This window comes from Shewanella sp. 4t3-1-2LB (genome assembly GCF_017368415.1).
Taxonomy (GTDB): Bacteria; Pseudomonadota; Gammaproteobacteria; order Enterobacterales; family Shewanellaceae; genus Shewanella; species Shewanella fodinae.
In genome coordinates this window covers 115,344-173,014 of sequence record NZ_JAFNJD010000001.1, presented here as the reverse complement: position 1 = coordinate 173,014, position 57,671 = coordinate 115,344, and the positions used below count along the sequence as shown (strand labels likewise).

The following is a 57,671-nucleotide window of genomic DNA, read 5'->3' as shown; positions in this document are numbered from 1 at the left end:
TGTTCAAATAGCCTGAAATCGCCTTAATGCTCCACAGGGTCACCATGACAGTTAAAATAATGAACGGCATCCAGGCGCGGATGATCTGGCCGCTGGAATAGGCTGACTTAGCTGCCGCACTGCGTGGTTTCATACCCGCAAAAGTGAAAATTTCCTTGGGTTGCCATACTTTTAGGAACAGCGTTAAGCATATCAAACTCACCAACGCTGAGGTGATATCTGGCAATTCTGGGCCGACAAAGTTAGAAGTCAGGAACTGGGTAATGGCAAATGAGCCCCCGGCTACTAACGTAGCGGGCCAGGTCTGACGGATGCCGCGCATGCCGTCCATCATGGCAATCAACCAGAAAGGCACAATAACGGATAGCAAAGGTAGCTGGCGGCCAGCGATCTGCCCAATATGATAAGGATCGAGCGAAGACACTTGCCCGGCCACAATAATCGGGATACCCATAGCACCGAACGCGACCGGCGCAGTATTGGCAATCAAACACAGACCTGCGGCATATAATGGGTTAAAACCCAGCCCCACTAACAGCGCAGCAGTGATCGCAACCGGGGCCCCAAACCCCGCAGCCCCCTCCAAAAACGCACCAAACGAAAACCCCACCAGCAGCATCTGCAACCGTTGGTCTTCGGTAATAGAGGTTACCGAAGAACGGATAATCTCAAACTGTCCGGTCTTAACGGTGATTTTATAGAGAAACACCGCAGTAATAATGATCCACGCGATTGGCCACAGACCATACGCAAAGCCATAGACGGCTGAAGCAATCGCCATGGTTACCGGCATCTGATACATCAGCACTGCAACCAATAATGCCAACAGTAGTGTGATGCCACCCGCAATGTGGCCCTTTAACTTAAGCACTGTTAGTGCCAGAAAGAAAAAAACAATGGGCAATAATGCCACCAACGCTGACAGCCATAAGCTGCCTAATGGCGCATAGGTTTGTGTCCAGGTCATACGAATAAGTCTCCAAGTGCTTTAGTATATTTTGTTATAGGTGGCTCAGTCATTTGTCACCATAAATGGCGCTGACTGTTTGAAACACCGGCATTTATATTAGAGAGAAGATGTTTTAAGGTAATATTCATATAGCGATTAAGTGACGCATATCTCATTAATTATTTTTACAAATGTGACAGAGATTCATATTGAAAATTGTTTAAAAAATAGTGAGTTTCACTCGATTTGGACTTCTTGAAAGTGTCATTAAGTTGTTTGTTTGCTTTAATAAAATCATCAAACACAGCATTAATTGCAGATATTTTAGATATTGCGTAGTTAATACTGGGCTTTTTAATAGTCTATTAACAATTACACAAAAACAGATAGAGCAGCAGAAGTACCTGTAAATTTAGCTATTAGGCGCTTTATTATGCTGTGTTTATCCGCAGATATGGGCCACAAAATGTGGTTTACGCCATAATCACTGGCGATATTTCCGAGGTTAATGAGGGAGCCCTTTAAGGGGTTAGTTACAACACTTCTATGCGGTTGCGACCATTGGCTTTTGCCCGATATAGCGCTTGATCGGCACGGTTCAACATCGCAGAAAGCGTTTCACCTTCGCGATATTGAGTGATGCCAAAACTGGCAGTCTTGTGGCCAACCCCCACGAAATCAAAGCGATTGATTTTTTCTTGCAACAGTGCCGCAACCGTTGCGGCCTGAGAACCATCAGTGTTGGGCAGCAGGATAACAAACTCCTCTCCGCCTAGCCGCCCGACATGATCTTGCAGCCTGACATTATGCAGCAATAAATTGGCAAAATTGATCAGCACACTGTCACCTACCGCATGTCCGTGGGTATCGTTAACCAACTTAAAATGGTCAATATCCAGCATAATAAGCGATATGGGATACTTTTCACGGTGACTCAGGGCCGTTTCACAGTCAAACAATTGCGCTATCTTGGTGCGATTCCACAGCGAGGTCAGCCCATCACTGCTAGCACTATGTGCCAGTGTCCGCTGGTGCAAATATAAGCTGGCATTGGCACGCTCCAACACCAGCGCATTCACCAACCCGAACAGAAATGCTGACAGGATCCACAACAGGTGCAATTCCAGAAAATAACTGGATACGCCTTCAAGATAAGTCATCGCCAGCACTAATATCGCCGATGCTGAGGCCGATATGGCGGCGTAACGCAGCGTTAACCCGGAAATAGCGAAGGTCCAGATGATTGCCAGATAAATTTCCGGCGCAAAAAATGGAAATCGTGCCGTGGCAATGTTAAACCATAAGTTAGCAAAAATGGCACCGATGGGCGCGATAACCAGCAAGGCCCGCATCATTCTATGCAACCGCGGATAGTAACTTAAGGCGCCGATAATAAGCAGTGACCCTGGAACTAATAGCCCATGCACCAACAATCGTTGTTCAGAATGCCGCAGCCCCAGGCCATTTTCCAACAGCGCATAGAGCAAATACAGCAACGCCGTCACAAAGGCGATATAGCGGATATGCGGCGTTTTGGATTGCAGATGCCATTGCTGAAAATCTACTTGGTGCGGGTCCAGTAGACACAATTTATCTGAAGAAGGAATTATCAACTGACTAGACTCCCGACCGATGTCAGCCAGACATCTTATCCTGAATTACAATACATATGACGGTAATTTCAATAATGCCTGCCGTACCCTCACAATTGCAACTGTCGGCTATCAGATCGTTGCCGCCTCACTGCGCGAACTGACAGGCGCCACTGCCAAAAGGTGCACGCTGAAACTCAGGTAAGCGCTCCGCCATAGCAGATAAAGATGTCAGCTTGGGAAAATCACTGGCAATCACCACCTCAGCCAACATCTGTTGGCTAAAGTGCCAAGCAATTGCAATCGTGAGATCCGCCAGATCGACACGATCACTGGTCAGCGGCGAAGCCAGCGTTATCTGTGACTCCAACTCTTCATAGGCCGCCAGCAGTTGTCCGGTGACGCGCTGCGTCCAGGCATCATATTGTTTGTCCTGAGGGCGTAATTGCCGTTCATAAACTAACTGCACGCTCTTCTCACACGCGGCCAAAGCCAAACCCAGCAGTTGCAGTTGTCGCTGTAATATCTTGGGCTCATCGGCTAATAATTTTCTAGCAGGTGCCAACGCGGCTGCATATTGCAGAATTAAGGTGGAGTCCATCAGTGCCGTACCATCATCACAAATCAAGGTTGGCGCCTTCACCACTGGATTGATCTGAGCAAACGCTTCAAAAGTGCTGAACACCGATAACGGCTGATGTTCAAATTTCAGCCCAAGTAGCTGCAATGAGACCGCTACCCGCCGCACGAAGGGTGAATCTAGCATGCCGATAAGTTTCATAAGTGATACCTGTTTGAATGGCCCAGCGCCCATTCTGCGCCAACAGTCACATCAGTCAAGATTGATAAAGTGTCGTTATAAAATGTTACTGATTTTAGATGGCATTAGCCGACAGTTATCGTATAAACACTAGATATTTATGTCGGCATCGACAACGCAAAGGTAACTAAAAATGAAACGAATGTTAGTGCTGGCCGCCTGTGCCAGTTTTTCTGTAGCGGCGGCGGAGCCCGCATGGGTGGCAACCAGCAACCAATATGCCATGGAAGTGTTGCAGAAAATTGCCGAGGCTAGCCCAGAAAGTGGCTCAGAACTGGGCATTGAAACCTACGATAGCAACGCCTCCGATCTCACCCTGGCTGCGGAAACAAAAAACCTTAACAGCCTCCACGATGAAATTGGTAAGTTGCAACTCATCGCGAAGCAAACAAACGATGCCCGGGTGATGCAGGACTTGCAGATCATGATAGATGCGCTGCAACGCCAACTGGACTCGGCCAAACTGTCTGAGCAATACGAACTGCCCTTCTACAATGTTGCTGAGAAAGTCTTCGGGGGCATTCAAGTGCTTTTGGATGACCGTAACAGCGATGCACGTATGCAAAAAGCCGTTGCGCGACTCAATGCCTATGTTGGAACAGACACTCAGCCAGGCATTGTGGCACAAGCCCAGCAACGCACCGCTCAGGCGTCAGCCAATAAGCAACTGACAGCGCCCTATTACAAGGAAGTAGAACAAGCCATCGCCAATACCCCACAGTTTATTCATGGGATAGAGCAGCTATTAACGGCCCATAAATTACAAGGTTGGCAGCCAGCCTTTGCCAAACTTTCTAAGCAACTCACCGACTACCAACAGTGGCTTAAATCCACGGTATTGCCTGTCACCCGGCAATCCAATGTGATGCCAGAAATCCTCTATAGCAACGCGCTGAAAAATGTCGGCGTGGATATTGCGCCTCAAGAACTCATTCAACGCGCCCTGTTTGAATATGCCGAGCTCCGTGACGAGATGCAGGCACTGGCAACCGATATTGCTAAGGCAAAAGGATATAAAAATGATGACTATCGCTTTGTTATCCGCGAGCTGAAAAAACAACAGGTCACCGGTGACGATGTCTTACCTTTTTTCAAACAACGTTTGGCGGATATTGAGAAAATTGTGCGCGACCACAATATTGTCACCCTGCCACAACGTCCGGCCAATATTCGATTGGCGTCACCGGCAGAATCTGCGGCAATACCCGCAGCGCATATGAATCCGCCACGACTTGTGGGCAACACTGGAGAATATGGTGAGTTTGTGCTGCCAATGGTTGACCCTAATGCCGGAGGCAAACGCGTCACCGATTTTACCAGCAAAGGCTTTTCCTGGACGCTGACCGTCCACGAGGCCCGGCCAGGCCATGAACTGCAATTTTCTAACATGATTGAACAAGGCGTTTCCATGGCGCGGGCCATATTTGCCATGAACAGTGCCAATGTGGAAGGCTGGGCCTTATACGCAGAAGCCATCATGAAGCAATATCTGCCCAAAGAAGGCCAGCTATTCTCATTGCAAGCCCGCCAGCAACGAGCTGCACGCGCGTTTTTGGATCCGATGTTAAATCTTGGGCTTATCAGTCCTGCAGACGCTAAAAAAGTGCTGACCGATGATGTAGTACTGTCGGATGCCTTTGCCCAGCAGGAGATCAACCGCTACACCTTCCAAATGCCCGGCCAAGCCACATCTTATTTCTATGGTTATATGAACCTCAGGGAATTACGCGTAGCGACTGAGATAAAGTTACAAGATAAGTTTAATCAAAAAGACTTTCATGATTTCATCCTGAAACAAGGGCTACTTCCTCCCAAACTGCTTAAAAAGGCGGTAGAGACCGAATTTATTCCCAACGTGAAGTAACCGCAATATGGCGCAGTCGCAGAGGCTGCGCCCGCTTCCGCCAAATTTCCTGATAATCATCCCTCAATTCCATCAGCAGCAAATTTCCCCTACTCCGCTACACTTGACGTATCCCGCTTGTTACGGAGGCATTATGTTACGAGTCATGGAGTTAGATCATCTGGTATTGCTGTGCAGCGATATTGAGATCATGCTCGATTTTTATGGCCGGGTACTGGGCGCACAACTGGAGCGGCAAATACAGCAGCCACCATTATGGCAACTGCGGCTGGGAAATGTGTTGATAGATTTACAACGCCGTGACCAACCAGAACAAGGGACGAATGTTGAGCATTTTTGCTTCAACATTGCCGAAATTGATGAATCGCGGGTCGTCGACTTTCTGCAGCGGCAAGGCGTGATGTTTGAACCCTTCAGTGAAAAATATGGGGCTCGCGGCTACAGCCGTTCACTCTACATGTATGACCCAGAAGACAACAAAATAGAGCTGAAATTATTGTCTGCAACACGTGAAGCCTAGCCACTTGTTGTAGTGGGCAAGTAAAACTCGCCCAGCTGTCCATAAGCTTCTGTATACGCATTTGATGATGCCAATTGTGTCACCTTATTAATTCACATAACGCCTCAAACACCGGCGCAGCTTTGCTGCGTCCGAGTGCTTTGATTTGTTAGGCGCCTTCTCTTACGACGCGACTTTCTATCATTAGTTGCTCACCTTTTTGAGTTAATGACCAAAATAACGCCATTCCACCTTTGGTGGTTTGTGTATATCTAGTGCTAACTAGACCATAAGCTTTAAGCTGAATACTAATAGTTTTGAATTCTTGGTCGTTTATTGTTGCTGAATACCCTGAAGTGCTGCCCGTTTCTTTTTCTTTCAGAGCTTCTGCTAACTTAGATTTAACAGCTGCATCGCTGGGATGTTCTATTAGGTATGGTGAAATAAGTGCAAATAACTCTCGCCATGTAATTTCACAAGTAAAGGCATGGCTTCTCGGGTTATATCCTGGATTTTGAGTTTTATACGTGCCACTAACTTTGAGAGCTGAGTCCAGATCAGCCATTCCCTCTACTGCGGGTCTATGTTGAGCTTCAGCTTTAGATAAAGAAGTTTGGAGTGATGCATTAAGCTTTCTTAATTCATTGATCTCACTGAGAATATCTTCGTTCGCAACATTATTAGCACGGACCCAGCCTACAGCTGGGTACATTTTAATGGTCTTAGTAAGACTTAATGCAACCAAGCCAGGTAGCTCTTGTGCAGTGCTCCAAAATTTTACTAATCTCCCATCCATTACTTTATCTTTGAAACTTAGTAACTTGTCCCGTAACTCCGGATCTTTTTCTGATTTACCGAAAGGAATATCGTCTGGAGATCCGTGTATTAATGCTACAACCTTTAATCCATTTTCAACCGCGTAATCGAACTCTTTTTCTGTGTAGCTAATACCGTCAGGAGTTACAGAGCCATAACGCCCGCCAATGATAAGAAGGTAGTAATCGCAATCATCGATGATTTTCTTAATGAACTCCCATTGTTCTTCATCAGCGGCTGGGAACAATTCCATTCCTGCTGGGATACAGTCCATTTCCATAAGTGCTTGTAGCACATGCTGTCTTTCATCTTTCAAATCCGCATAAGTTGAACTAACAAACACCTGATATCTTTTTTCCATGATTGTCCTTTATTGGTGGTAGCGCCTAACGCTTTAAACAGCGGAAAACACGAGCACAGCGAATGGTTTTCCGCTGATTTAACTTGTTAGACTTAAGATCAATATCCATTAGCAACAACCTTCAATACCATAGCCCCCAAAGCCTTATCTTCAGAGAGCTCAACTACAACTTCACTGCCACGCTCATCTGTACCATGTGAAAAATAAAGTGAGACGTTCTCTAACTGGATTCCCGAAGCAAATTGCGTTTCCGGTGATAGACATGAAACAACTCGCATCGCGTTTTTCCCCGCAAACTCAACAGAAGCAGAATCCATCAACACCTTGCAAGCAAATGAAGCTGGCTCGTAGCCTTGGTATTCACAGCGCTTTGCTGATAGAACAGGTTCCGAATGACCTTTAAAGTTGCTTCCCCAAGCAGTGAGGAACTTTATTTCATGTGTTTCACCAGGTTTGATTGATTCAACAAAAGCATTGATAGGCTTGCAAAATGGATCATTGTTGCCCGTTGCCATGACTGGACATATGAAAGCTGCTAACAAAATAACGAATGATGTACGAGATATTTCCATACGGTGCCTAACGCCTAGCTCACAGGAAAATTGCGAGCTTGCGAGTAAATTTTCCTGTGCAGCTACTTGTTATGTGGCTCAACTCAAGCCTCGTAAATAGCGATAACGTTCGCTGCTGTAAAAAGAATCACAATCCCAGACTTGATTTCATTTGTGCAGTACGGATCGTTATCCAGAACGCCGGTGAAGTTAGGATATTTATTCTCACTTACCTCTACCCACATACGCTCCCCCTCAGTCACCCATTCCTCTCTTGAGTTCTCATAGGAGATGAGAAATACAAGCTTTACGAGACTGCCGGGCTCCAGCGTACGAACCTTTTCATCTGCTGGAAGCTCGAATGTATCTGGGTTTTCCTTGGCTCTAGAGTACGCGTCCGCTAATTCAAATGTGGCACTCATCCTTTCTCCACATAACATTTTATTAGTGCGCATGCGCATTTACCTCGTTGGACCAGTAAAAACGCGCACAGTTAACTATCTGTATGTAATGAACTTATCAGTATTTTGCTAAATTCACCATCTGGAAAAACGCGCATGCGCGTTTTCCAAACCTATTATCTAATCCGTGAAATTTATAAGTAAATGATTTTAATCATATTAATTTTGACTAAAATGTGAAAACGCGCACGATAGTAGGATAAAAATTGTTCAATTCCGCCATCATTTGAATATGACTGTATACCTGTCCAGCTTTAGGCATCGCAAGACATTGCAACATTTGAGATATACGGATGAAAATTTCTAGGTCAGAAAGTCCGTTTATTGCAGCGCCGCCGACAACTTGCTAACTCAGTTAAGCCCAGTTCGGTGTTTCACCATCATCTTGCTGTCAAAAGGGAACAATCGCTCCCTTTAAACGATGTCAGCGTATCATTACACCTTTACTACATCACAAATGGTGTCATTCCAGGATTGGTTGCCCACCAGCGGCGAAGGATTAATGGGGATTAAGCTATTGGGGTTAAAACCGTTACCAGCTCCGCCACGGCGTTTATCCCACCAAATGTGATTGACCATATCGGCATCTTCCGCTTGGGCAAAAGTTGGCAGTTCGGCTGGTTTACCGTTGCGGCCTTCGGCGATACGACCGCCGTAGTTCATGCCCATAGAGTTGCTAATGGCAATCACATCTGGATGGATACCTTCAGTCACCACCACTTTTACTTTGATTTTACCGACTACTTCACTGGGATTATGCACTTGGTAGTCTGACACAGGGCGGTAAGAGGTCACTTCAACAAAGTCACCACTTTTAACCCCAAGACGTTTGGCGGTTTGGCGGTTTATCCATGCTGGATTGTCGTGCACAATTTCCGTCAGATATTTTTGCGGTGCCGTGCGGCCTTGGGTGTGGACGTTCCACTTAAAGGTGGTCAACACCAACTGATGAGGCTTACGTTGAGTCATGGATTCAGGAAAGGCGAAGTGTGGCCAACCATCATCTTTAATGCCCAATTGTTGCGCCATCTGCTCAACATAGGGTGAATGCAATTCAAACTTGCGAGAAGGCGTTTGGAAGCCACGTTTGGCAACGCCGTTTTGCATCACACCAATGGCCTGCTTTTTACCTTTAACTTCTTGGTAGATCACGCCGTTTTCAACAGTGGTGCCTAGCAATTGCTCCGCGCTCAACGTTTTAGCAAACGGGCGGTAGTTTTTGGGCTTATCCCATACCCAAGCGCCATGTTTTTTCATGTAGTCAAAGCCGTTCAAACCATCACGTTTTGGCAATGAATTCAAACGATAAGCAACAAACTCAGCATAGGAGTCAAAGTCGAAATATTTAGCAATATCTGGGCCTAAGCGCTTGGCAATATTAATCAAACTATCGGCAAAGTTTTCACAGTCGAACGGCGGTTCAGCTGCAGGCTGACGCAACACCATGTAGGGCTGCAGCTCATAAGCGTTGCGCGCATCAATGGTGTAACGCTCAAAATAGGTGGCATCAGGCAAAATTAAATCGGCGTAATGCGCCATTTCGGAGTAGACCACATCAGAGCAGGCGTGGAACTTAATCTTCTGCTCATCTTTCAATGCTGCCACGGTCACTTGCGGGCCTTCAGGCCAGTTTTGTGGGGCCGCAATGGTGTACGACAGATAAACATCCACCTGATGTTCGCCCTTGAGCAGCTTGTCAAATACCAGCTCGCTCACCTTCATTTTGGCCCAGTGATTGGAAAGTGGATATTGTTTGGGATCTTCCAGATCGGTGCTGAACTTCGGTTTCGGCGGAATAGGTGCTGGCTCGGGGAAGTTACTGCCTTTAATGCTTTGCGAACCGCCGTAAGCGTAACCACCTTCAGCACCAACACTGCCCACCAGCGCATTGAGTAATACTACGGCTCGCTCATTGTTAAAGCCGTTTTGATGCCCTTGAGTACCGCGGTTAGTAAAGGCAACACACGCGGGGGCCGCCGTTGCAAACTCGCGGGCAATACGGGCGATATCACTTGCGGCGATACCTGAAGCCTCTTCAGCAAATTTTGGGGTATAGGGTGCTAAGAAGGTTTTGATCTCCGCCAGCGAAACATTCATCCACGCATTAACAAATTCAGCGTCATAGCGATTTTCATTCACGATAACATGTGCCATTGCCAACGCTACCGCACCTTCTGAGGCAGGGAATGGCGCATGCCATTCATCGCTACGCCCCGCGGTGTTAGACAGTCTTACGTCGAAGGTCACCATCTTAGCACCAGCAGCTTTCGCCTTGACGTAACGGCGCATTAACGGGAAGCCGCCTTGGTGCGCTTCTAAGAAGTTAGAACCGAAGTTTAAGAAATAACGGCAACGTTCGGCGTCAACCGTTTCCCAATCTTTATCGCCAATGGAGGTCAGGTTCGCGGCACGCTTGTTAGCAGAACACAGCGCACGGTGGTTCAGCACAACTGGCGAACCCACCGCATTCATAAAGCGGCCGACAATATCACCAATTTTATTACGACCACCATGGAACACGACGCGCTCAGGATGACCTGCGGCAATCGCCGGTTTGATGCGCTCGGCGATCATCTCATAGGCTTCTTCCATAGTGATACGCTGCCACAAACCTGAACCACGCTCCCCTACCCGTTTCAATGGATAAACAATACGTTCAGGGTAGTTTACGGCTGACACCCCGCCGTGGGCTTTAGCACACAGCTTACCTTGTGGGTTCGGATCCGTTTTGCTGCCTTCGACCCCAAGAATTTGCCCGTCTTTGACCAACACATTCATCCCACAAACATTAGAGCAGTTAAGGCATACACTTGGGACGCGCAGCACATCAGCAATACTGTCTGCCAAACGAAGGCGACTCAGCGCCGCCGTTGGTACTTCGGCGGCAACGGCATTGGGTATTAGTGAAATCACATCGCCTAGTTGCATCGCCGCAACAGTGGCAGCAAATTTCTTAATAAACTCACGACGTTCCATAATTACACCCCGCCCCATTGGTCGATTTCATACAGATGTGGATCAAATGGTTTACCTTCCTGCAGTTTGTCGAGCATCGCTTGCGACACGCCAATATGACGACTGCGAGGGGTATCGGAGGCGCGGTTTTTAATGCCTACGGCATTACTAGGAATAGGCGCATTGTCGGTGATGATGCTGATGGCGTCTGCCACACAAGTGGAAACACACGCGGGTTGCAAACCCACCTTGAGACGGTGCAAACACAAGGTGCATTTTTCGGCTTTCTGGGTGTAGGGATTCACGTACACGGCCCCAATGGAGCAAGCGCTAATACAATCACCACAGCCATTACAGCGGCTTTCATCCACCTGAACGGTACCGTCCACTTTGTGAATTGCCTGGTTTTTGCAAGCCACCATGCAATCTGGGTGTTCACAATGACGGCAGGAAATTGGCAGAAATTCACGCTTAACCTGGGGGAAACTGCCAACGTCACGATAAATGGTCATCTGACGAAAATGGCCGAGCGGGGCTTGAAACTCTTGCTTACACGCCACAGAACATGCGTGGCAACCGACACAACGATTAGTGTCGACGATCATTCGGTACGACATAGATTCGAGTCCTAACTGAGATGTTTAAATAACTGCACAACATCCCAGTCGAACCCTGCTTTCGTAAGCACAGGCCAACACATGGCAAAATGATTGGTGCGGGCTTATTAAACGATTTAGTTGAAATACTAAAATGCAAATGCTCGACTCAAGTCACGCTAGGTTGCCACAAGCGCTAATTAATTCACCAAGAATCGGTCAAAGTGCCGGTGTTGCAACGTCTCTAGCAACGACACAAAAGCTCTCAATGTTGCCGTCGCTTCGAGTCATTGCCCGTAGTGATTTTTTGCAGCAACGGTCAAAAATAGCTCCCGACTAGAGCGATGACAATGCCGTTGTGCTGCAGACAACGGATGCGTCACGGGATTACACTGATTTTAATTGATTAAGAATGCGTTTTTCCGATATGGCATAAGCAGTGCCAAGCGTTTGCGCGAAACAACTCACCCGATACTCTTCCAGCATCCAACGTACTTCTGCCAACGCTGGAGGCACCGCTTGTGATTTAGGCAATTTTGCCAGCGTTGCCTGATATTCTGCAGTGGCGTTATGAATACTGAGCAGATGCAGTTTGTCACGGTTTGGGTCCACCGGCAGTTTATCCAGCCGGATTTCAATCGCCTTTAGATAGCGGATCACATCACTTAGCCGTTGCCAGCCTGTTGCTTCCACAAAACCTTTAAACACCAGTTGCTCTAATTGGCTTTGAATATCACTCATAGCAAAAGCAATATTCAGGTTGATTTTACCTTTGAGGCGTTTGCGGATACGTTGATGGGTTGTGAGAATTTCTTCCACCTTGAGCGCAATGGCTTCAGCCGTACTGTTGAGCTCTTGCCGTACTATATCTCTGGCCTGTTCAAACGCTGCCGGTGAACGGACATCCAACGCCTGTTCATCAAGGATCTGCTGCACTGCTGCATGGATGATATCGTCAATCAGTAATTGCACCTGACCAAACGGGTTAAAGTACATTGCCAGCTTGGCTTTATTGGGCAACGCCTGCTGCAGATGTTTTACCGGCGACGGAATATTGATCAGCAGCAATTTACGCACGCCTTGCCGATGTAAACATTGCGCCTGTTGTTCGTCATCAAAAAGTTTGATGGCAACATTATCACCTTCATCCACCAGCGCCGGAAACGCTTTCACCTCATAACTACCGCGACGCCGTTGATATTCCTTGGGTAACTCCCCAAAACTCCACTCCGTCAGGGCTGTCTGCTCTATGCCTTTATCGGCCACTTGGCAAATAGCCTGTTTCACCTGCCCTTGCAACGCTGCTTTCAGCTCATCCAGGTTACGTCCTTGAGCAATCAATTGGCCTTGGTCATTCTCAATTTTGAAGTTGATCAGCAGGTGCGGTGGCACCACAGTTACATCAAAATCTTCTGGCGACACTTTAGTACCGCTCATACGCAGCAACTGCCGACATAAACTATCGAGTAACGGCTGTTGCAGCGGCTGCATGGCTTGCACACAGGCACGGGCATAATCCGGTGCCGGGACAAAGTTGCGCCGCAGTGGTTTAGGCAGTGACTTTATCAATGCGATACATTTTTCTTCGCGTAATCCAGGTACTTGCCATTCAAAGTCTTTGTCTTCTATTTGATTAAGCAACGCCACCGGAATATGCAGCGACACGCCATCGTCTTCTTCGCCAGGTTCAAAACGATAACTCAGTGGCAAGGTGAGTTTTTCCTGCTGCCAGTTATCGGGGAAGTCCAGCGCCGAGACATGGGTATCGTCACGCTGCATTAGCAATTCACGGCTGAAATTGAGTAACTCTGGCGTTTGCCGTTGCTGCTGACGCCACCATTTGTTAAACAGTGGCAGATTGAAAATCCCCTCAGGAATACGCGCATCGTAAAAGGCAAATAAGGTATCTTCATCGACCAGAATATCGCGCCGCCGCGATTTATGTTCCAGCGACTCGACCTCTTCAAGCAGTGCCAAATTCTGTTTATAGAATGTATCCGACAGCTTCAGCTGCCCTTCTGCCAGCCCGCTACGGATAAAAATCTGCCGCGCTTCTACCGGTTGGACCGGGCCAAACTGCACCTTACGGCGGTTGACCACCGTCAAGCCGTACAGCACCTGATTTTCTAGGGCGATGACCGAACCTTGTTTAGCCTCGAAATGCGGTTCTACATAATGCTTTTTAATGAGATGGGCCGCTAACGATTCCAGCCATTCCGGTTCAATAGCCGCACAGCTACGGGCGAACAAGCGTGAAGTTTCAGTGAGTTCAGCCGCCATCACCCATTTGGGGCCTTTTTTGGCTAAGGGCGAGCCGGGGAAAATATAAAACTTGCGGTTACGGGTGCCCTGATATTCATTATTCTGATCTTTGAAGCCGATATGACTCAAAAGCCCAGACAGCAATGCCTGATGCAGTGGGTCATAACTCGTGGGTTCACTGTTTAAACGCCATTTCAAATCATGCACGCTCTGGCGTAACTGCGCATACAGATCCTGCCATTCGCGGATCCGTAAATAAGACAGATATTCGTCCTTCATCTGTTTGCGGAACTGATTACCAGACAACTGCTGTTGTTGCTGTTTGAGGTAGTTCCACAAATTAAGCAGCGCGACAAAGTCCGATGACTTATCCGCAAAGCGGTTATGGGCTTCGTCTGCCGCCTGTTTTTTATCCATGGGCCGCTCGCGCGGATCCTGAATTGACAGCGCGGCGACAATCACCATTACTTCCTGCAAGCAGCCGAGTTTGTTGGCTTCCAGCACCATCCGCGCCAAACGCGGATCTACCGGAATTTTCGCCAGTTCCTGCCCTAATCGGGTCAACCGCAGTTGCCCTTTATGGCGCTCTACTGCCTGTAACTCTTCTAGCAACAGAAAACCATCACGGATATTGCGTTCATCCGGCGGTTGAATAAAAGGAAAACCACCAATATCCCCCAGGCCAATAGCTAACATCTGTAAGATTACTGACGCCAGATTGGTTCGCAGAATTTCCGGATCGGTAAACTGCGGACGGTTATTAAAATCATCCTGTGCATACAGCCGGATACAGATACCCGGCCCCACGCGGCCACAACGGCCCTGTCGTTGATTGGCACTGGCCTGTGAAATGGGTTCTATCGGCAATCGCTGTACTTTAGTGCGATAACTATAACGACTGATCCTGGCGGTGCCGGGGTCGATAACATAGCGGATGCCGGGAACCGTCAATGAGGTTTCGGCCACATTAGTGGCGAGTACGATGCGACGGCCAATATGAGACTTGAATACCTTGGATTGCTCACCATAAGACAGGCGCGCATACAATGGCAGAATTTCAGTATCCCGCAAATTACGCTTATTCAGTTGCTCCGCCACATCACGGATTTCCCGTTCACCATTCAGAAAAATCAGAATATCGCCGGGACCTTCTGCTACCAGCTCATCAACTGCGTGAAAAATCCCTTCGATCAAGTCAAGATCTTCATCTTCATCGCGTAACAGCGGCCGGTAACGGGTTTCTACGGGATAGGTGCGGCCACTGACTTCCACCACTGGTGCATGATTAAAGTGGCGCGAGAAACGTTCCACATCGATGGTGGCAGAAGTGATAATCAGCTTAAGATCCGGCCTTTTAGGCAAGATCTGTTTCATATAGCCAAGAATGAAATCGATGTTGAGACTGCGCTCGTGGGCCTCATCGATAATCAAACAATCATATTGCGACAGCCACTTGTCTGATGCCAGTTCCGCCAGCAGAATACCATCGGTCATCAGTTTGATATAAGAATCGCTGGAAATCGCATCGGCAAAACGCACTTTGAAGCCGACCGCCTGTCCTAACTCGGTCTGCAACTCTTCTGCGACTCTTGACGCTACGCTACGAGCCGCCAGTCGTCTGGGCTGGGTGTGACCTATGATGCCGCGGCTGCCGAACCCCAGCTCCAAGCAGATTTTGGGCAACTGCGTGGTTTTACCAGAACCGGTTTCCCCAGCAACAATCACGACCTGGTGCTGAGTAATGGCCGCGGCAATTTCATCGCGTTTTTGCGATACCGGCAACTCTTCTGGGTAATGAATTTTTGGACGATTATGCAGTCGCTGCTGTACCCGCTCATACGCCGCCTGTGCCTGTTCGGTTAATTCAGCCAGTTTGGCAGCTTTAGCCGTTGCATCTTGCTGATGTTGCAATTTAGCCAGCGCACGACGAATAACGGCAGCATCAGCCTGAAAGCACTGCGCCAGATATTCTTGGGAAAGTGGGGACAACTTGCGATTCAAAACAATAACATCCAATAAAAAGAAAACGGCGATCCTAACAAGGATACGCCGTTTTGGATATGGTTTGTAAATATCGTAAGGTGATTGCTGGCTTTATCGACAATCAGGCGGGGGTTTTATAACAATGCTCGGTGTAACTGCGGATAGCCGACAATACATTGAAACGATCAATGACCCCAACCACCCGGCCATGTTCCACCACTGGATAGATTTTGGGTTTTTGCCCCAGCATCTGTTCCGCCAGTAATAACACACTGTGGTCGGGATTAACCCACAATACCTCAGTACGCATGCGGTCTTTAACCAGATCCGCCAAATCACAGTAATAGCTGCTTTTCAGCATTGCGGCCATGCAATCCTGCTGTGATAAAAAGCCCACCAATTGCCCAGTTACATTGACCACAGGTGCACCGGCTTTATGTTGATTCAACAGTTGTTCCACGGCTTCAGCTATGGTCATCTCCGGCGACAATAACACCGGCTTACGATCCATATGATCGCTGACTTTAATATCCATTACCTTTCCCCAAGGTTGAAAGTTTACTCGTTAAGTGTAGTTGTGATTCAGCACTCAGGGAAAATGCGATAAGTCGATTGTCTTAATTAGTTTTTACTGATCACGCCAAATCATCACCAGCGGATCTTCGCCATTCTTGCGGCTGGCACGGTACATACCTTCAGTATTGAACGGAGTGGCAATGTTGCCACGCTGGTCAATAGCGATGACACCACCTGTGCCACCGGCACCGATTAACCGCTGGTTAATCACTTCATCAGCGGCCTCTATAATCGATTTATGCAGATATTTCACACGAGCACAGATATCACCGGTCACGTGGTAACGAATAAAATATTCTCCCCAACCGGTTGCTGACACGGCACAGACACCATTTTCGGCATAGGTTCCGGCACCAATAATGGGAGAGTCGCCAATGCGCCCAAAACGCTTGGCGGTCATGCCACCGGTAGAGGTGGCGGCCGCTAGATTGCCCTGTTTATCCAGAGCCACGGCCCCCACCGTACCAAATTTGTAGTCTAGATCCAGAGGATTGACTTTAGCTTGGTAGTCTTTCTTTTCTGCCGCAGCTATCTTGGCCTTGGCATCCTGTAGCTGCTGGTAGCGATGCTCGGTATCAAACGTATTGGCAGGCACCAATTTAAAGCCCTGAGTCAAGGCAAACTCCTCGGCCCCAGCCCCTGCAAGCATCACGTGCTCAGATTTTTCCATCACGGCACGCGCTAGATCGATAGGATGTTCAATATGGCTGACACCGGCAACGGCGCCTGCATTCATGGTACTGCCGTCCATAATCGAGGCGTCCATCTCATGCTTACCGTCCCAAGTGTAAACCGCGCCACGTCCGGCATTAAATAGCGGGCTGTCTTCCAGTACGTTAATGGCGGCTTGAACCGCATCGATACTGCTGCCCCCATCATCAAGAATTTTATAGCCAGCATTGACCGCTTCGGTGAGTTTGGCGCGATATTGTTTCAGTTGTTCGTCCGTAAGATTGGCCTTAGAAATCGTCCCAGCACCGCCGTGAATCACAATGGCATAAGGCGGTTCTGCCGCCCATGATGGCAGAGAAGGAGTCGCCAGCAGGGTCAGCGCCATCCATAGTTTTTTTATTTTGGTTTTCATTATTTTGTTTCCGTGTTAACAAGCTGTCCCCTTTGTAGCGGTTTTACTTAGGAAAAACAATCCACGGCTTGCTTGCGGATAATGCAAAGGTAACAATATCCTTCAGGAATGTCGCAATGCCGGGTTGGATTTTTGTTCACCAGATACCTTGTTACCCCTTTTGTATGGTTAATAACCATGACCATGCTGCTGATATCGTGGCCTTTGCTGGCTGCGGATAACCCATTGTTAAAATTGCAGATCAACGGCGTAGAAGGCGCGCTAAAACGCAATGTTCTGGCACATCTGGGCCCCATGCCTGAAAATGACACACAAAGACGCGCTTGGTTATTTGATGTCAGCAATGGCGTGCAGGATGCCTTGCAGTCGTTGGGGTATTACCACGGCAAGCTACAACAACAATTGGAACAGAAAGAAGATGGCCCTTGGCAACTCACCTTGACCATCACGCCCGGTGATGTCACCCGTATTCAATGGGTGGACATAGTGCTGGATGGCGAAATTCGTAGCGACACAGTAGTTAATCGCTGGCTGGATCAAGTAAAGATAAAACCCGGCGACCCGCTGAACCATGGTGACTATGAATCCGTCAAGGGACAGCTAGCAACGCTGGCATTATCCCGCGGTTATTTTGACGGGCATTACACCTTAGCGGAGATCCGTATCAACCGCGATCTGGATCTGGCCAAAATCAATCTGCGCTTTGATTCTGGCAAACGTTACCATTTCGGTAAGGTCAGTTTTGGGGGGCATACGTTAAAGCCGGGGTTTCTCGACAAACTGATCCCCTTTGATGCCAACGCCACCTATAGCACTCGGAGACTGTCAGCACTCAATCAGGAACTGGTGGATACCGGTTATTTCGCTAGCATCAAGGTATTGCCACAGTTGGATAAACTCAGTAATGACCAAGTGCCGGTGAAAGTGGAGTTATCGCCAAAGCCTGATCATTCGTTTCAAGTGGGGTTAGGTGCCGATATTGGCAACAGTTCTGATAGCGAAATCGACCCCAGAGTTAAGCTTATCTGGCGCACGCCGCAAATTAACCGTTATGGCCATTTTCAGGAAACCAGTATTGAATGGTCACCCGATCGGCCAAAAGTCATGTTCACTTACACCATACCGCTAAGTCATCCGCTGGATGATCAACTAAAACTGCGGTTTGGATTGTTGTGGGATAAATATGGCGTCACTCAGCAGTATGACAATGCAACTCAAGAGTTCAATAACACCGGACAGTTGGAATCTCGCAAGCGACTGATCGGCATCGGCCGCAATAAACGCTTAGGTCACGGCTGGCTGTTCAATTATTCGCTGGACATGCTACGCGAAGAATACACCCAATCGGATGTCACTTATGACCCACAATTTCTGCTATTGGGTGCCAGTATCAGCAAAACAGTGCGCGGTGATGCCAGTCTTGACCCTAAATCGGGTTTCCGGCAGCTGTACAGCGTTGAATATGCCGACCCAGCACTTGGCTCCGATGCCAGACTCAGCAAATTTGAAGCGCGTTTTAAGTGGATTGATACTTTTTTTGACAAACATCGTTTTGTGGCCAGGTTGGATTTAGGGATGAATGTAGTCACGAATAATGATCTGGCTATTGTGCCACCGTCACTGCGCTATTTTGCAGGCGGAGACCAGAGTATCCGTGGCTATAGTTACCAAGAGCTGGGCCCTTATCGCGAATATACCAATAGCGATGGGGTGCTATCTCGGGAAGTCATCGGTGGACGTTATCTCGCTGTTGGCAGCTTGGAATATCAATATTACCTAACACCTCATTGGCGGCTGGCCACCTTTGTTGATGCGGGTAACGCTTATGATAACGGTCAGATGGCACCCATAGTTGCTGTAGGTGGTGGTGTCCATTGGATATCACCGCTGGGGCCCATCAAGCTGGATATCGGCTTTGGCGTACACGATCCCGATATTGATTACCAACCCTGGCGCATTCACCTGACAATGGGAACAGAACTATGACGGCTGAACATGAAATGCCGAATGTTCCCCCAGCACAGGAACGTCAGGCAGCAACGCCCTTGCGCCGCACCATCAACTGGCTATTGCGGCTGTTGGTGTATCTGCCAACATGTCTACTGCTGCTCTTAGCATTGCTGGTAGGAACCGGACCAGGTAGCCATTTAGCCATCAAGTTGGCAGATTGGCTGGTGCCGGATCTGCAACTCAGTTATCAAAGTGGCACGCTCAACGATAAACTCGAACTGCAACAAGCCGCCTGGCAGATGCCTGGTATTAGTGTGCACAGTGGACATCTGTTACTGCAATGGCGACCCGCCTGTTTGCTGCAGGCGCAATTGTGTGTAGACGAGTTGCAGATGGACGGGGCGACAGTATCTGTTATCACGGCGCAATTAGCAGATGCCACTGCGGCTTCAACCACCACGACCAACAACCAACTGCAACTTCCCTTTGGTATCCAGTTAAGAGCCGCCAGATTAGCGCAGGTCCAAGTGCAAGTGAACGATATGCACTTCAGCGGCAGCGAACTTACATTAGCCGCTACCTGGCAAAAAAGTGGACTGCTAGTTGAGTCTCTACAAACGCAGGGCATTCAAGTCATTATCCCTAGCGCTGCCAAAGACACCAACAGTGACCCATCGTGGCCACTGGCACAGCTACCTGAAGTCACCATGCCATTTCCCCTTAATATCCAATCGGCGCTACTGACTGACTCAACGCTGATAATGGGTGAGCGTCAGGATAAATTTTCCCGGCTGGATTTACAGGGCAGTTTTTACGGCCAGCACCTGGCACTGCAACACCTACAGCTCAATCATGACTATGGTGATGGGCAGTTTGACGGGGACATCACACTAGCAGGACGCTATCCGCTGACACTCCACGCACAGTTGCAGATCCAGCAGCTCCCGCAACTTCCAGGTCTACAGTCGCAACAACTGACGGCCGCTTTAACGGGTGATTTCCGGCATCTGCAGGCGGAGTTGCAGTTAAATGGTGAACAACAGGCCGCCATTAATGGTCATATCGACCTGACCAACGCCGCCCTACCTTATGACATAACCGTAGAGCACGGCAAACTACACTGGCCGTTGACTGAACCGCAATATGCCGTAGCAGGACTAACACTGCACAGTAACGGTTCGTTGCAGCAACAGACGGCAACTATCAGCGGTAACTTTGACACGCCTTGGTTATCACAAATTGACATAACCGCCGATGTTTCGCATAAGCCGCAGCAGCTAGACATCGCCGCCTTTAAAGCCTGGTCTGCTGCTGGTCAACTGACACTGCAAGGTTCATTGGATTACGCTAACGGCATTAAGTGGCGGGCGAAGGTGGGAGTCGAAGAACTGAATGCAGCTAAGATTGCCTTAACTACTGATGATGTCACTATTCCCGAAAGCAGCATCAGCGGCTCGTTTAACACTCACGGACATGTAGCGGATAAACAGTGGCAGGTTGCAATAGCCGCAGCGAATCTGCAAGGTTCGGCGGCGAAAACGCCCTTTGCACTGACCGGGAGTGCCGATGTGGATCAACGCTGGCATCTGCACAGCAAAGGACTACAACTGACCGCCTTTAACGCCGCCTTATCGCTAGACGGTAATGCCGGCGAGAAATGGGATCTTAACGGCAAGCTGACAGTACCAGAGTTAGCCATGTTCTATCCGCAAGCCCACGGCAGTATCAATGCTGATATCACGGTACGGGGTGATGGGTCACATCCGCAGTTGCTCCTTGACGGTAGTGCCGCACAGCTCAGCTTTAAAGACTACGAATTGCAAAGCGCCCAAGTTAATGGCCGTTATACACCGCTGGACCAACATGCCTTCTCGCTGCAGTTGCAGGCTCATGCGCTCACGCTCAGTCACCAGCAACTGGATAGTCTGACATTGGTTGCCGATGGCGATCTCAACCAGCAGCAGCTCACCCTCAGCAGTCAGGGGCCTCAGAGCATCAGTCTCACGCTTAACAATCGCTATGATCAACAAAAAAAGCTCGTGAGCGCTCAGCTAGAACAACTGCAATTAAATACGAATATCGGTCGCTGGCAACTGCAACATCCGGCAAGTTTCCGTTGGGATTTGCAAAAACAGCAGGGGCAAGTGGCACCATTATGCTTGCAGACCGATCGTAATCTGCTATGTCTGCAGCAACCAGTGACGATTGCCGATAAAGGTGTGGCAACGCTGCATTATACCGGAGAACCAGGAGAGCTCTTAACAAACCTGCTGCCTGAAGGCGTGCTCTGGCAAGGCAAGGCCGATATGGATGCCAGCGTAAGCTGGTCACCCAAAATGAAACCCACAGCACAATTACAGTTTAACATTGCACCGGGACGCATCAGCTTCCCGGAAGGGCGTGACTCACCGGCACCCATCGATTTTGATGGGGGTTTTATCAAGGCAAAACTGGATCAACAGTCCTTGACGACCCAAGTAGAATTTACCGCCGGCGACATTCTGCAGTTACACAGCCAGCTAAATATTGGGGTCTCACCCACGCACCCGCTACAGGGTTCAATCAAAATGCAGCAAATCAATCTCAAACCATTGCAGCGGCTGGTGCCACAGTTGCAAACACTGCAGGGGCTAGTTAACGCTGATATCGCCATTGCAGGCAGCCTACAAGATCCACAGTTCAGTGGCCAACTGCAATTAAAAGACGGTGAATTAGTAAGCACAACCAACCCAACAAAGATTGAGCAACTTCAGCTACAGCTAGCATTTGCGGGGCAACATGCCACCTTGCAGGGTAACTGGAAAATGGGCGATGGCAACGGCGAAATGCAGGGTGATATTCGTTGGACTGACGGCCAGTTTGAAGGCGATCTGGCACTCAATGGCAAGGCGCTGACGTTGATCCAACCGCCATTGGCTATTCTCAAAGTGTCGCCAAATCTACAGTTGCACTTTGCCCCCAAACGTCTAGATGTCAAAGGTTCTGTCGATATTCCGTCCGGCAATATCAGCATCATGCAATTACCCGATGGCGGTGTCGGCGTATCACAGGACGTGGTGTTTGACGATTCCGTGGCGCAAATACAGGCGCGCGCGGCGCCCATGGCAATCAGTGCCGATATTGGGCTCAATGTTGGCAATAAAGTAGCCATAGACGGCTATGGCTTAAAAGGCATGCTCAGCGGCACCCTGCGACTACAACAGCAAGCAAATAAGCCGGTACAGCTTTTTGGTAATATTCGAGTGTTGGACGGCAGTTACCGGTTTATGGGGCAAACATTATCCATTACCACGGGTGAGTTGCAATTTGCCGGGCCACCACAAGTACCCAATCTCAATGTTGAGGCGATCCGCGAGATAAAAGATGACGATGTTGTTGCTGGGGTACGGGTCACCGGCACACCGCAAAAACCAGTAGTAACACTATTTTCCAACCCGGCAAAGGAGCAGGCTGAAATCCTATCCTATATTGTTCAGGGCAAAGGCTATGACTCCAGCCAAAATAACTCGCTAATGCTGGGGGCGGCGATGGCCCTAAGTGGGCAGGTCACTGGCGGTGGTCAAGCGTTGAGTAATATTGGTAACACCGCCGCCGGGTTGGTGGAAAAATTTGGATTTTCCAACGTGCAACTCGACACCAATGACGATGGCAAAGTCGCGATCAGTGGTTATCTGGGCAAGGATTTGATGCTCAAATACGGCGTTGGTGTATTCAACCCCGGTTATGAGATGACAGTGCGCTACTATCTTTTATCAAAACTCTATCTGGAGTCTGTCACCAGCACTGTAGGACAATCGCTCGACATCTATTACAGTTTTGATCTGTAACGGCAGTGATGTTTACCCACAAAAAAAAGCGCCCAAGGGCGCTTTTTCAGAAGTGTCGCGAATTAAGCGTAAACAAAGTCAACATGTTCGATGATTGGCTTGAACACGTGACGTTGCATCGCCTGAGCGCGGACTTTCACTTCTTTGCCATCGAGGACAATTGTCAGCTCGCTGGTATAGAAATCGTCGTTAGTCTGCACGTTGATGATGTCTTTGTGATCAAAAACGATAGATACTGGCTCTTTACCGGTACCATAGATAACGCCTGGAACTTTACCCTCACGGCGCAGGCGGCGGCTCGAACCTTTCCCAATCTCTGTGCGGGTAGCGGCTGGAATTGTGTAAGACATAACAATTACTCTCTGATTATAAAAATAACTGGTCGCCATTTTCGACCAACGGCGACCTCGTATAAAGCGGGCGGATATTACCACAGCCAATAATCAGCGACAAGCGCTAAAGCGTTGTTAATACGCAGCTACCAATGGCGTACAGGGCCACAATCTATGTGGACAAATCCGGATTTAGGATAATATCCAACGCCACCGAGTTTCAGACTTAGCGCCGCTTCGCGCACATGGCTCAGTTTCATACCGGGGATAGCAATATCCATGGCCATACCTGACATGTGAAAACTTTTTTTTGCAACGCCACTACTATGAGATCGCAACATAGCATTAGTTTTAGGAGAACGATAACCGGAGATCACATGCACTTCTTCAGTGGTACCAAGTTGCTGCTGCAGTTGGTACAGATAGTCAAACAGCCGCTTATCCATCGGCGCTTCCAGATTTTGCCGATGATCTCTTAGCAAGTGATTAAAAGAAGACAATGTATCGCCAAGATACTGCCCGTCTAGCCAATAGACGCCATCCTGACGTTCCCCGGTGTGAATATTATAAAAACTGAGCGCCCGGCTACCCTTAGTAGAACGACTCGCCATGGCTTTTGCGGGAAGAAGAGACATTAACGCCACGCCCCCGAGGCCTTTCAACAACTGCCTGCGGGCAGGACATACGACTGACAAATTAACCACCTTTCTCACAATGACTCACGATAAACGTCCAAAAATTAACCGCTTTCAGATAACAGGTCAACCTCTGATTCCGTGAATCTGTGCATATTTCGTACAAAAAAGTGTCGGCAGTAGACTATTTTTCACCCGATGGCAAATAGTTATCTTAAGTCTACAACTGTAGAAAATTTGTGGTAAACGTCATCTCGAAACTGTGCCGTCCCCTGCCCGTCAACCCAGGCGTTCCAGTAAACGATGTAAACGGGTAGCGGCTGTGTTAGCGCAAACCACTGTGTAGTTTGGAAATCTTGCTGCATATCGTGCCATTTGCGGGGATCACGTACCCAATGCTGCCCCAGCCATTGCGCTAATTCATCAGCCTTTTCAACCCTGACACATCCCGATGATAAGGCCCTATCGGCCCGATTAAACAACTGTTTCTCAGGGGTATCATGCAGATAAACATCGAAGCTGTTATCGAAATGAAATTTAAATCGCCCTAACGCGCTATGGACACCCGGCTGCTGCACCACACGGTATGGGAAACGGCCGTATGCCAATTGCTGCCATTGCTCTGGTGTTTGCTCAATCTGATGGCCCTGATAGTCAAATACCCGGAAATCCTTCTGCTTAAGATAATTGCCGTCTTTACGAATATGGGGTAGCAGATCCTTGCGTAAAATACTGCGCGGCACATGCCAGCCGGGATTAAGTACCACGCTGGAGATACGACTTTGCAACAATGGCGTCTGCCGGTTAGGCAATCCCACCACAACCCTAGATTGCAGCACTGGCGTACCCGCATCAACCAATTGCAGCTCATATGCCGGGACATTTACCAAGATGTAACTGGCTGGCAACTGCTCACGATAACGGGTTTCAGCAACAAACGACTGTGCCAACCATATGGCTCTTTGCTTGGGCGCAATATTCAACCAACGCAGGGTTTGAGAACCGATAACAGCGTCCTGTTTTAATCCGTGTCGCCCCTGAAAATGGCGCACGGCGGTGGCTAGCGCGTCAGTATAGTCATAACCGTTGTCGGGATAGTGCGACAAATCGCCTAGCCACAATAATCGTTGCGTGATTTGGGGGATGGCGGCATGGTTGTCGCCTGGGCGTAACCAGCCACCGGGACGAATTTCCGGCCACGGCTGCTGTTGTAACCAAAGCAAGTATTGAATACGGTTAACCGTTAGTTGGTACTCTGGCCGCTGTGGCTCTAGTGCAAGCGCTCGTTGCAATGCCGTCGCATCTTTCGGTAAAGCGCTAAAAGGCAACACTACCCCTTGCTGTTGCCAGAAATGGGCGAGTTCTTGCTCTAACGTTTGTTGCTTATCTAAGGAATAGGATTGCCCATCGGCCAGCGATTGCATGGCAACGCGCAGTTGCTCCTGCTCTGGCAACAATGCCAACATTTGCAACTGCTCGGTTAATGTTTTCCATGCGGTGTCATCATCAGGCTCAGCAGCATGGGAAACCGATACTAACAAACCGCAAAGTAACACCAGCAACAACCGAAAGTCTGCCATAACCTCTCCTCCGACATTGCTAAAGTATGGCAAAGTCGTGAAAAAATGTGTGGTGTCAGGCAAATAACATCAAAACTAGTTGAGGTGATTTAGAGGAAAAATGAAATTGCTAAAACATTTATCGAGAAATGGAGGCGCGACCCGGAGTCGAACCGAGGTCCACGGATTTGCAATCCGCTGCATGACCACTCTGCCATCGCGCCTTTTTTGGAGCGACATACCGGGTTCGAACCGGTGACCTATACCTTGGCAAGGTATCGCTCTACCAACTGAGCTAATGTCGCATTTACACTGCAAAAGCCTTGCGCTTTTACGGCTTGGCATTCTACCGGTTTACCTTTGACTGTCAACGCTGAAATCGTCGATAACCGCTTGTCTGAGCACTAATTAGTCTCGTTTGCTCAGTTTCGTGTGACAGCTCACATCAGCCAGCTGTTAAATCTTTCCAGGCGGCCTTAATGTAACTCATCATTGACCAGAAAGTCAGCAAAGCCGCGATATACAGCAGTACATAGGCAATCATCACCATGATCGGCCCGGTTTGCCATATCAAGCCAATAATCGCCACCATCTGCGCCGCAGTTTTATATTTGCCAACCCATGACACCGCCACAATGCCACGTTTGCCAATTTCCGCCATCCACTCACGTAGCGCCGAAATAACGATCTCCCGACCAATCATGAATAATGCCGGTAAGGTTAGCCACGCAGTATTGTACTGCTCCACTAGTAGCACTAAGGCGGTGGTGACCATCAGTTTATCGGCGACAGGATCAAGAAACGCCCCAAATCGGGTGGACTGCTGTAACTTCCGGGCTGCGTAACCGTCAAGGGCATCAGTAATGGCTGCCAGCCAGAACACAAATGCCGCAAGAAAATGGGTCCAGTGATATGGCAGATAAAACACCAACACAAACACTGGTAGCAGGAACAACCTGAACCAGGTCAAGGCGATAGGGAGATTGAAAGGCATGATAAAACCACGTTATTGTCTGCACCGACAATCTTGCCCTATTTTGTTTAACCCCGCAATGCGTCGTGAATTGTTTGCGCCATTTCTGGACTGATCCCTGGCACCTTTGCCAATTCACTGACACTTGCGCCCTTCACTTCCTGCAATCCGCCAAGATATTGCAACAATGCCTTACGCCGCTTCGGGCCGACCCCAGGTATAGATTCCAGAGTGGAGGTATTACGGGTTTTCTGGCGCCGATTGCGATGTCCGGTAATCGCAAAACGGTGTGATTCATCGCGAATATGCTGGATTAGGTGTAACGCTTCAGAGTCGTCAGGCAAACTGAAACTTTCCTCTGAATCACCAAAAATTAACGTTTCCAATCCAGGTTTGCGACTCTCACCTTTTGCCACACCGATTAAGAGAGGCGCATTATCCAGGCCACTAAACTTACGATTGACCACCTCTTGGGCCATTCGCAGTTGGCCCAAACCACCATCAATAAACACAATATCGGGGATCTTAGCATCGGCAGTGATCTTATCGAACCGACGCTCCAGCGCTTGTTTCATCGCAGCATAGTCGTCCCCGGGGGTAATCCCCTTAATATTGTAGTGACGATATTCAGATTTCTGCGGCCCTTCACGATTAAAGACCACACAGGAAGCCACCGTACTTTCACCCATGGTATGGCTAATATCAAAACACTCCATACGCGCTACCGGCTGCGATAGTTCTAGGGTCTCCTCCAGTAGCAAGAAGCGCTGTTCTACTGTATTTCGATGCGACAAGCGGGTGTTGACGGCATTGCTGGCATTAGTTTGCGCCAATCGCAGGTAGCCCGCGCGATCACCTCGGACATTAGTCTTCACCGCAACTTTCTTCCCTAACGCTTCAAAAAGCACCGTTGTCAGTTCTTCCAGTTCCTCATAGTGCTCGCTGATGAGAATTTCCTGCGGTAAGGCCCGATGAACATCAGTATTAAGATAAAACTGCAACATAAAGGCACGCAGCACTTCAGCCAGTTCCGTGGCAACAGGCACCTCAGGGTAGTAGCTGCGACTACCAAATATTTTACCTTCGCGGATAAACAACAGATGAAAACAGGCAATGCCAGAGCCGTAATGCACCCCTATCACATCCATGTTGCCAGAGGTAGACGACACCTGTTGCTGTTCGGCCACACGCCGCAGAGCCATAATCTGATCGCGCAACTGTGCAGCCACTTCATATTGCTGTTGTTCCGCCGCGTGTTCCATTTTTGCCACTAAACTGGCAATCACCTGTTGGTCTTTACCCTTGAGAAACAAGGTCGCCAGTTTTACCTGCTCCTGATAATCAGCATCAGCAACCAGACCAACGCAAGGCGCACTACAGCGCTTGAGCTGATATTGCAAACAAGGCCGCGAACGTGCTTTGTAGTAAAGGTCATCACACTGACGTATCGGAAACAGCTTTTGCATTAAATGCAGACTTTCTCTGACGGCACCGCCATTGGGATACGGCCCAAAATATTGACCTTTTTCCCGTTGCGGTCCGCGATGATATGCCAGTCGCGGATGCCGATGCTGACTCAAAAAAATATAAGGATAGGACTTATCATCTCGCAGTAGCACGTTATAACGTGGCAGATAGCGCTTGATGTAATCATTTTCCAGGATCAGTGCTTCGGTTTCACTATGTGTCAGCGTGACATCAATATTGGCAATATGCGATACCAACGCCTGAGTTTTAACATTAGGTAGATTCTTGCGGAAATACGATGATACGCGTTTTTTGAGATCTTTGGCCTTACCAACATAAATCACCTTGCCGGCAGCATCATACATGCGATAAACGCCTGGTGATGATGTCAGATTTTTCAAGAAGGTTTTGGCATTAAATGACGGCGTCATAAATCGACTCAATAACAGTAACGTATTGGCTAATTGAAAAGCCTATGGCTCCCGGGTGATTCCCAGACGAGCCATCATAATGGAAAGCAATTAAATTACAGAGTTAAAACTGTCCTGCATCAAGCATCTTATAGCGAATGGCCAGTTTGGTCAGCTCGACATCACCACTAATTCCCAGTTTGGCAAATAGGCGATAACGGTATGAATTAACGGTTTTAGGGCTAAGATTCAACTGTTCGGAAATATCATTCACCTTTTCACCATTGGTGATCATCATCATGATCTGCAGTTCACGTTCAGATAATGACTTAAACGGGTTTTCATCAGTCTGACTAAACTGACTCAACGCCATCTGCTGGGCAATTTCTGGTGATAAGTAACGTTGTCCCATCGCCACCTGGCGAATGGCCTGCAACATTTCAGGTGGTCGGGCGCTCTTGGTGAGATAACCACAAGCACCCGCCTGCATCACCTTGGTTGGGAAAGGATCTTCTGTATGGATGGTCAGCACGATGATGCGTGCCTGCGGCTGATACCTCAGAATTTTTTTGGTGGCTTCCAGCCCACCGATACCTGGCATATTCATGTCCATCAGAATGACATCTGCTTCATTCTGACGACACCACTGAACGGCGCTTTCACCATCATTGGCTTCGCCGATCACTCGAATCCCTTTCTCGTCCTCCAAAATTCTGCGGATCCCGGTTCTGACCAACTCGTGATCATCTACCAAATACACTGAAATCAACGTTAACCCACCTTGTTATTCTTGGCTGCGGGGAAGGCCCAACTGAGCACTGTCCAGATTAATTTAGCCTATCTTCGAAATTAAAGAAAGTTAAAGTTAACTTTATGATTAATAACGAAAGTTAATGGTATGTAATCAACGTTCCACATTGTTTAAAACAAATCCTCGGCTAAGGATAAAACAATAATAAAAATTAAATCGGGGAATTGAGCACGAAATGAAAAAGAAAAGCCCGCTGCAAACGCAACGGGCTTTCAGAATTTGGCGGAGGAGCAGGGATTTGAACCCTGGGTGGGGGTAAACCCACGCCGGTTTTCAAGACCGGTGCATTAAACCACTCTGCCACCCCTCCGAACGGCGCAAATATTATAAGCTCCATTTCAGCTTGTAAACCTTTATTTTTAAATATTATGTTTTGCCGCTCAAAAGCTGTGCAGTTGTCATTAAATCAGCCTTTTCAATAGGCAATTCACCTTCATTACTGCATTAACGCTGCTGCCGGAATTCACAATGTGATAAAATCTTTGCTACTAATTTTCCGTGCGGCAACCGAAGTCCGACAACAATGAATCCAAGTTTGATCAGTGCCAGCAATTTGGCTCCCGTGTTTGAAACCCCAACACTTCCCCCAAACAGTCATCTTCAGGATCTGTTGCTACAGCAACAACGAGTGCTTGATGCTTTTGCCCTACTTCTGGGTAAACACCATCACGCCATGTATCTGGCGGACTTTCCAGGGATCCACCGCCGAGGATTACTGCAAGCGTTAACCGCACAAGCCGCTTTGCCAAGCCACTATCTGCATGGCCGCATACTGCGTCATCAATTGTTTGGTCAAAGTAAACATGAAGGTGAGCTGACGAAACATCAGATACTGTATATCTGTATTGAATCGCTACTTAAACGCGATAACTTGTGGGAACTGCTGTTGGATAGTCTGGAACAGCGAGGATTCTTTCATCAGGGCAAATGGCAACCGCTGAAAGCGAAAGTTGTGCTGGTGGGTTCTGCTGCCTACTATGGCGAACTGGTGAGCACTGAACGCTACTTTGCCGATAATGTCGCGCTGTATGGCGAAGTTGCATTCGAAGTCGACAGACAACAGGTGTTACAGCAAGACTACTTGAAATGGTTGCAGCAAGTGGCGGCATTGGCCGAGTTGTCATTAACGCAGGATAGTTTGTTGCCATTATTGACCTATGCCAGCAAGCAGACCGAGCATCAACAGCGCCTGTCTCTAGCATCTAACGACCTATGTCAACTACTGACAGAAGCGGCTCATTATGCTGGAAGCAACGAGATAGACGGTAACAGCATCCATCAAGCATTGCAGCATCGCAAGTTACGCCACAATAGTCAGGAAATAGTGTCGGTGCAAAACGTAGATGATAAATTTATCTATCTCCCCACCGATGGTGAAATGATCGGTCAAATCAATGGTCTGACCGTGATTGATTCTGGGGACTATTGCTATGGCGAACCTGCGCGCATCACCGCTTCCGTACATTACGGCGATGGAGAAGTTGCTGATATCGAGCGTAAATCTGAACTTGGTGGCAATATCCATGCGAAAGGAATGATGATCCTGTCAGGTTGCTTGTATCGGGTATTTGGTCGCGATGAACCACTGCACCTAAATGCCAATATCGTATTTGAACAGTCCTATCAGGAAATTGACGGCGATAGTGCATCGCTGGCGGAATATTGCAGCCTGATCTCAGCGATTGCGGAGCAACCTATTGCTCAGGGGTTGGCGGTCACTGGCGCACTCGATCAATTTGGTAACGTCCAAGCGATTGGCGGTGTTAATGAAAAAATCGAAGGTTTTTTCAATCTTTGCGCCCGCCGGGGGCTGACTGGTAAACAAGGCGTCATCATGCCGCGTTCTAATGTGCAACAACTAAATCTTCCCCAAGAGATTATTGAGGCCGTGGTCGCCGGAAAATTCCATCTCTATGAAATCAGCCATGTTGATGAAGCGGTGACATTATTGATGAATAAGGTGGCAGGAGATGCGGATAAAGACGGCGATTTTCCGTTCGACACACTTTATGGCATGGTACAACAACGACTTGATCGCTTAGCAGGAAATACCGATGAGCCACCGGGCATTATCATGCGTTTACTAAGCAAGTTCGCATTTATGCGGAATTAAATGCTGATCGGAGTTGTTTAGCTTACACCTGTTCGCTAATCTTGCTGCACTTGTATGAGATGTGGTTACACAAATGACAAAATCAAACAGTTTCAGTAAAGAACAACTCGTATCCTGTGGTTACGGTGAAATCTTTGGCAAAGATGCCCCTCGCCTACCCGTTAACAATATGCTGATGGTCGACCGGGTTGTCACCATCAACGATGATGGCGGTCGTTATGGCAAAGGGGAGATTATCGCGGAACTGGATATCAATCCTGACTTATGGTTCTTTGGCTGCCATTTTGTTGATGATCCTGTGATGCCAGGTTGCCTGGGACTGGATGCTATGTGGCAATTGGTTGGCTTTTTCTTGGCGTGGCAAGGGGCTAAAGGTAAGGGACGAGCGTTAGGCGTTGGTGAAGTGAAATTCACCGGACAGATCCTGCCAACTGCCAAAAAGGTTACCTATCATCTGCACCTAAAACGCACCATTAACCGCAAGTTGGTAATGGGTATTGCCGACGCCACACTTTCGGTGGACGGCCGTGAAATCTATGCCGCCACAGAACTGAAAGTCGGCGTATTCACTGATACCTCTAGTTTTTAACCGTAAATTGCGCTTCCTGCCTATAAAAATGCCCTCATCTGAGGGCAAAAGGCTTATTTGTTGAGTAGACCATTTAAGCGACCATCAACTCCTTCGCGCCAGCCTCCAAGCCACTGCGACCGGGAATCAAGATTCGAATACGGACAAAGTTCCTTGGAGCGACCCCCAATACCAGCCTGGAATCCTTTGGAAAAGGCACGATCTAAGCGATCCCGTTTTTGTCTCTTCATGCAAGTATCCTCTGTTCTATTCCATAAAAAAAGCCGACGGCTTCCTGTACATGAATAGAACTTTTCCAAGGACAGATCAATCAAAAAATCGTCAATTATAAGCATGCAATTATTAAGCATTTGAGAACAAGTGAAAAAAAATCGACACCATGGCGTCGATTTTTTTTCTTGATATTGATTAACGTTGTAGTCTGCGACGCACCCACGCCAAAGGTAACAGTAACAACCATCCCCAAACTGCCGCACCTTTACGGCTGTAGGAACCTGAGTCCACACCACCAGTATCCCCACTTACATCACAAGCCGAACCTGAAGATGTTGGTTTCAAAACCACCATACGCGGCAGATAGCTGGTAACTGGGTCGCCATTACCATCGAGCGCAAATGTTGGATTACCATTGTCATCCAACACCAAATTACCACTGCTATCTGTTTGATATACCGGTTTTCTAACAAACGCTGTCGCGGCAATCACACCTTCTTCATTGATCTTATTAGCTTCAACAATGCGAATATCGGCATTATAGGTCAGAGAGTTACCGGTCGCATCGGTAACGGTAAACTGGTGTTTAGCCCAATTACCTTCGCTGTTCTTTTCATAGCCTTTTGATTCACAAGTCAGCAAGTTATTGAGATCGTTGAACTCTTGGGTATTGGTATTATAAAGAAACGCATCTTTTGGTCGAGGCAACTGCTTCTCTTCCGACGTCTCGATATATCCCACAACCAGCCCCTGATTGTTAATATCCTTGGCGCGACTGGAAAGATCCGAGGTATAAGAGTAGAAATCATTCGGGGTGACTGGCTTGGTGTCTGGGGTATTCGTATCGTAGACAAAGAATTTATCACGTTGATAGCCATCGATATACTTCTTATAGCTGCCCACGACTATGCCTGAGTCGTTGACGCTGTATGCAATGGAACTCAAGACATCTTTATCAATAACCGGGATCCAATGGTATTCATAGTTACCACTGGTATTTTTACTCCAATATGCAGCGTCGTAGTACAGATCGTCTGTATTACCGTTACGGTACACATGTGAACGTCCGACAACGACACCATTATTATTGAGCCCCAGCCCTTGGGCAACAAAGGTGGAAGTAGAAGTACCTGGATCTAATCCAAGCGGTAGTTCAGTCCGCGTGAAACTGCCATCATTATTGTACTGCCACACCATCGCGCGGGTTTTATACTGGATGTAACTGGTGCCAGTACTACTGTCAATATATTGATTTGCCTGAATACAGATATCTACTGGGGACGAATCACTATTGCTGCTAATACAACTGTCAACTACGCCTTCGGCATAAGAACTCAGTCCGACGCTGCCATAGCCTGCAATCAAGTTATTGCTGTTAATGGCTGCGGCCAGAGAGCTACCCCCAACATTTACGGTGACATTCTCAGCGTTGGTATATGCAGTGTAGGGTGGTGGTAATTCTATTTCTGTTGCACTAGCACCGGTTTTTACAAAACCACGCAGTTCATAATCGCGGTAATACCAGGAATCTATGCCAGACACACTGCCAGCATAATCCATGGTTTTTTCCGGCGCGCTCATCGCTCCCACACGCAGACCGGCATCATTGATATCAAAGAAATAGCTATCTACTGTATTGCGGTTATCAGTGCTCACCGATGAAGGTGCAATACTGCCATTAACACTCTCAAAAGTAGGTAACCAGGGGGTGGTAGCATCATTTTCTAATGCATGGAAAGTGAAGCTGTTTCCAATAATTTGAGTAGTAGTTGAATAGGTAATACTCTGATCAGCACCAATGGCATCTTGCAGATCGATGACGTTAGTATCGCCACTCACATCGCTGGTGGTGAGGTTCGTCCGGCCACGGGAAACCCCCACCAACTCATTATTTGCGTTAATACTCTGGCCGTAACCATTTGCCGTGTCAGTCAGAGTACCCTTGACGTCAGCATCTTCAATATTAACAATCTCATAGACGGAGGCAGCATGAGCGACCTGCAAAACACTGACAACGCTTAACGCAACCAATGACAGCGTACTATTCAACTTCATTCAATTTATTCCCGTTTTGTTATTCTGGCTTACTTCATTGACTCGAGTTCTTCCCAACGGCTGAAGCAAGCATCCAACTGCTGTTCTTTATCGGCCAACAATTGCAACTGTGCTGCAACTGTTGCCTGCTCCTGAGCATAAAAATCGGGTTGATTCACCTGGGATTGCAGTTTATCAATCTCCTGCTCCAACTGTTCCATCAATCCTGGCAGCGCTTCTAGCTCTCGCTGTAGCTTATAAGACAGTTTTTTCACCGTCTGAGTTTTGTCTGAAACAGGCTTTACCGATGGCGTGCTCAGTTGGACAGGATTAATGGTCTCAGGTTCCATTGCTTCACGATAGAATCTTGCGCCCTGCGCTACCGCATCCTGATAGCCACCAACGTATTCACTCCAACGGCCATTTCCTGCATACCACCAAGAGCTGGTCACGGTATTATCGATGAAGGCTCGGTCGTGGCTTACCAGCAGCAATGTGCCTTGGTATTCTGTGAGCAGAGACTCTAACAATTCAAGTGTCTCAATATCAAGATCATTTGTTGGTTCGTCGAGGATTATAAGGTTTGCAGGCTTTAACAAGAGCCGCGCTAGCAGTAAACGGTTCTTCTCGCCCCCACTGAGCGCCTTAACTGGCGTACGCGCACGTGCTGGAGAAAACAGAAAATCCTGTAAGTAACTGAGGATGTGGCGGTCCTTACCATTGATCGTGATAGTGCTTTTACCATCGCCAACATTTTCTTCGACTGTTTTTTCTTCATCCAATGCCTCACGGTACTGATCGAAATAGGCGATTTCGAGTTTAGTACCGGTACGGATACTACCACTTTGGGGTTGTAGCTGATCAATCAACAATTTGATTAAAGTGGACTTGCCACAGCCGTTGGGGCCAATTAATGCGATTCGATCCCCCCTTATCACTCGGGTACTAAAATCACGAACTAACTCCTTGTCACCCCAGCAATAGCTCAGATTGTTCACATCGAACACCAATTTACCACTGCGTTCTGCATCACTCACGCCCATGGTGGCGTTACCCTGGCGTTCAATACGAGCACGACGTTCCATCCGCAACGCCTTGAGCGCGCGCACGCGACCTTCATTACGGGTACGACGCGCTTTAACCCCTTGCCGGATCCAAGCTTCCTCATCCGCTAATTTCTTATCGAACTGCGCGTTTTTTTCCTCTTCAACCCGCAACCATTCCTGTTTTCCGTCAAGATATTGCTGATAGTTTCCGGGCCAAGATGTCACCACGCCACGATCAAGATCGACAATACGGGTGGCAATGCGTTGAATAAAACCACGGTCATGACTGATGAAGGCGATAGCGCCTTTAAAACTTAATAAAAACTGTTCAAGCCATTCAATGGTATCGATATCCAGATGGTTAGTTGGCTCATCTAGTAGCAGTAAATCAGGTTCATTTACCAAAGCTCTTGCCAATGCCACTTTACGTTGCCAGCCACCGGACAGTTCTGACAACCGTGTGGTTTCATCCAGTCCTAGCAGTTTACAGGTTTGCAGAATACGGCTGTCCAGCGTCCAGCCATCCTGCAGATCTAACTGTTCCTGTAAGCGCGCCATTTTGGCAAGCCCTTGTGTTTGAGCGTCTCCACTCATCGTGGCAATTGCCACCGACAACTCATGGTACTGATCCAGCAACTCTCCAATATCTGCCAATCCGGCAGCAATATAACGATAAACGGTTGCTGTTTCCGCTTTTGGGGGATCCTGTTGTAACCGACTGACTTTTACATCTGAGGCAATATTGAATTCACCATCATCCAGCAGCACATCACCACTGATAATCTTCAGCAGGCTCGATTTACCGGCACCATTACGCCCGACAATACACACCCGCTCACCGGCTTCTATGGTGAAATCCGCATGCTCCAACAGCGGAATATAGCCATAGGCCAACGAGCCATTATTAATACGTACCAGACTCAAAACTTACTCCTGTGTCACTGCTTGGCCAGTCCTGACCAGATAGCACTTGCTGCTGAGGACTCAATATTACTGGTTAGCAGCCAAGTGTTGTGAATATGTGGATTGCGCCGAAAATCTTGCGGCAACATCCGAGCATCCATATTCTCTACCGTCAACCCCGCCGCCTGCAGCGTTTCAAGCTCCATTTTAAATTTACGCTTGTTGTTGGAAAAAATGATTTCGCCACCGGGATTTAGCAGCTTAGCAAGCGACAACAGCAACGGCACATGATCCCGTTGCACATCGAAAGCGTCTTCCATCCGTTTGGAATTGGAAAAGGTTGGCGGATCGATAAAAATCAGATCAAATTTCTGCCGACAATCGCAGATCCACTGCAGGCAATCACCTTGTTCGAAGTGATACTGACGACCGTTCAGACCATTGAGCATGAAGTTATCTTTGGCCCAGTTCAGGTAGGTATTTGACATATCAACCGTCGTGATTGATTTTGCGCCACCTAACCCTGCATGCACAGAGGCTGTCCCGGTATAGGCAAACAAATTGAGTACATCACGCCCTTGAGATTTACTACCTACCAACTTCCGAATGAGCCGATGATCCAAAAACAGCCCGGTATCGAGATAATCGGTAAGGTTCAGCTTGAAACGAGCGCCATATTCATTAGCAACCAGCTCCAATCTTTCACCATCTAGTTTCTGATACTGATTGCTGCCCTTTTGCCGCGCACGAGTTTTAAGGATAATGTTATCCGCTGGAATATTGGCAGCCCCTGGCAATGACAACAAAATATCGGTAAGACGGCGTTTACTGACGGCCTCTGGTATTGTTGCAGGCGCAGCATATTCCTGAATAACCAGATAATTCTGATACTTATCGATCGCAACATTGTATTCTGGAATATCCGCATCATATATGCGATAGCAATCAATGTTTTCTTGCTGGGCCCACTTATCCAGTTGTTTCAGATTTTTCTTAACCCGGTTGACAAAAGACGCGGCAATTTCACTCAGCGCTTCACCAGAATGCTGTGCCAATACCGCCGCACGTTGCGGTGTTTTCACATGCAGCGTGTACAAATTGAAGGCACACTCTAGCGCACCATTATACATTTTTAGCTGTTTATCAGCTTTTAGCTTCAAGGCCGATAATAGCTCAGCTTCACTGCATAACAGTGCTACCTGCCAACCGCCAAAATCTTTTTTTAGATGTTCGCCAAACTGAAAGTAAAGTTGCAGCAACGAGGTCACATTACCCAATCGTTCACCGTATGGCGGGTTAGCGACTAATAGCCCCGATTCCATCGGTGGCATAACATCAAGCGCATTCGCTACTTTAAACTCAATAAGTTCCGCGACACCAGCATTAGCGGCATTGCGCTTAGCTAGGGCCACCATTCGCGAATCGATGTCAGAGCCGTAAAAACGCACATCACAGCGGCGTATGCCCACAGTTGCCCGGGCTTTGGCCTCATCTGATATGGTCTGCCAAAGGGCTTGGTCATGCTGTAACCAGGCTTCGAAACCAAAACGTTGACGCAACAAACCAGGTGCCATATCTGCAGCCATCATCGCCGCTTCAATGACGATGGTGCCACTACCACAGAAGGGATCGACCACAGGACATTGCTTATCCCATTGTGCGCGCAGCAACATATTCGCGGCTAAGTTTTCCTTGAGTGGCGCTTCACCAGTGCCATGTCGGTAGCCGCGTTGATGCAAAGCAGGCCCGGAAATATTCAGTGCGATGGTGACCTGACTATTTCGGTAATGGGCATCAATACGAATATCCGCTTGATTCCGTTCTACATCTGGACGGTTCAATCCTGCATTGCGGAAACGGTCTACCACGGCATCTTTCACTTTCAAAGCGCCAAACTGGGTGTTATTGATAAACCCGCCCATCCCATGAAAATCGAGACTAAAAGTGCTGCGATTACTGAAATGCGCAGGCCAGTCAATAGCATAGGCAGCCGCGTATAACTGTTCTGCGGTTTCACAACTGGCCTGATGTAACAGCACAAGTACTCGGCTAGCTAAGCGGCTCCACAACACGATGCGGTATACCTGCTCGAGTGAGGCGGTAAAGTAGACGCCAGCTTGGGACTCTTTAACATCCGTCGCACCAAGCGCCAGCATTTCCTGAGCCAGGGTGTATTCAAACCCTTTAGGTACAGCGGCAAAACAATTCAACATGCAATCAACCAAGCGATTTCAATAAAACCGCCATTATACCCTGTCAGCGCTATAAAAGATAAGCCGTTACCAGTGCTAAACAGATCGACAACGGAAGCCAAAATATATGGTCAAATTAACGGCATCCGCCTAAAAGACCAACCCTATCTGTACTAAAAATAGACACTTGTGACTTTTTTCAAATACGCTTCTTGCAATGCCGATAGTAGACGGCTATAGTGCGCCCCACTTAGACGGACGCGGGATGGAGCAGTCTGGTAGCTCGTCGGGCTCATAACCCGAAGGTCGTTGGTTCAAATCCAGCTCCCGCAACCAGTTCCTGTCTATGTGTCATATCAAAGTCGTCGCGGGATGGAGCAGTCTGGTAGCTCGTCGGGCTCATAACCCGAAGGTCGTTGGTTCAAATCCAGCTCCCGCAACCAATGATATAACACTTCATGAAAACCTCAGTCGCGGGATGGAGCAGTCTGGTAGCTCGTCGGGCTCATAACCCGAAGGTCGTTGGTTCAAATCCAGCTCCCGCAACCAAATCTTATCGTGATCACGTCCTATTAATATCTCCATCAATCCGCATATATGGATTGGCAACTGACTATTGTGTGCATATTGCCTACCGTTCTTATTGTCTGCATAGTCCAAAATGCTGAGTGCCTTTGAGTAATAAAGAGAGGTGAACACAGACGGTGTTTGAGATAACACAACCTAATTCTCTGTGTTTAACGCCGCTGACAAAAACGCCCCTTGTAACTACAAACGCATGTTTTTAGTTTGAAATTACGCTAAACGGCCCGCTTGGTACCGCCCTAGTGTTTGACACCTTTCAGATAACCCCGAGATAAAATACGACAACCAACGATAATGTTTGCTGTATTTTACCTACTGACAGATCAAGGCATTATGCTGGCTATCCTGCGCCAACCGCCCAGATAACACTCAAGAAATACTCAGACTGTTAAAGGCTTATGAACTGAAGACGTTGCTCTCATCATCGATTTACACATTTCTTTGATCTATTCCAGCCTATCAATAGCCATGAACAACCAAGCCCAGTAACTCCTTCTCTAATTTCTCCATAATGAATGGACTATAATCGCGCATAAAGAAAAGGCCACCTCAACTAGGCAGCCTTTTCAGCGCTATTGCGCGCATCCATCAGTAAAGATGTATACCGTAATTATTTATTAGCAGCTTCGACACGGCTTTTTAACTTCTGTCCGGGGCGGAAGGTTACCACACGCCGAGCAGAAATTGGGATATCCTCGCCAGTCTTGGGGTTACGACCAGGCCTTTGGTTTTTATCCCGCAGATCAAAATTTCCGAAACCGGATAATTTCACCTGTTCACCATTTTCAAGCGCTAACCGGATCTCCTCGAAAAACGTTTCCACCATATCTTTGGCGACACGCTTATTGATCCCAAGTGTTTCGAAAAGATGCTCTGCCATTTCGGCCTTGGTAAGTGCCATACTTTAATCCCTCAACGATGCGTTGAACTCGGACTTAAGGACTGAAACCACCGACTCAACTGTCGCTGCAATTTCTTTTTCCTCAAGGGTACGAGTGTTATCTTGTAACGTAAGTGCTATTGCCAGACTCTTCTTGCCAGGCTCAACACCCTTGCCTCGGTATACGTCAAACAAGTTTAAGCCAACCAACTGATTTCCGCCAACTTTTTTTATCATTGCTAGAATATCTCCAGCAACAATTGTGTCATCAACTACCACGGCAATATCACGACGGTTCGCTGGATATTTGGAGATTGCCTTTGCCTCGGGCACGGAGCCATGTAATAGCGCATCCAACTGCAGCTCAAACACAATCGTTTTACCGTTAAGACCGAAAGGCTTCTCCAGTGCTGGATGCACTGCACCAATCACCCCTATCACCTGATCATTTCTCAGGATTTCAGCACATTGCCCAGGATGTAGTGCAGAATGTGACGCACTCCTAAAACTAAATTCAGCATCGGAAGCTGTCAAGCCAATAATCGCTTCTAAATCACCTTTAAGGTCGAAAAAATCAACAGTTTTTGATTCGATCGACCAATGTTCCTCTGTTTGCGGTCCGGCAATGACAGCTGCCAGCATAGCTTGCTGCTTTACGCCCATTTCTGCTGCAGTATCAGGTACAAAACGCAAACCTGTTTCAAACAGTCGCACCCGCCCCTGTTGTCTAGCCTGATTATAACCAACCGCGCCCAGTAAACCGGTGAACAATGACAGTCGCATAGCAGACATTTCACTGGAAATTGGATTAGGCAACACCAGGGCTTGCTGTTGCGGATGCACTAGCTGCTGCAGTTTAGGATCAACAAAACTGTAGGTAATCGCCTCTTGGAACCCACGGGCAGCGAGTAAATTGCGCACTTTCGCCAATTTGACGTCCGCTTCACAATGCTGCGTCATGTTCAAACGCGCTAGCGGTGCTTCATTAGGGATACTGTTATAACCGTAAATACGGGCAACTTCTTCGATAAGGTCTTCTTCAATAGCCATATCAAAACGATAAGTCGCCGTCGTTACCTGCCAACCGTCAGCGACTTCGGTGACCGCAAATCCCAGACGGGACAATATTTCTGCCACGTCAGCGTCAGGCACATGATGCCCCAACAGTTTATCGAGCTTAGCGCGACGTAGCGTAATTTCAGCCGCCTGCGGCAGATATTCGGTCGCCAGTGCTTCAACTACGGTACCGGCATCACCACCACAAATATCAAGGATCAAGCGGCTGGCACGATCCATCACCTTATGTTGCAATTGTGGATCAACACCACGCTCAAAACGGTGGCTAGCATCAGTATGCAGCCCTAGATTACGGGCTTTACCCGTGATAGCCAACGGGGCGAAAAAGGCACATTCCAACACAATATCGCGTGTCTCGGCAGAAACACCTGAGTGCTCACCACCAAAAATCCCGGCTAGCGCCAATGCTTTACTGTTGTCGGCAACCACCAATGTATCAGCAGGCACAGCAATATCATTGCCATCTAGCAGTGTTAAGTGTTCTTTGCCATCAGCAAAACGTATGTTTAGCTCACCATCAATCTTTGCCAAATCAAAGGCATGCATTGGCTGACCATATTCCACCAGCACAAAATTGGTGATATCAACAATAGGATCGATAGAACGGATACCGCTACGCCGCAGTTTCTCTATCATCCATGCTGGCGTTGCAGCGGTAACATCAATATTTTTGATAACACGACTGAGATAACGTGGACAAGCTTGCTTAGCGACGACATTCACCTGCATAGCCGCATCAGTGGATGCCGCGACAGGTGCCCAACTTGGTTCGGTCACTGTCATTCGGTTAAGCACGCCCACTTCGCGCGCTATACCGGCCATCCCTAGACAATCAGCGCGATTAGCCGTCAGATCGACATCAATAATGGCATCATCCAGATCCAGATATTGCCGTACATCCATGCCCAGCGGCGCATCCTGCGGTAATTCGATAATACCGTTGCTTTCAATATCAATGCCCAGTTCGCTATAGGAGCACAGCATGCCATTGGATGGCTGACCGCGCAGCTTGGCTTTCTTGATTTTGAAGTCGCCAGGTAAAACAGCGCCAACAGTGGCAACACACACTTTCAGTCCAAGACGACAGTTAGGTGCACCGCAGACAATATCCAGCAGCTCTTCTGCGCCAACATTGACTTTAGTCACCCGTAGTTTATCGGCATCAGGATGCTGAGAACATGCCACCACTTCCCCCACCACTACACCAGAAAAGGCGCCAGCGACAGCGGTAATTTCATCGACTTCCAGCCCAGCCATAGTGATCTGATGGGCTAACTGATCACGGCTTACGGCAGGACTAACCCACTCACGAAGCCAGGATTCACTCAATTTCATAATACTTGAACTCCGTTATTTGAATTGCTTAAGGAAACGCAGGTCGTTTTCGAAAAAGGCGCGCAAATCAGTTACGCCGTAACGCAACATAGTCAAGCGCTCTACGCCCATACCAAAAGCAAAACCAGAGTATTTTTCAGGATCGATACCCACACCGCGCAGCACATTAGGATGCACCATGCCGCAACCCAGCACTTCCAACCAACCGTTTTTGCCCTTTACATCCACTTCAGCAGAAGGTTCAGTAAACGGGAAATAGGAAGGACGGAAGCGGATCTCCAGATCTTCTTCAAAGAAGTTACGCAGGAAATCATGCAAAATGCCCTTCAGTTGGGTAAAGCTGACGTTCTCATCCACCATCAATCCTTCTACCTGGTGGAACATCGGAGTGTGCGTCATATCGTAGTCGTTACGATAAACCCGCCCGGGAGAAATAATACGCAGCGGTGGTTGTTCCACCTCCATGGTGCGGATCTGCACCCCGGAGGTTTGCGTCCGCAAGACGATTTCTGGATTGAAATAGAAGGTGTCGTGATCTGCCCGCGCCGGATGATGCGGCGGAATATTCAAGGCGTCAAAATTGTGATAACTATCTTCCACTTCCGGCCCTTGCACTACACTGAAACCTAGCTCACCAAAAAAGGTTTCGATACGCTCAATAGTGCGGGTCACCGGGTGCAGACCACCATTGCCTAGCGTACGACCAGGCAATGTTACATCGATTTTCTCAGCGCTGAGTTTAGCGTCAAGTTCAGCTGCCTTGAGACTATCGAGGCGCGCTGATAAAAACTGCTGTACCTGCTGTTTAGCCTGGTTCACCTGCTGACCAAAAGCCGGTTTTTCTTCCGGACTCAGGGTGCCCATCAGTTTCATCATGTCAGTGATCTTGCCTTTTTTGCCAAGATAATCGACACGGATTTCATCGAGAATTTTCAGATCATCGGCCCCATCGATGGCGGCTAAGGCCTGTTGTACGATCTCAGTTAACTGCTGCATCTTCCCTTCCAGTGCATGCCAGTCCCAAAAGGACTGTATAAGGTATCTTCGTTTGCGACATAAAAAAGAGGCAAATTTTACTTTAATCACAGGAATTTGACCAGTGAGTAAGCCATTTTAGCAAAGTAAAAAAACGCTGAAAGCAGTTATGGATTAAAAGTTTATTAATTTTTAAACGACTGCAGCACCCAGTCTTTAGTGGCAGACACCATATGATATGCTGTAGCGACGATATAGCCATTCTCCAGCCAAGATGTCTCAGCAAAAGGTCCTGCAACTGCGGGATTATCAGCAACAAGCCGTCGATGCCGCCATCCACTATTTCCGACATCAGCCAGGCAGTGCCGTCATAGTGCTGCCCACGGGGGCAGGGAAAAGTATTGTCATAGCCGAATTGGCACGCATTGCTCGTGGTCGGGTACTGATTTTGACCCACGTAAAAGAGCTGGTAGCGCAAAATGCCGATAAAGCCGCGCTGCTGACCGATGATATCAGCGTCTATTCTGCCGGACTGAAGCAAAAAATAAGTTCTGGCAAAACCGTGGTGGCGGGGATCCAGTCTGCTGCGCGCAATCCGCAAGCATTTATGAAACCCTTTTCTTTGGTCATCATTGACGAATGTCACCGCGTCAGTGACGCAGAATTTAGTCAATACCAACAGCTTCTAAAATGGTTGCAGCAACACAATCCTAAAGTACACCTGCTGGGATTGACCGCCACCCCTTATCGGCTCGGCAGTGGCTGGATCTACAAACGTCATTATCATGGCCATGCGGGTAATGTCGACACCGGCCTGTTCGACGATTGTATTTTTGAGTTACCGCTGAGGCTGCTGATCAAACAAGGCTATCTAACACCGCCAAGATTATTGGATGGCTTATCGGCACAGTACAATTTCAGTCAGTTACGCCCCGATGAACTAGGCAACTATCAGGACAGCGAAGTGGATGCCTTGCTGCAGCATTGTGGCCGCGCCACCACGGCCATAGTAAAGCAACTCATGCAACTGGCGGTGAGTCGTCGAGGAGTGATTATCTTTGCCGCGACAGTGCGCCACGCTGAGGAAATTATGTCGCACTTACCCGAGACAAAGGCCGCTCTGATTACCGCAAAAACTGCCACTACGGAGCGAGATCAGATTATCGTTCGATTCAAACAACAGCAGCTGAAATTCCTAGTAAATGTGACGGTGCTCACCACTGGCTTTGATGCGCCACATGTGGATTTGATTGCGATTATGCGCCCCACCGCTTCCGTCGCACTGTTTCAGCAGATGGTTGGCCGTGGTTTGCGTTTGAGTGACGGCAAGCAAGATTGTCTTATTATCGACTATGCCGCCAACGGTTTTGACCTTTTCAGTCCCCAAATAGCCCTCCCACGACCTGCGCCTGATACCGAGCCTGTACAAGTGATCTGTCCAGAATGTGGTTTTGCCAATATTTTCTGGGGAAAAACTAACGAAGATGGCGAAATCCTAGAGCATTTCGGCAGACGTTGTCAGGGGCTGATTGCCGCCAAGCCACATCCGCAACAGTGTCGATATCGCTTTCGAGCACGTTTTTGCCCAGACTGCGGTGCCGAAAATGACATCGCGGCACGGGAGTGCAGTGAATGCCATTCACAACTGGTAGATCCCGACAAACGGCTGAAAGAAGTGCTTGCACAGCGACACCATCATCTGTTTCGAGTGCAACAGATGCAACTACGCGCACAAGATGACAAACTACTAGTGGAATATTCCGACATCGATGCTAACCATTTTTCGGAACAATTTCGTGTCACAACACTTGCCCAGCGGCATGCGCTTTTTGCCCGGTTTATCTATCCACATGACCGCCGACCCGGCCTGCCATTGCCCTCGTTTTCGCATGCGGAGGAACTGCTGGCACTGGCAAGCAGATTTCGAGTGCCCGCGCTACTTTTGCTAAAAAAACAGGGGAAACACTGGGTGTTGCTGGAAAAATTCTTTGATTACCAAGGACGCTACCAGACTGAAAACCATAATGCTTAGCAGAAGTATACCGCTAGCCACTTCTGCTACCGCAGTCACTGTGCTATAACCACTGCATCGTTGAAAGAAGGAGTTATTATGCACGTTGTTATTTTCGGCCGCCCCGGCTGTCCTTATTGTGTTCGCGCCAAACAGCTGTCCGATCAATTGACTGAAAAGCGCGATGATTTCAGCTACAAGTATGTGGATATTTATGAGGAAGGCATCACCAAGGCCGATTTAGAGAAAACCGTTGGCAAACCGGTAGAGACAGTGCCACAGATTTTTATTGATAAAGAGCACATCGGCGGTTGTACCGACTTTGAAGCCTATGTCCGGGAAAACGGCTTGCTATAAGCCATGATGCTGGCATTTTTTTAAAGGCACCTGCGGGTGCTTTTTTTGTGCAGAAGACAGCAGAGCAGCAAACGCCAACCGACAATTTCAACAGAAATGGTGGTGCGTATAAGATTTGCGCTAATAATGCACCAGTAACAATGGCTCGATTAACTGAACTACTTATCTGCGGGATAACATGAGATGGATTGGTGGGCCGTATAGGGCTCGAACCTATGACCAATTGATTAAGAGTCAACTGCTCTACCAACTGAGCTAACGGCCCACACTTGTGGGATCATGGTGGGTCGTATAGGATTCGAACCTATGACCAATTGGTTAAAAGCCAACTGCTCTACCGACTGAGCTAACGACCCTAATTTGGCATTTAATAAGTATTTCGCTGGTGGGTCGTATAGGATTCGAACCTATGACCAATTGGTTAAAAGCCAACTGCTCTACCGACTGAGCTAACGACCCAACTTCGGAATACTAACTATATCGCTATTTTGATTTGATGGTGGGTCGTATAGGATTTGAACCTATGACCAATTGGTTAAAAGCCAACTGCTCTACCGACTGAGCTAACGACCCGCTACTGGATTTACAGCAGAAATCAAATCAGTGGTGGGTCGTATAGGGTTCGAACCTATGACCAATTGATTAAGAGTCAACTGCTCTACCGACTGAGCTAACGACCCACTGCTTTGTTGTTGATTAACTGAAATTGGTGGGTCGTATAGGATTTGAACCTATGACCAATTGGTTAAAAGCCAACTGCTCTACCGACTGAGCTAACGACCCTTTCAGTTAAAAACACAGCGCAGTAAGCTAAAAACTGCGGTCCCGCGCTGTGGGCGCCTATAATACCGCTTTCCGTTTCTCATGCAAGTGCAAATTCGGCTTTTTTTCCCGTTTGCCTGAAAAACAGTCTGGGTGGATGTTTTTTAGTTAAATCATGGTTTAATTGCCGCCAACTGCTGCTTGGCAATGCTTGCGGCAGCGCTGTTTGCATACTCATTAACCACTTGTTGGTAACGGGATTTGGCAGCGGCTTTGTCATTGGATTTCTCGGCAATCAGTCCCAGTTTGACCAGACTGTCAGCCCGTTTACCTGATGCTTTGAAATTATTGACTACATTTTCAAATGCAGTCTTGGCCTGAGCATAATCGCCTTTATTATAAAGGAGTTGCCCAAGCCAATAGTTTGCATTGTCTGCAAAACCAGAATTAGGATATTGGCTGATAAAATCCTTGAATGCGGGAATTGCTGCATCATACTGGCGTTCTTTCAGTACCAGATCCACTGCATGTTGGTAACTGTCAGTCTCAGACAAGGACACACCGCTGCTTACGGGTTGTGGTGCGTTACTGTTAGCCACTGGCGCTGGAGTACTGGTTTGTTGACTGCTGAGCTTACCTATCTCTTCATACAACTGACGCTGCCGCTGCAGCATCTGATTGATCTGATAATTCTGTTGCTCAGTGGAACCACGCAGATCCAGAACTTCCTGCTGCAGCGCATCTAACCGCTGCTGCATATCTATCTCGGCCTGCTGTCTCGCCTTAATGATACGTTCCAGCCGCGCAATGCGGTCGCTGTCGCTGCCAACAACGCCAGTTCCCAAATCCTGTACCGGCGCAGGCGTTGCTGCGGTAACGGCACAGATGGGAAGCAACAGCGTTGCTGCTGCAATTAGCCTGATCTTCATGTACTTATTTCCTTAGTAAACTAACACTGCACGACGATTCTTAGCTTCGCCTTCATCGGTGTGACTCAAATCAGCAGGTTTTTCTTCACCATAGCTCACAATACTCATCTGGCTTGGCAGTACCCCTAAACCTTGCAGATATTTGGCCACGGCTTTAGCACGGCGTTCACCCAAAGCTATGTTGTATTCTGGTGTACCGCGCTCATCGGTATGACCTTCAATCAGCACTTTAACATTAGGGTGGCTGACTAGATAATCCGCATGAGCCTGCAGCAGATCCGCATAATCAGCACGAATTTCACTGCGGTCGAAGTCAAAGTAGATGACACTATCTTTACGCAGTTCTTGGAACTTCAGACGCTGCTGCTCTTCAGGGCTTAACACTTGAGCTGCGCCGCCCATCTCTACCCCACCGTTTGCACCATATTGACCACTACCAGAAGTGGTGCCAGTACCCGCGGCAGTTTCAGAATCAGACGTAGAGCTACAGGCACCCAATGCCAGTAATGGCAAAGATACGGCCAGAGCCTTAAGCGAATTTTGGAGTTTCATCATTAAATCCTTCTGTAATCAATTATAAAAATGGTGACCAGGCCGGAGATCTCACTTCGCCCTGTCCCACTGGCAATCTAGCTTTAAATCGTCCGTCTACCGACACAGCAGCCAATACTTGCTTGTTGCCATAAGTCGTGCCGTAAATCACCATCGTTCCGTTGGGCGCGACACTAGGTGATTCGTCCAAGCGGGTTGAGGTCAGTACCTGCATAAAACGGGTTTGCAGGTCCATTCTGGCAATATTAAATTTACCGTTGGTGCGGTTGACAAAAATCAGGCTACGGCCATCTGGGGTAACCTCGCCGCCCAGGTTCCATTCACCGTCAAATGTTAAGCGGGTTACCTTATTGCTTGCCAACTCCACTTTATATAGTTGGGGGCGGCCGCCACGCTCTGAGGTGAACACCAGCGATTTACCATCTGGAAACCATGCAGGTTCGGTATCGATGGCATAATGATTAGTCACCCGCGTCAGCGCGCCGCTAGCAATATCGACAATATAGATTTCTGGCTGTCCATCTTTGGATAAGGTAATCGCTAGCTTACGCCCATCCGGTGAAAAACTTGGAGAACCGTTGATACCAGGATAACTGGTAACCTTTTGACGAGTCCGATTATAGATATCCTGAATGAAAATCTCGGCGCGCTTATTCTCAAAGCTCACGTAAGCCAGTTTCCGGCCATCTGGCGACCAAGCGGGAGACATCAGCGGCTCGGGCGAACGCAACAACATCTGTTCGTTGTAACCATCGTAGTCGGCAATCATCAACTGATAAGGATTAGGCTGAGTACGATCCACCACCACATAAGCGATACGGGTCAGGAATGCACCCCGGATGCCAGTGAGCTTTTCATAAACAATATCACTGATACGATGAGCATACTGACGAAATTGCGCGGCACTAATGACGGTCTGACGACTATCCAACAGGTACTCAGTCTTGGGCTGCGGCCCTTTGGCCTGCATCTGCGCTTTCACCAAATCAACCAGGTCAAAGCTCACCAGATATTGATCCTGCCCATAGGGCTTGACAGTGCCCATCACGACCGCTTCGGCAGACACATTACGCCAGTCATCCAGATTAAAATCACTGATTTGACCGATACTACGTTGTCCAAGCCCGGTTTCGTCCAATGGTTTGAACGTCCCACTACGAGTCAAATCCGAGGCAACCACATCAGAAATGGAACTGGGTGGCGGCGTTACGCCTTGCCAGACAAAAGGCACTACCGCTATCGGCCGAGCGGCATCCACCCCTTCAGTGATTACAATGTCCAATGCGGCTCTTGCGGGTAACACCAACAGTGCCAGTAACACCATCAGACCCTGGGTAAAATATTTCATGGGACTCCTCTAATTAAACTCTGGTCTAACTTCCAGGTTAATGTCTTTCAGTAACTGGTACACATCAGCTTCTGGCGATACCGGTAAACGTCCTGCTTTATTGATGGCAGCCTTAGCCGCGCGACATACGACTGGATCGCCTCCGGTGGTCTGCACACTGGTGACAAAGCCATCAGGTGCCAGCTTGATGTCTACTCGACAAGTCTTGCCGCGCATCGCTTCGTCCAGCACTAAATTGCGCTGAATCGTTGATGTAATCATGGCCTTATACTTGTCCAGCTCGCTCTGTAGCTGTTTATTACGGGCCGCCGATACAGCTGATTGTTCTGCCGCCATGGCATCCGCCAACTCTTGTTCTTGGCGACGACGTTCAGCATCAGCTTTGGCTTTACGGTCAGCTTCAGCTTTTGCCTTACGTGCAGCATCTTCACGCGCCTTACGGTCGGCTTCAGCTTTCTTAGCAGCAGCTTCTTCGGCTTTACGCTTTTCTTCCGCTTTACGGGCCGCATCTTCCGCCTGCTGGCGTTGCTGCTCTTTCAGTTTGCGATCGGCTTCAGCCTGCTGTGCCCGCTTTTGTTCTTGCTGCGCTTTTAATTGCGCCGCTTTCGCAGCATCGGCGGCCTGCTTGGCATCCAACTCCTGCTGTTTACGTTCTTCCGCCAGTTTCTGGATGCGGGCTTGTTCCTGCTCACGCGCTTTTTTGGCAGCGTCGGCCTGTCGCTCCAACTCCGCCTGCCGTTCACGTTCTTTGCGCGCCGTTTCGGCTTTGTCTGCCTTTAGTTTCTGCACGTAGTCATCAACTTTCTGCTGATCTACCACCACGGCCTGCACAGGCGGCGCCTTGGCCGCTGACATCATGGTGCTCGTTGGCTTGTTGTTGAAGTCTACGTTCAGTGCCAACGCCGCAATTACGCCGATATGCAGTATCGCGGAAATAATCACCGACAGTTTTAAATCAGATTGCCCGGCCACTTACTTCTTCTCCTCGTCCGGTGAATCTGTCATCAGACCCACTGAAGGTACGCCAGCCTTCTGCAACGTTACCATCAACTGGATCACTTTTTCATACGGAATGGCTCTATCGCCTTTGACGACCACAGGACGGTCTGGTTCAAGCTGAATAATAGCCGCAACCCGTGTAGCAACATCATCCAAATCCAATGGCTCGTTACTCGGGGCACCCCCGACATCAAGAAAGTATTCCCCCTCAGCATCGATAGATGCAATAACGGGAGGCTTACTATCAGCCGGCAATGGCTCTGAAGTCGCCTGGGGTAAATCCACCTTTACCCCTTGTGACACAATCGGCGCGGTCACCATGAAAATGATTAGCAACACCAACATCACGTCGATGTAGGGAACCACGTTGATTTCAGCTACCGGACGCCGGCGTTTACGCTGATATCCCTGATTCATGCTGGGTCCTTCTCGGTGTAAGCCTGACGATGAAGAATGTTAGAAAACTCTTCCATAAAGTTGGCGTAATGGGATTCCAGTTTTTCTACCTTGGTAGAAAAACGGTTATAAGCAATAACCGCTGGGATCGCCGCAAACAGGCCCATGGCAGTGGCAATCAGTGCTTCGGCAATACCAGGTGCCACCATCGCCAAGGTAGCATTTTGCACCGCCCCCAAGGCGATAAAGGCATTCATAATCCCCCATACCGTGCCAAATAAGCCGATGTAGGGGCTGGTAGAACCGATGGTTGCCAACAGCGGCAAGTGCGTTTCTAACTCGTCCAACTCTTTTGACAAAGCGATACGCATGGCGCGATAACTGCCATCCATTACCGCTTCTGGTGCGCGACTACTTATTTTGCTAAGGCGTGCATATTCCTTAAAACCGGAAACAAACATGATTTCCAGTCCGGTGTTACTGTCCTGTCTAGCGGCTAAATCGTGATAAAAGCGATTCAGATCGACACCTGACCAAAACTTTTCTTCGAATTGATCGGCGTTACGTTTGGCATCTCCCAATACTTTACGCCGTTGCAGAATTACCGCCCAAGATACAATCGAAAGCGACAGTAGGGTCAACATCACCAGCTTTACCAGCACGCTGGCCTGAAGAAACAACCCTACAATTGAAATATCAGCATTCACCTTTTTTAAACTCCTGCAAAATCGGTTCAGGAATAGCCTGCGGCTTCATCCGACTCAAAGATACCGCCGCTATTTTAATGGAAGCCCGGCAATAACAGACACCACTTTCGTCAACAAGTTGCTGTTCAAAAACCAGCGATGCCCGTTTTAATTCCGAAATTCGGCTTTCCACCCATAATTGCTGCTCAAATCTGGCAGCATGACAAAAATCTAACTCCGCGCGGCGTACCAAAAACGCCAAATCTTGTTTTAGCAACGTACCTTGGCATACACCCATTGCCCTGAGCCATTCGCTGCGTGCCCGTTCAAAAAACTTCAAGTAGTTAGAGTGATAAACCACTCCACCCGCATCGGTATCTTCGTAATAAACTGTAATTGGCCAGCGAAACATAGATCCTACTGATTTCCTGCCATAAATGCCCACTACTATACCGTTCCGACTGACGCTTGTGAATGGCCGCCAAAACAAAGGGGGCCGCAGCCCCCAATTTAATTTTACCGAACTTAACCGCGGCTTAATCAGTCAATTTTGGTTGGCAACTTTAAGCCAAATGCCTGCCATAAAAAGTCAAAAATATCGGCAGCTTCATCAATCTTCATTGCGGTAGGTTTACCTGCGCCATGGCCTGCATTGTGTTCAATACGCATAATAATGGGTGCACTGCCCTGTTGCTTGGCTTGTAACATGGCCGCAAATTTGAAACTGTGTGCGGGCACCACACGATCGTCATGATCTGCCGTCATCACCATGACCGCCGGATATACTTGGGCTTTAACATTATGATATGGCGAATAGGCCAGCAACGCCGGGAACTGCTCGGCATTATCGGCACTACCATACTCGCTGGTCCAGGCCCAACCGATGGTAAACTTCTGAAAACGCAGCATGTCCAGCACCCCCACTGCAGGTAACACTGCGGCAAACAGATCGGGGCGTTGTGTCACAGCAGCGCCCATCAATAAGCCACCGTTACTACGGCCATAGGCGCCCAGTTTGGTTTTGTTGGTGTAGCCTTGACTGATGAGATACTCCGCCGCTGCAAAATAGTCGTCAAAAACATTCTGCTTTTTGTCGAACATGCCGGCCTGATGCCAATTCTCACCATACTCCGCACCACCGCGAAGATTAGGCACGGCATAGATGCCGCCAAGATCCATCCAGGCAATATTGGCAGCACTAAAGCGTGGCGTCATGGAAATCGCAAAGCCACCGTAAGCGTATAGCAAGGTCGGATTATTGCCATTTTTGCTGAGTCCCTTTTTATAGGAGATCAGCATGGGTATGCGAGTACCGTCCTTACTTTGATAAAACACCTGTTCAGAGACATAATTCTGTGGATCAAATGCAACTTTGGGTTGCTCATATAAACTGGACTCAGCGGTCTTAAAATCAAATTTATAGATGGTTTCCGGCTGGATATAGCTGTTATAGGAATAGTAGAAGTAATCATCTGCGGCTCTGCCAAATGGTCCGACAACCGTTCCCTGCCCCGGCATCTCAATATCCTGCCTTTTTACACCGTTCATGGAATAGATCGCCATGTTGCCGAGAACATCGTGCAAACTGCTCACTACCAAATGATCATTGATAATGGAGACGTTTTTAATCGGATCCGCAGATTCTGGAATGATTGTCTGCCAGTTAGCTTTCTGAGGATGGCGAGTATCAATGGCAATCACTTTGCCATTAGGCGCATCCAAATCGGTTTTGAAGTAAAAAATCGTTTTGTCATTGCCAATAAAACTGTATTCAGCTTCCAGATCTGGCAGTAACTCAACCATCTCACTGGTAGTATTTAAAGGTTTATAAAAGAAACGGTTACGGCTGTCAGTACCTTGGGAAATACTCAGTAACAAGTAATTACCATCGTCAGAAACCTCAATGCCATAACCCCAATCTTTATTTTGAGGACGTTGATAGATCAGCACATCCGCTGTCTGTGACGTTCCTAACTTATGGAAATACACCTTCTGGTTGAAATTGACATCCGCCATAACATTACCGCCTTCCGGCGCGTCGTAGCGGGCGTAAAACACCCCTTGATTATCGTGATCCCATACGGCGGCGGAAAACTTAATCCATTGCAAGGTGTCAACCAACTTTTGGCCACTATTCACATCCATAAAATGCCATTGCTGCCAGTCTGATCCGGCCTGAGACACGCCATAAGCCAAGGTGTTACCGTCATTGCTGACAGACACCCCGGATAATGCAGCTGTGCCATTGGCAGAAAACTGATTAGGGTCAAGCAAAACACGCTGTTGCCCCTGATGGTTTTTTACATACAGAACAGACTGTGCCTGCAACCCATCATTGCGATAAAAGAAAGTGAAGTTGCCGCGAGTAAACGGTGCGGAGATTTTTTCATAGTTCCACAGTGCAGTGATGCGGCTAACCACGGCCTGTTTATTGGGAATAGCATCGAGAAATTGCTTGCCATACTGCCGTTCAGCGGCGACCCAGGCTTCCGTTTCTGGAGTATCTAGTTCCAGATGACGGTATGGATCTGCTACTTTGATACCGTGCAACGTTTCCACAAGGTCTTCAGCGCGAACGGTTGGGTAAGATGTTGAGGCAGGTTGTACTCTTTCGTTGGCTGAATTTATTTTATCCGTCGTTGGACTCTGACAGGCACTTAATAACAACCCTAACATCAATGATGCAGTTATAGGTTTCACTCTATTTTTATGAATCGCCATTTAACTATCCTGTTAATAATGCAGATAAACCATTTGAATATATTTGCCGAAAAACGCCAAGTTGCAAATTTGTAACTTACTATACAGAAAATAAAAAGCCTTATAAACCGGGTAATTGCAACTAGGTATGTTGTAAAAGTTCCATTAATTAATACCTGTTGCAAATAACTAAGCAATATTAATTGAAAATATATGCATTTCATTTGACTAAAGCTTCGTTTTTATTGAAATACAAGCAATAAGGTGATTATTATCACCTTTTAATGATTAGTTTTTTTTATCTCAAACAGCAATTTTTCTCGCTTGTTGAGAGGGGCGCATATTCCTAAAATAGCCAGCGTGTTCAGGGGGATTTGCAATTAAATCACCTGACGACAGGAAACCTCAAACTGGTGTTGTTATTTTTAATGATGTCAGTTTGGTTCTTATGCTTGACTTCCTTCCTTCAATTTGTTGATTGCAAACATATATTTTTGCAGCCCATTCTTTTGAATGGGCTTTTTTCTATCCAAAATAAAAAATCCGGTAAAAACCGGATCTTTTCGCCATCAATTAATTTTCTACTCTTCAGGTTTACTCATCCTGATCACTACCCGTCGATTGCGCTCACGCTCATCTGCCGAGGTGTTAAGTGCTACGTGACGGCGTTCACCATGACCAACAGCATGGATCCTGTCTGCGGCAATGCCTTTGGCGACAAATAGTTCTTTTAAACTATCGGCACGCTTTTCAGACACCTTCTGATTAATGCTACGACCACCATAGCTGTCGGTATAACCATCGATTAGTACCAACTCTACATCGGGATCATAAGTAAGATACTGTTCAACTCTGGCAAGCTGTGCTTTTGAACTGCGCGTCAGTTCCGTCCCCCCCGTTTCATACGTCAGCACAGTGAAGGCTATATCATCAAAACTATAGGGCAGTAACTTGGCGAGACATTGCTTAAAATCGGCATATTCACCACGAAAATTCGCTGCTGACAGCCCAACAGCCACAGTGCTGTCTCTATCATTCCAGTCGGTATAGTAAAAGGTGGGCTCCATGCCCCGCTCCAACTCATTAAGCATGGTCCATGCGGCCTTTTTCGGAACTTCACCATTAAAATACTTCTGATAGTGCAGTTCCATTATCGTTCTGGACATCACGCCGGGACGCCACATAGGCGCTTTACTCAGTAATTTAGCATTGGTCACAGCATCCGGCTTCTGCCACATATCCAGTGTAAACTGCAGATTAATATTCTTGCCTGCTTTACTGGTAAACACCGCCCGACCGTATGACGGAATATCGTGCTCCAGGGTGCATGCCACAGGCGAGTTTTGTAACAACCGCCATTGCGATTGATCTAACGCTGCCACGTAATGCCGCAATTCTGCGGAGGCATTGAGTGGCAACACTGCCAGCCATGAGAGTAAAAGCAATCTACGCCACATTGGATAAACTCATCAGTTTCCGGTCATACAGGTGTTATCGGTGAAAAATCACAGATCTTTAGGCCATAAAAGCAGCAATCGCACATGACACTAGTATCTTGATTTAGCATAATAGCCCCCTCGCATTTGTCCAGAGGTACCACATGAACCAACCCGCCCTGAGCGATCAGCTCAAATACCGATTCCGCGGCTACTACCCCGTAGTGGTCGACGTGGAAACGGCGGGCTTTAACTGTACCACAGACGCCTTGCTGGAAATTGCTGCCACCTTACTAAAAATGGATGACGCGGGGCAATTGGTGATTGATAAAACCCTGCATTTCCATATAGAGCCCTTTGCAGGTGCCAATCTTGAACCTGAAGCCCTAGCTTTTAACGGTATAGATCCCTATAACCCTCTACGGGGGGCTGTGGCAGAAGAAGAAGCATTTAAAGAAATTTTTAAGGCTATCCGTAAGGGACTTAAAGAGAGTGGCTGCCACCGTGCCATTCTGGTGGGACACAATGCCGCATTTGACCACGGTTTTGTCAGTAAAGCGATTGACCGTACCGGGCTCAAACGCTCACCGTTCCACCCTTTTGCCACATTTGACACCGCGACACTCGCCGGTCTTGCGCTCGGGCATACGGTGCTAGCTAAAGCTTGTGCATTAGCCGGTATTGCATTTGATAATAAAGAAGCACATTCAGCGCTGTACGACACCGAACGCACCGCCGAACTATTCTGCTACATCGTCAATCGCTGGAAGATGCTAGGCGGGTGGCCCATTGCGACAGTGAACCATGCTGACAGTGATGATGGGGACGAACATGCGGCCTAAAACCCGCTGTGACCAAACGGAACCCCCAACCTAGCGGGGAATTTCATTGCCACAATGAATAACACCCGCTTTTACGCGGGTGTTATTGTTGATAACAGCGGCTAACATCAACCCTGCTGTTGCCAAAAGTTATCATCACTGTGTAGCTGATACAGACTTTCTGCACGGGAGATCAACAACCTAGCAAACTTCTCCTGGGTAGCATCCAATGACCGGCTCTGCAGAAGGCTCTCGGCTTTCATCTGCCAGGTCAGCGAAAAATGTCGCATTGCATCCCGGGCATCTTTAGCGGCGCTGACCTCGACAAAGTCGGCAGGGAGTTCGCCCCCAATCACCCAATAAGTTTTTTTGCTCGGCATGCTAGATTCTAGTTTCCACAAGGCTACCAGCGGTGCCAGATAACGGCATTCTTCGGTGAACACCTTTGCCGGAACAATGCCCTTTTCAGCCAGAAAACGATTGGCCTTCTGAAATTGTTCTCGTACCCATTGGGTGCGCTGTGCTTCCTGAGTTGCGGCATCCACGGTGCCGGACTGCTCACTCATACTTCATCCTTACTTCGGTATTGTTAGCCAATGTCAGACTGATGACAGTTGCCACCATCCACTGGCAATTATCTTCGCCAATCTGGAAAGCTATATTTCCAGTGCCTTATTTATCGATCTACTTGTCCGCTTTGTTGGCGTCAGTTGCTGATGCTATCGTTCTGATCACAATATCTCAAGAAAAAGCCCGGATAACCGGCGACCTTAATCACAAAATCACTTCGGAGACTCACTGTGGCAGTATTCAATCATCCCTCTTATGACGCACATGAACAGGTTGTTTTTTGTCGAGATGAAGAAAGTGGGCTAAAAGCCATTATCGCCGTTCACAATACTCTTTTAGGCCCCGCATTTGGTGGTTGTCGTATGTGGAATTACCACTCCGATGATGAAGCACTAACCGATGTTTTGCGTTTATCAAAGGGCATGACCTATAAAAATGCCCTTGCAGGGCTGGCAATGGGCGGCGGCAAAGCTGTCATTATTGCCGATCCAGCGCATATGCCAGATCGCGCAGCACTCTTTCGAGCATTTGGCCGATTTGTTAATAAGCTAGGCGGGAGTTACTACTCCGCAGAGGATGTAGGAACATCACCTGCAGATATCAAGATTGCCAGTGAAGAAACCCCCTTTGTGGCTGGATTAGAAGGGAAAAGTGGTGACCCGTCACCCTTTACCGCACTCGGGACTTATCTGGGCATCAAAGCCGCAGTCAAACACAAACTTGGCCGCGATTCTCTGCAAGGGTTGAAAGTCGCGGTACAGGGTATTGGTCACGTGGGTTATCATTTGTGCCGCCATTTGCATGAGGATGGTGCAGAGTTAATCCTCAC

44 protein-coding genes and 12 tRNA genes (2 of these 56 cut by a window edge) are annotated in these 57,671 nt (G+C 48.1%); 13 read left to right on the top strand and 43 right to left on the bottom strand.

Annotated elements, in window-relative coordinates; genetic code table 11:
* The 3 genes from J3L11_RS00780 to J3L11_RS00770 form a co-directional block, all read right to left on the bottom strand.
* Positions 1-967, bottom strand: the 5' portion of a protein-coding gene (locus J3L11_RS00780) for a lactate permease LctP family transporter (protein WP_207569698.1). Its footprint begins 671 nt before the window's first position; the window shows 967 of its 1,638 coding nt (coding positions 1-967); the start codon lies at positions 965-967; the stop codon falls past the left edge of the window.
* A 515-nt stretch (positions 968-1,482) separates the two neighbouring features.
* Positions 1,483-2,562 carry a GGDEF domain-containing protein gene (locus tag J3L11_RS00775; RefSeq protein ID WP_207569697.1) on the bottom strand — a complete coding sequence of 360 codons (1,080 nt, stop codon included), beginning with the start codon at positions 2,560-2,562 and terminating at the stop codon, positions 1,483-1,485.
* A 127-nt stretch (positions 2,563-2,689) separates the two neighbouring features.
* Positions 2,690-3,322 carry a glutathione S-transferase gene (locus J3L11_RS00770; RefSeq protein WP_207569696.1) on the bottom strand — a complete coding sequence of 211 codons (633 nt, stop codon included), beginning with the start codon at positions 3,320-3,322 and terminating at the stop codon, positions 2,690-2,692.
* 172 nt (positions 3,323-3,494) lie between these two features.
* Here J3L11_RS00770 and J3L11_RS00765 point away from each other — a divergent pair, with 172 nt between their 5' ends.
* Positions 3,495-5,225: a DUF885 domain-containing protein gene (locus J3L11_RS00765; RefSeq protein ID WP_207569695.1), complete on the top strand. Its 1,731-nt coding sequence runs from the start codon at positions 3,495-3,497 to the stop codon at positions 5,223-5,225.
* A 133-nt stretch (positions 5,226-5,358) separates the two neighbouring features.
* The gene (locus tag J3L11_RS00760) at positions 5,359-5,745 is read left to right on the top strand and encodes a VOC family protein (protein ID WP_207569694.1); all 387 of its coding nucleotides are present in this window, start codon (positions 5,359-5,361) and stop codon (positions 5,743-5,745) included.
* Between the two features lie 148 nt (positions 5,746-5,893).
* Here the strand turns inward: J3L11_RS00760 and J3L11_RS00755 are convergent, their stop codons facing one another.
* The 8 genes from J3L11_RS00755 to J3L11_RS00720 form a co-directional block, all read right to left on the bottom strand.
* Positions 5,894-6,901: a DUF4062 domain-containing protein gene (locus tag J3L11_RS00755; RefSeq protein WP_207569693.1), complete on the bottom strand. Its 1,008-nt coding sequence runs from the start codon at positions 6,899-6,901 to the stop codon at positions 5,894-5,896.
* Positions 6,902-6,999: 98 nt separating this feature from the next.
* A complete protein-coding gene (locus J3L11_RS00750) occupies positions 7,000-7,473 on the bottom strand; it encodes a hypothetical protein (protein WP_207569692.1) in 474 nt (157 codons plus the stop codon).
* 83 nt (positions 7,474-7,556) lie between these two features.
* Positions 7,557-7,874, bottom strand: coding sequence for a DUF2314 domain-containing protein (locus J3L11_RS00745; protein ID WP_207569691.1), 318 nt, complete (start codon positions 7,872-7,874; stop codon positions 7,557-7,559).
* A gap of 474 nt (positions 7,875-8,348) precedes the next feature.
* On the bottom strand, positions 8,349-10,889 hold the full coding sequence (locus J3L11_RS00740) for a molybdopterin-dependent oxidoreductase (protein ID WP_207569690.1): 2,541 nt from the start codon (positions 10,887-10,889) through the stop codon (positions 8,349-8,351).
* A 2-nt stretch (positions 10,890-10,891) separates the two neighbouring features.
* On the bottom strand, positions 10,892-11,485 hold the full coding sequence (locus J3L11_RS00735) for a 4Fe-4S dicluster domain-containing protein (RefSeq protein WP_189615321.1): 594 nt from the start codon (positions 11,483-11,485) through the stop codon (positions 10,892-10,894).
* 366 nt (positions 11,486-11,851) lie between these two features.
* Positions 11,852-15,733: an ATP-dependent RNA helicase HrpA gene (gene hrpA, locus J3L11_RS00730; RefSeq protein WP_207569794.1), complete on the bottom strand. Its 3,882-nt coding sequence runs from the start codon at positions 15,731-15,733 to the stop codon at positions 11,852-11,854.
* A 97-nt stretch (positions 15,734-15,830) separates the two neighbouring features.
* A complete protein-coding gene (locus J3L11_RS00725) occupies positions 15,831-16,244 on the bottom strand; it encodes a CBS domain-containing protein (protein WP_133038793.1) in 414 nt (137 codons plus the stop codon).
* A gap of 93 nt (positions 16,245-16,337) precedes the next feature.
* Positions 16,338-17,369: an isoaspartyl peptidase/L-asparaginase gene (locus tag J3L11_RS00720; RefSeq protein ID WP_133038792.1), complete on the bottom strand. Its 1,032-nt coding sequence runs from the start codon at positions 17,367-17,369 to the stop codon at positions 16,338-16,340.
* A gap of 177 nt (positions 17,370-17,546) precedes the next feature.
* On the opposite strand from J3L11_RS00720, the gene J3L11_RS00715 reads away from it, so the two are divergent.
* Together J3L11_RS00715 and J3L11_RS00710 are read left to right on the top strand one after the other, a co-directional pair.
* On the top strand, positions 17,547-19,355 hold the full coding sequence (locus J3L11_RS00715) for an autotransporter assembly complex family protein (protein ID WP_207569689.1): 1,809 nt from the start codon (positions 17,547-17,549) through the stop codon (positions 19,353-19,355).
* Positions 19,352-23,146 carry a translocation/assembly module TamB domain-containing protein gene (locus tag J3L11_RS00710; RefSeq protein ID WP_207569688.1) on the top strand — a complete coding sequence of 1,265 codons (3,795 nt, stop codon included), beginning with the start codon at positions 19,352-19,354 and terminating at the stop codon, positions 23,144-23,146. The genes J3L11_RS00715 and J3L11_RS00710 overlap by 4 nt, the downstream gene beginning before the upstream one ends.
* A gap of 62 nt (positions 23,147-23,208) precedes the next feature.
* Here the strand turns inward: J3L11_RS00710 and rplY are convergent, their stop codons facing one another.
* From rplY to J3L11_RS00665, 9 genes are all read right to left on the bottom strand, one after another.
* A complete protein-coding gene (rplY, locus tag J3L11_RS00705; RefSeq protein ID WP_133038789.1) occupies positions 23,209-23,496 on the bottom strand; it encodes a 50S ribosomal protein L25 in 288 nt (95 codons plus the stop codon).
* Positions 23,497-23,624: 128 nt separating this feature from the next.
* Positions 23,625-24,173 (bottom strand): DUF882 domain-containing protein, encoded by a 549-nt coding sequence (locus J3L11_RS00700; protein WP_189615328.1) that lies wholly within the window; start codon positions 24,171-24,173, stop codon positions 23,625-23,627.
* A gap of 149 nt (positions 24,174-24,322) precedes the next feature.
* Entirely contained in the window at positions 24,323-25,693 is a 1,371-nt protein-coding gene (locus tag J3L11_RS00695; RefSeq protein WP_207569687.1) for a L,D-transpeptidase family protein, read from the bottom strand.
* Between the two features lie 129 nt (positions 25,694-25,822).
* Positions 25,823-25,896: transfer RNA gene (locus J3L11_RS00690), tRNA-Cys, on the bottom strand.
* A 5-nt stretch (positions 25,897-25,901) separates the two neighbouring features.
* A tRNA-Gly gene (locus tag J3L11_RS00685) sits at positions 25,902-25,977 on the bottom strand.
* Between the two features lie 140 nt (positions 25,978-26,117).
* On the bottom strand, positions 26,118-26,666 hold the full coding sequence (gene pgsA, locus J3L11_RS00680; RefSeq protein ID WP_133038786.1) for a CDP-diacylglycerol--glycerol-3-phosphate 3-phosphatidyltransferase: 549 nt from the start codon (positions 26,664-26,666) through the stop codon (positions 26,118-26,120).
* Positions 26,667-26,713: 47 nt separating this feature from the next.
* Positions 26,714-28,543: an excinuclease ABC subunit UvrC gene (gene uvrC, locus J3L11_RS00675; RefSeq protein ID WP_207569686.1), complete on the bottom strand. Its 1,830-nt coding sequence runs from the start codon at positions 28,541-28,543 to the stop codon at positions 26,714-26,716.
* A gap of 103 nt (positions 28,544-28,646) precedes the next feature.
* Positions 28,647-29,291, bottom strand: coding sequence for a UvrY/SirA/GacA family response regulator transcription factor (uvrY, locus tag J3L11_RS00670; protein ID WP_133038784.1), 645 nt, complete (start codon positions 29,289-29,291; stop codon positions 28,647-28,649).
* A 262-nt stretch (positions 29,292-29,553) separates the two neighbouring features.
* A tRNA-Ser gene (locus J3L11_RS00665) sits at positions 29,554-29,643 on the bottom strand.
* Between the two features lie 213 nt (positions 29,644-29,856).
* Here J3L11_RS00665 and J3L11_RS00660 point away from each other — a divergent pair.
* Both J3L11_RS00660 and fabA read left to right on the top strand, forming a co-directional pair.
* Positions 29,857-31,446: a Lon-insertion domain-containing protein gene (locus J3L11_RS00660; RefSeq protein ID WP_207569685.1), complete on the top strand. Its 1,590-nt coding sequence runs from the start codon at positions 29,857-29,859 to the stop codon at positions 31,444-31,446.
* Between the two features lie 73 nt (positions 31,447-31,519).
* Positions 31,520-32,035, top strand: a complete 516-nt coding sequence (gene fabA, locus J3L11_RS00655; protein ID WP_133038782.1) for a bifunctional 3-hydroxydecanoyl-ACP dehydratase/trans-2-decenoyl-ACP isomerase — start codon at positions 31,520-31,522, stop codon at positions 32,033-32,035.
* A 53-nt stretch (positions 32,036-32,088) separates the two neighbouring features.
* Here the strand turns inward: fabA and rmf are convergent, their stop codons facing one another.
* The 4 genes from rmf to rlmKL all read right to left on the bottom strand — a co-directional run bounded on the left by rmf (position 32,089) and on the right by rlmKL (position 38,444).
* The gene (gene rmf / locus J3L11_RS00650) at positions 32,089-32,265 is read right to left on the bottom strand and encodes a ribosome modulation factor (RefSeq protein WP_133038781.1); all 177 of its coding nucleotides are present in this window, start codon (positions 32,263-32,265) and stop codon (positions 32,089-32,091) included.
* A gap of 178 nt (positions 32,266-32,443) precedes the next feature.
* The gene (locus J3L11_RS00645; RefSeq protein WP_207569684.1) at positions 32,444-34,303 is read right to left on the bottom strand and encodes a DUF3466 family protein; all 1,860 of its coding nucleotides are present in this window, start codon (positions 34,301-34,303) and stop codon (positions 32,444-32,446) included.
* Between the two features lie 29 nt (positions 34,304-34,332).
* On the bottom strand, positions 34,333-36,252 hold the full coding sequence (locus J3L11_RS00640; protein WP_207569683.1) for an ABC transporter ATP-binding protein: 1,920 nt from the start codon (positions 36,250-36,252) through the stop codon (positions 34,333-34,335).
* 14 nt (positions 36,253-36,266) lie between these two features.
* Positions 36,267-38,444: a bifunctional 23S rRNA (guanine(2069)-N(7))-methyltransferase RlmK/23S rRNA (guanine(2445)-N(2))-methyltransferase RlmL gene (gene rlmKL / locus J3L11_RS00635; RefSeq protein ID WP_207569682.1), complete on the bottom strand. Its 2,178-nt coding sequence runs from the start codon at positions 38,442-38,444 to the stop codon at positions 36,267-36,269.
* Between the two features lie 238 nt (positions 38,445-38,682).
* On the opposite strand from rlmKL, the gene J3L11_RS00630 reads away from it, so the two are divergent.
* The 3 genes from J3L11_RS00630 to J3L11_RS00620 all read left to right on the top strand — a co-directional run bounded on the left by J3L11_RS00630 (position 38,683) and on the right by J3L11_RS00620 (position 38,972).
* Positions 38,683-38,759 (top strand) — tRNA-Met (locus J3L11_RS00630).
* A 30-nt stretch (positions 38,760-38,789) separates the two neighbouring features.
* Positions 38,790-38,866: transfer RNA gene (locus J3L11_RS00625), tRNA-Met, on the top strand.
* Positions 38,867-38,895: 29 nt separating this feature from the next.
* Positions 38,896-38,972 (top strand) — tRNA-Met (locus J3L11_RS00620).
* A gap of 646 nt (positions 38,973-39,618) precedes the next feature.
* On the opposite strand, the gene ihfA is transcribed toward J3L11_RS00620, so the two are convergent.
* From ihfA to pheS, 3 genes are read right to left on the bottom strand one after another with little or no spacing between them, the layout of a single operon-like run.
* On the bottom strand, positions 39,619-39,909 hold the full coding sequence (gene ihfA, locus J3L11_RS00615) for an integration host factor subunit alpha (RefSeq protein WP_133038777.1): 291 nt from the start codon (positions 39,907-39,909) through the stop codon (positions 39,619-39,621).
* A gap of 3 nt (positions 39,910-39,912) precedes the next feature.
* A complete protein-coding gene (gene pheT, locus J3L11_RS00610) occupies positions 39,913-42,300 on the bottom strand; it encodes a phenylalanine--tRNA ligase subunit beta (RefSeq protein WP_189615344.1) in 2,388 nt (795 codons plus the stop codon).
* Between the two features lie 15 nt (positions 42,301-42,315).
* On the bottom strand, positions 42,316-43,296 hold the full coding sequence (gene pheS, locus J3L11_RS00605) for a phenylalanine--tRNA ligase subunit alpha (protein ID WP_133038775.1): 981 nt from the start codon (positions 43,294-43,296) through the stop codon (positions 42,316-42,318).
* Positions 43,297-43,549: 253 nt separating this feature from the next.
* Here pheS and J3L11_RS00600 point away from each other — a divergent pair, with 253 nt between their 5' ends.
* Positions 43,550-45,307, top strand: coding sequence for a DEAD/DEAH box helicase (locus J3L11_RS00600; protein WP_207569681.1), 1,758 nt, complete (start codon positions 43,550-43,552; stop codon positions 45,305-45,307).
* Between the two features lie 78 nt (positions 45,308-45,385).
* Positions 45,386-45,643, top strand: a complete 258-nt coding sequence (locus J3L11_RS00595; protein ID WP_133038773.1) for a GrxA family glutaredoxin — start codon at positions 45,386-45,388, stop codon at positions 45,641-45,643.
* 189 nt (positions 45,644-45,832) lie between these two features.
* On the opposite strand, the gene J3L11_RS00590 is transcribed toward J3L11_RS00595, so the two are convergent.
* The 15 genes from J3L11_RS00590 to J3L11_RS00520 all read right to left on the bottom strand — a co-directional run bounded on the left by J3L11_RS00590 (position 45,833) and on the right by J3L11_RS00520 (position 55,472).
* A tRNA-Lys gene (locus J3L11_RS00590) sits at positions 45,833-45,908 on the bottom strand.
* Positions 45,909-45,923: 15 nt separating this feature from the next.
* Positions 45,924-45,999: transfer RNA gene (locus J3L11_RS00585), tRNA-Lys, on the bottom strand.
* A gap of 27 nt (positions 46,000-46,026) precedes the next feature.
* Positions 46,027-46,102: transfer RNA gene (locus tag J3L11_RS00580), tRNA-Lys, on the bottom strand.
* Positions 46,103-46,140: 38 nt separating this feature from the next.
* Positions 46,141-46,216 (bottom strand) — tRNA-Lys (locus J3L11_RS00575).
* Positions 46,217-46,247: 31 nt separating this feature from the next.
* Positions 46,248-46,323 (bottom strand) — tRNA-Lys (locus tag J3L11_RS00570).
* A gap of 27 nt (positions 46,324-46,350) precedes the next feature.
* Positions 46,351-46,426, bottom strand: a tRNA-Lys gene (locus J3L11_RS00565).
* Between the two features lie 152 nt (positions 46,427-46,578).
* Entirely contained in the window at positions 46,579-47,334 is a 756-nt protein-coding gene (ybgF, locus tag J3L11_RS00560) for a tol-pal system protein YbgF (RefSeq protein WP_207569680.1), read from the bottom strand.
* 12 nt (positions 47,335-47,346) lie between these two features.
* Entirely contained in the window at positions 47,347-47,886 is a 540-nt protein-coding gene (gene pal, locus J3L11_RS00555; protein WP_133038803.1) for a peptidoglycan-associated lipoprotein Pal, read from the bottom strand.
* A gap of 22 nt (positions 47,887-47,908) precedes the next feature.
* Positions 47,909-49,234: a Tol-Pal system beta propeller repeat protein TolB gene (gene tolB / locus J3L11_RS00550; RefSeq protein ID WP_189615350.1), complete on the bottom strand. Its 1,326-nt coding sequence runs from the start codon at positions 49,232-49,234 to the stop codon at positions 47,909-47,911.
* Between the two features lie 9 nt (positions 49,235-49,243).
* Positions 49,244-50,206, bottom strand: coding sequence for a cell envelope integrity protein TolA (gene tolA, locus J3L11_RS00545; RefSeq protein WP_207569679.1), 963 nt, complete (start codon positions 50,204-50,206; stop codon positions 49,244-49,246).
* Complete coding sequence (tolR, locus tag J3L11_RS00540) at positions 50,207-50,650, bottom strand: protein TolR (protein WP_189615354.1); 444 nt, start codon at positions 50,648-50,650, stop codon at positions 50,207-50,209.
* Complete coding sequence (gene tolQ / locus J3L11_RS00535; protein ID WP_133038768.1) at positions 50,647-51,336, bottom strand: protein TolQ; 690 nt, start codon at positions 51,334-51,336, stop codon at positions 50,647-50,649. Before tolQ ends, tolR begins: the two co-directional genes overlap by 4 nt.
* Positions 51,326-51,727 (bottom strand): tol-pal system-associated acyl-CoA thioesterase, encoded by a 402-nt coding sequence (gene ybgC / locus J3L11_RS00530; protein WP_133038802.1) that lies wholly within the window; start codon positions 51,725-51,727, stop codon positions 51,326-51,328. Before ybgC ends, tolQ begins: the two co-directional genes overlap by 11 nt.
* Before the next feature lie 128 nt (positions 51,728-51,855).
* On the bottom strand, positions 51,856-54,036 hold the full coding sequence (locus J3L11_RS00525) for a prolyl oligopeptidase family serine peptidase (protein ID WP_207569678.1): 2,181 nt from the start codon (positions 54,034-54,036) through the stop codon (positions 51,856-51,858).
* Between the two features lie 560 nt (positions 54,037-54,596).
* On the bottom strand, positions 54,597-55,472 hold the full coding sequence (locus J3L11_RS00520) for an OmpA family protein (protein WP_207569677.1): 876 nt from the start codon (positions 55,470-55,472) through the stop codon (positions 54,597-54,599).
* 143 nt (positions 55,473-55,615) lie between these two features.
* Here J3L11_RS00520 and rnt point away from each other — a divergent pair, with 143 nt between their 5' ends.
* Positions 55,616-56,293, top strand: coding sequence for a ribonuclease T (gene rnt, locus J3L11_RS00515; protein ID WP_189615358.1), 678 nt, complete (start codon positions 55,616-55,618; stop codon positions 56,291-56,293).
* A 107-nt stretch (positions 56,294-56,400) separates the two neighbouring features.
* Here the strand turns inward: rnt and J3L11_RS00510 are convergent, their stop codons facing one another.
* Complete coding sequence (locus tag J3L11_RS00510) at positions 56,401-56,838, bottom strand: DUF4826 family protein (protein ID WP_207569676.1); 438 nt, start codon at positions 56,836-56,838, stop codon at positions 56,401-56,403.
* Positions 56,839-57,072: 234 nt separating this feature from the next.
* On the opposite strand from J3L11_RS00510, the gene J3L11_RS00505 reads away from it, so the two are divergent.
* Positions 57,073-57,671 carry the 5' portion of a Glu/Leu/Phe/Val dehydrogenase gene (locus tag J3L11_RS00505; RefSeq protein WP_207569675.1) on the top strand. 439 nt of this gene lie beyond the right edge of the window, so 599 of the gene's 1,038 nt are visible here — the first part of the coding sequence; the start codon lies at positions 57,073-57,075; its stop codon lies off the right edge, out of view.

Coding starts and splice junctions, on each gene's coding strand:
- J3L11_RS00695 (WP_207569687.1), bottom strand. CDS start 25,693: ATGGCAGACTTTCGGTTGTTGCTGGTGTTACTTTGCGGTTTGTTAGTA.
- J3L11_RS00760 (WP_207569694.1), top strand. CDS start 5,359: ATGTTACGAGTCATGGAGTTAGATCATCTGGTATTGCTGTGCAGCGAT.
- tolB (WP_189615350.1), bottom strand. CDS start 49,234: ATGAAATATTTTACCCAGGGTCTGATGGTGTTACTGGCACTGTTGGTG.
- J3L11_RS00510 (WP_207569676.1), bottom strand. CDS start 56,838: ATGAGTGAGCAGTCCGGCACCGTGGATGCCGCAACTCAGGAAGCACAG.
- J3L11_RS00595 (WP_133038773.1), top strand. CDS start 45,386: ATGCACGTTGTTATTTTCGGCCGCCCCGGCTGTCCTTATTGTGTTCGC.
- rmf (WP_133038781.1), bottom strand. CDS start 32,265: ATGAAGAGACAAAAACGGGATCGCTTAGATCGTGCCTTTTCCAAAGGA.
- pheT (WP_189615344.1), bottom strand. CDS start 42,300: ATGAAATTGAGTGAATCCTGGCTTCGTGAGTGGGTTAGTCCTGCCGTA.
- J3L11_RS00770 (WP_207569696.1), bottom strand. CDS start 3,322: ATGAAACTTATCGGCATGCTAGATTCACCCTTCGTGCGGCGGGTAGCG.
- J3L11_RS00525 (WP_207569678.1), bottom strand. CDS start 54,036: ATGGCGATTCATAAAAATAGAGTGAAACCTATAACTGCATCATTGATG.
- J3L11_RS00715 (WP_207569689.1), top strand. CDS start 17,547: ATGACCATGCTGCTGATATCGTGGCCTTTGCTGGCTGCGGATAACCCA.
- rnt (WP_189615358.1), top strand. CDS start 55,616: ATGAACCAACCCGCCCTGAGCGATCAGCTCAAATACCGATTCCGCGGC.
- rplY (WP_133038789.1), bottom strand. CDS start 23,496: ATGTCTTACACAATTCCAGCCGCTACCCGCACAGAGATTGGGAAAGGT.
- J3L11_RS00755 (WP_207569693.1), bottom strand. CDS start 6,901: ATGGAAAAAAGATATCAGGTGTTTGTTAGTTCAACTTATGCGGATTTG.
- J3L11_RS00740 (WP_207569690.1), bottom strand. CDS start 10,889: ATGGAACGTCGTGAGTTTATTAAGAAATTTGCTGCCACTGTTGCGGCG.
- J3L11_RS00765 (WP_207569695.1), top strand. CDS start 3,495: ATGAAACGAATGTTAGTGCTGGCCGCCTGTGCCAGTTTTTCTGTAGCG.
- J3L11_RS00660 (WP_207569685.1), top strand. CDS start 29,857: ATGAATCCAAGTTTGATCAGTGCCAGCAATTTGGCTCCCGTGTTTGAA.
- J3L11_RS00710 (WP_207569688.1), top strand. CDS start 19,352: ATGACGGCTGAACATGAAATGCCGAATGTTCCCCCAGCACAGGAACGT.
- J3L11_RS00645 (WP_207569684.1), bottom strand. CDS start 34,303: ATGAAGTTGAATAGTACGCTGTCATTGGTTGCGTTAAGCGTTGTCAGT.
- pal (WP_133038803.1), bottom strand. CDS start 47,886: ATGAAACTCCAAAATTCGCTTAAGGCTCTGGCCGTATCTTTGCCATTA.
- J3L11_RS00735 (WP_189615321.1), bottom strand. CDS start 11,485: ATGTCGTACCGAATGATCGTCGACACTAATCGTTGTGTCGGTTGCCAC.
- rlmKL (WP_207569682.1), bottom strand. CDS start 38,444: ATGTTGAATTGTTTTGCCGCTGTACCTAAAGGGTTTGAATACACCCTG.
- pheS (WP_133038775.1), bottom strand. CDS start 43,296: ATGCAGCAGTTAACTGAGATCGTACAACAGGCCTTAGCCGCCATCGAT.
- tolR (WP_189615354.1), bottom strand. CDS start 50,650: ATGAATCAGGGATATCAGCGTAAACGCCGGCGTCCGGTAGCTGAAATC.
- fabA (WP_133038782.1), top strand. CDS start 31,520: ATGACAAAATCAAACAGTTTCAGTAAAGAACAACTCGTATCCTGTGGT.
- J3L11_RS00520 (WP_207569677.1), bottom strand. CDS start 55,472: ATGTGGCGTAGATTGCTTTTACTCTCATGGCTGGCAGTGTTGCCACTC.
- J3L11_RS00720 (WP_133038792.1), bottom strand. CDS start 17,369: ATGAAAACCAAAATAAAAAAACTATGGATGGCGCTGACCCTGCTGGCG.
- ybgF (WP_207569680.1), bottom strand. CDS start 47,334: ATGAAGATCAGGCTAATTGCAGCAGCAACGCTGTTGCTTCCCATCTGT.
- uvrC (WP_207569686.1), bottom strand. CDS start 28,543: ATGACGCCGTCATTTAATGCCAAAACCTTCTTGAAAAATCTGACATCA.
- ihfA (WP_133038777.1), bottom strand. CDS start 39,909: ATGGCACTTACCAAGGCCGAAATGGCAGAGCATCTTTTCGAAACACTT.
- J3L11_RS00750 (WP_207569692.1), bottom strand. CDS start 7,473: ATGGAAATATCTCGTACATCATTCGTTATTTTGTTAGCAGCTTTCATA.
- J3L11_RS00725 (WP_133038793.1), bottom strand. CDS start 16,244: ATGGATATTAAAGTCAGCGATCATATGGATCGTAAGCCGGTGTTATTG.
- ybgC (WP_133038802.1), bottom strand. CDS start 51,727: ATGTTTCGCTGGCCAATTACAGTTTATTACGAAGATACCGATGCGGGT.
- J3L11_RS00745 (WP_207569691.1), bottom strand. CDS start 7,874: ATGAGTGCCACATTTGAATTAGCGGACGCGTACTCTAGAGCCAAGGAA.
- J3L11_RS00600 (WP_207569681.1), top strand. CDS start 43,550: ATGTCTCAGCAAAAGGTCCTGCAACTGCGGGATTATCAGCAACAAGCC.
- pgsA (WP_133038786.1), bottom strand. CDS start 26,666: ATGCCTTTCAATCTCCCTATCGCCTTGACCTGGTTCAGGTTGTTCCTG.